This window comes from Streptomyces megasporus, from assembly GCF_000718985.1.
Taxonomy (GTDB): domain Bacteria; phylum Actinomycetota; class Actinomycetes; order Streptomycetales; family Streptomycetaceae; genus Streptomyces; species Streptomyces megasporus.
The window spans coordinates 113,218-170,888 of sequence record NZ_JODL01000005.1; the positions used below are offsets into that span (position 1 = coordinate 113,218).

Genomic DNA, 57,671 nt, shown 5'->3' on the forward strand with positions numbered 1-57,671 from the left:
ACCCACTCCGGGCAGCACCTGTCCGTCGTCGTCCACCAGGACGGGCGGCGCTTCCTCGGGTTCTACTCGGACGACGACCCCGACGGCTGCCAGGCGTCCTTCAAGCTCGACCCCGACGAGGCGGCGGCGCTCGCCGCGCTGATCGCCCCCGACAAGGGGCCGGACCTGGCCGTGGGCGAACTGGACCTGGCCACCGAGCGCATCCCGGTCAGCACCAAGTCCCCTTACCGCGGGCGGCCGTTGGGCGACACCCGCGCCCGCACCCGCACCGGGGCGTCCATCGTCGCGGTGCTGCGTCGCACCGCCCCGCACCCCGCGCCCGGTCCGGACTTCCGGCTCGAGGCCGGGGACATCCTCGTGGTCGTGGGCACCCGCGAGGGCGTCGACGAACTCGCCCAGATCATCACGGGGGGCTGAGTATGCACGACACCACCATGTTGCTCATCGAACTGGGCGCCATCATCCTCGGTCTCGGTCTCATCGGGAGGTTCGCCGGGCGGGTCGGGCTGTCCGCGATCCCCCTGTACCTGCTGGTCGGACTCGCCTTCGGCCAGGGCGGGTTCCTGCCGCTCAGCGCCAGCGAGGAGTTCGTGGCGATCGGCGCCGAGATCGGTGTGATCCTGCTGCTGCTCCTGCTGGGCCTGGAGTACAGCGCCTCGGAACTCGTCGACAACCTCAAGACGCAGTACCCGTCCGGGCTGGTGGACTTCGTCCTCAACGCCACCCCCGGAGCCGTCGCGGCCCTGATCATGGGCTGGGGTCCGGTGGCCGCCGTGGCCCTGGCCGGTGTCACCTGGATCTCCTCCTCCGGCGTCATCGCCAAGGTCCTCACCGACCTGGGCCGGCTCGGCAACCGCGAGACCCCCGTCATCCTCGGCGTCCTCGTCATGGAGGACCTGGCGATGGCCGTCTACCTGCCGCTGCTGACCACCCTGCTGGCCGGGGTCGGCCTGGCGGGCGGCAGCATCAGCCTGATCATCGCGCTGGGCACGGTGGGGCTGGTCCTGTACCTGGCGCTGCGCCACGGGCGTCTGATCAGCAAGTCGGTCTCCTCCGACAACCCGGAGCTGCTGCTGCTGGTGGTGCTCGGGCTGACCCTGCTGATCGCCGGCATCGCCCAGCGGCTGCACGTCTCCGCCGCCGTCGGCGCGTTCCTCGTGGGCATCGCCCTGTCCGGGGAGGTCGCCGAGAACACCCACCGGCTGTTCGCGCCGCTGCGGGACCTGTTCGCGGCCGTCTTCTTCGTGTTCTTCGGCCTGTCCACCAACCCGGCCAACATCCCGCCCGTGCTGGTCCCGGCGCTGCTCCTGGCGGCGGTGACCGTCGTCACCAAGGTGCTCACCGGCTGGTACGCGGCGCAGCGCGCCGGCATCTCCCCGCGCGGACGGCTCCGCGCGGGCGGCGCCCTGGTGGCGCGCGGCGAGTTCTCCATCGTCATCGCCGGGCTGGCCGCCGGGGTCTCCGCCGAGATCAGGCCGCTGGCCACCGCCTACGTCCTGCTGCTGGTGGTCGTCGGTCCGCTCGCCGCCCGCTGGACCGAGCCCCTGGTCCGCACCTTCTTCCCGCAGGTGCTGCGCCCGACGCCGGAGAGGAGCGCGCGGACGCCGGTGGACACGCAGGCCGCCGTCGCCCCCGAACCGGAGGGGTTGCGGCCTCCCGGCGTCCCGTGAGGCATCATGTCCCACCATGGGGATAGTCGCCGGTCTGGACAGTTCGTCCGAGTACACCCGCATCGTCATCTGTGACACCGACACCGGTGCCGTCATCAGACAGGGACACGCTCCGCACCCCGTGCCGGAGGGCTCGGACGGCGGGGACGGCGGAGACGGCGCGGCCCCGAGCACGGGCAGGCGCACCGAGATCGACCCGCAGTCCTGGCTGCTCTCGATCGGCGACGCGGCGGCCGGCGGACTGCTGGAGGGCGTCCAGGCGATCGGCGTCTCCGCCCAACAGCACGGGCTGGTCGCGCTCGACGAGACCGGCGCCCCGGTGCGTCCCGCGCTGGTCGGCAACGACAAGCGGGCCCAGACCGCCGCCGCCGACCTCGTGGACGCCCTCGGCGGACGCGAGGCGTGGGCGCAGGCGGTCGGGGTCGTGCCGCAGGCGGCCCAGCCGGTGACGAAGCTGCGTTGGCTGGCCCGGCAGGAGCCGGAGACGGCGCGGCGCGTGGCCGAGGTGCTCCAGCCGCACGACTGGCTGGTGTGGCAGTTGCTGGGACGTCCCGCCCGACGCACCACCGACCGCGGGGACGCCTCGGGGACCGGCTACTGGTCGGCGGCGACCGAGTCCTGGCGGCCCGACCTGGCGGAGTTGGCGCTCGGCCGACCGGTGCGGCTGCCGGAGGTGACCGGCCCGGCCGAGGCCGCCGGGCAGACCCCGGAGGGACTGCTGATCTCGGCCGGCACGGGCGAGACGATGGCCGCCGCCTTCGGGTTGGGGGTCGGCATCGGGGACGCGGTGGTCTCCCTCGGGGCGTCCGGTTCGGTCTTCTCGGTCCACCACCAGGCGCTGGTGGAGCCGACCGGCATGATCACCTCGCTCGCCGACGCCACCGGCATGCACCTGCCGGTGGTGTACACGCTCAACGCCGTGCGGGCGCTGCGCGGCGCCGCCGACCTGCTCGGCACGGACCTGGAGGGGCTGTCGGCGCTGGCGCTGAAGTCCACGCCGGGCTCGTACGGGCTGGTGCTGCTGCCCTATCTGGAGGGCGAGCGCACCCCCGACCTGCCGCACACCGCGGGCACCCTGGCCGGGCTGCGACGGGAGAGCATGAAGCCGGAGCACCTGGCGCGCGCCGCGTTCGAGGGGATGCTGTGCGGGCTCGCGGACGCCCTGGACGTGTTGCGGGGCAGGGGGGTGGCGGTCAACCGGATCTTCCTGCTGGGGCCCGCCGCCGAACTCCCGGCCGTCCAGGCGATCGCCCCGTCCCTGTTGGGGGCGCAGGTGGTGGTCCCGCAACCGGCGGACTACACGGCGCTGGGCGCCGCCCGCCAGGCCGCCTGGGCGCTGGGGGTGGCCCAGGGCACCCTCTCGCCGCAGCAGCCTCCGCTCTGGCCCGCGCCCGCCGGGCAGGTCTTCGAGCCGGGCGAGGAACTGGCGGTGGGCCAGGCGGTGCGGCAGCAGTACGTGACCGTGCGGGAGCAGACGCACCCGGGGGCGTTCGGCTGAGACGGGGCGAGGCGGGGTCTCAGTCCAGGTAGCCCCTGAGCTGGTCCGCGTACGCGTGGTCGCGGAGCTTGCCGAGGGTCTTGGACTCGATCTGGCGGATGCGTTCGCGGGTGACGCCGAAGAGTCGGCCGATCTCCTCCAGCGTGCGGGGACGGCCGTCGTCGAGGCCGTAGCGGAGCTGGACGACCTTGCGTTCGCGCTCGCCGAGGGTGGACAGGACCGCCTCCAGGTGCTCGCGCAGCAACAGGAAGGCGGCGGACTCCACGGGCGAGGGGGCGTCGCCGTCCTCGATCAGGTCGCCGAGGTGGACGTCCTCCTCCTCGCCCACCGGCGCGTGCAGCGACACCGGGTCCTGGGCGAGGCGCAGCACCTCGCCCACCCGCTCCCCCGTCAGGCCGAGGTGGGCCGCGACCTCCTCGGGGGTGGGCTCGTAGCCGCGCTCCTGGAGGATGCGGCGCTGGACGCGGACGACGCGGTTGATCAGCTCGACGACGTGGACCGGGACCCGGATGGTGCGGGCCTGGTCGGCCAGTGCCCGTGACATCGCCTGGCGTATCCACCAGGTGGCGTAGGTGGAGAACTTGTAGCCCCGCGTGTAGTCGAACTTCTCCACGGCCCGGATCAGGCCCAGGTTGCCCTCCTGGACCAGGTCGAGCATGGTCAGTCCGCGGCCGACGTACCGTTTGGCGACGGAGACCACCAGTCGGAGGTTGGCCTCGATGAGCCGGCGCTTGGCCATCCGTCCCATGACCACCAGCCGGTCGAGGTCGAGGGCCAGCCGCTCGTCGAGGTCGGGGGTGCGGCCGAGCTTCTCCTCGGCGAACAGGCCCGCCTCGACTCGTCGGGCGAGCTCCACCTCCTCGGCGGCCGACAGCAGGGGGATGCGGCCGATCTCCCGGAGGTACTGGCGGAAGAGGTCGGCGGAGGGGCCGACGCCCTCGGTCCGCGCCGGCGGTGGGACGAAGGGCGGTTCGGCGACCGCTCGGAGGGCGTCCTCCCCGTCATCCCCTCCTTCCGGGACTTCTTCCGGGAGGGCCTCGGGGTGGTCGGCGGGCAGGGCGGCCAGGTCCGTGACGGTCGGGACGGGCGGAGGGGCCGAGGCGTTCGGAGCGGACGGGGGCGCGGTTGCGGTGGGGGCGGCGAGCTCCGCGCCGGCCAGGGTCCGGGTCTGCACGGGGGTGGCCTCCAAGCTGATCGCTTCGGGTTCGGGGGCGACACGCGAGACGAGGGCGGACGCGGCCACGCCGCCGTCCGTCCCGGGCGGGTGAGCGGCTCCGGGGACTTCCGGGGGTTCGCGCTCCGAGGACTCAGACACCGCTTCCAGTGTGGGGTACGACACACTCCGGCCACGAGGGTCGTGCACCCGGTTTTTGACGTCCAATCGTGACCGGGCGCGTGCGGAGCGCCACGGAAGGGACCGCCGGGCCGGCGTGGGACGAGGCTCGCCACCGTTCGGCCCCGGTCTCGGCCCGGCCTCAGCCCCAGAGCGCGGCGGCGCCGCGGTCGCGCAGGGAGCGGCCGTACCGCTCCAGCGTCCACAGGTGTTCGGCGACGGCCTCCTGGCCCTCGTCGCCGCTGTTGACCAGGCGTTCGAAGGTGCTGCGCAGGTCGGCGATCCTGCGGTTGACCGCCTCCAGGCGCACCTTGACCAGGAACTCCCCGGCGTATGCCGCGTCGGGTTCGCGGGGGGTGCGCGGCGGCTCGACGCTCAACTCGGTGATGAGCGACCGCACCGTGTCGTCCGGGGCCGCGTCGCGTACCCGCGCGAGGTACTCCCCGTCGGCCCGCTCCACTCCCCCGGCCTTCTCGATCGCCTCGCGCACCGCCACGTAGGGAGAGGCGGTGAACTCGTCGGAGCCGTAGGCGTCGAAGAGCGGGGAGACCAGGTGCGGGTACTGCAGGGCCAGCTTGAGCAGTTCGCGTTCGGCCAGCCGCTGGGGCGTGCGCAGGTCGAGCCGGGGGCCGCGCGGAGCCGGTCCGGACGGCGGCTGCGGCACGGGCGGGCCCGCGGGGCGGCGCTGCGGGGCGCCGGGGCCGGCGGCGCGGCGCTCGCGCTCCCAGCGGGCGAGCTGCCCCACCCGCCGCACGACGAACTCGGTGTCGAGGATGCCCAGCAGCCCGGCCAACCGGACCGCGTACTGGTGCTGGATCGCGCCGTCCTTGATCCGGGCGACGATCGGCGCGGCCTCCTCCAGGGCGGCGGCGCGGCCCTCGGCGGTGTCCAGGTTGTGCCGTTCGGTGCCCGAGCGGATGGCGAACTCGAAGAGCGGGGAGCGGCCCTCCACCAAGCCCCGCACCGCCTCGTCACCCTGGGCGAGCCGCAGTTCGCACGGGTCCATGCCGCCGGGGGTGATGGCGATGGAGGTGCGGGCGGCGAACTTCTGGTCGTCCTCGAAGGCGCGCAGGGCGGCCTTCTGCCCGGCCGCGTCGCCGTCGAAGGTGAAGACGACCTCCGAGCGGGAGTTGTCCATCAGCAGCCGCCGCAGGATCTTGACGTGCTCGCCGCCGAAGGCGGTGCCGCAGGTGGCGATGGCGTCGGTCACCCCGGCCAGGTGGCAGGCCATCACGTCCGTGTAGCCCTCGACGACCACCGCCCGACCCGTCTTCGCGATCTCCCGTTTGGCCAGGTCGATGCCGTACAGCACCTGGGACTTGCGGTAGATCGCCGTCTCGGGGGTGTTGAGGTACTTCGGCCCGTTGTCGTCCTCGCGCAGCTTGCGGGCGCCGAAGCCGACGACCTCGCCGGTGATGTCGCGGATGGGCCACATCAGCCGGCCGCGGAAGCGGTCGATGGGCCGCCCGTTGCGGCTCTCCTGGGCGAGCCCGGCGAGGATCAGCTCCTTGTCGCTGAAGCCCTTGCCGCGCAGGAAGCGGGTGAGGTGGTCCCAGCCGGCCGGGGCGTAGCCGACGCCGAAGTGCGCGGCGGCGTCCGCGTCGAAGCCGCGCTCGGCGAGGAAGCGGCGGCCGATCTCGGCCTCGGGCGAGTCGAGCCGCTCGACGTAGAACGCGGCGGCGGCCTTGTGGGCCTGGACCAGTCGGATGCGCTCGCCCTGCTGGCGTCCGGGCGCGTAACCGCCCTCCTCGTAACGCAGGGTGATCCCGGCCTGGGAGGCGAGCCGTTCGACGGCCTCGGAGAAGGAGAGGTGGTCCACCTTCATCACGAAGTCGAGGGTGTCGCCGCCGGCCTGGCAGCCGAAGCAGTGGTAGAGACCCTTGCTCGGGCTGACGTGGAAGGAGGGGGACTTCTCGTCGTGGAAGGGGCACAGGCCCTTGAGGTTGCCCCCACCGGCCGGGCGGAGCTGGAGGTACTCGGAGACGACGGCGTCGAGCGGGACCGCGTCCCGCACGGCCTTCACGTCCTCGTCGTTGATCCTGCCGGCCATGGTGTGAAGTCTAGGCCGCCCTCGAAGGCCCCGCCCCACGGGCGTCGGCGGGCCCCTCTGTAACGATCGACCGTCCCGCACCACTACTCGGTGTAAGGCACCCGGAGGAACGGAGGTGCGGCCGGTGTCCGACGACGCGGCACGCTTCACCAGCATGTACGACGCCTGCCGACAGCGCGTGTGGGCTTACGTCGTGAGCCGTGCGGGACGGCAGGTGGCCGAGGAGGTGGTGAGCGAGACGTTCGCCGTGGCGTGGCGCCGGTTCGGCGACGTGCCGCAGCCGCCCCTGCCGTGGCTGCTCGCCGTGGCGCGCAACGTCCTGCGCGACACCGTGCGGGCCGAGGTCCGTCGGTCCTCGCTCGCCGCGGAACTGCGGGAGTGGGCCGAGTCGGCGGAGGACGACATCGCCGAGGAGGTGGCCGACCGGATGGCGCTGCGCCGCGCGCTGGCCTCGTTGAGCGAGGAGGACCGCGAGGTCCTCGTCCTCGCCGCGTGGCAGGGGCTGAGTCCGCGGGAGGCCGCGCGGGTCGTCGGCTGCTCCGCCGCCGCGATGCGGGTGCGGCTGCACCGGGCCCGAAGACGGCTGACCCGGGCCGCCGAGGGCGGCACGGCACCGGTACGTTCCGTCGCGCCCCTCCGGGTGCGGACCGCAGGAGAGGATGCGTGAGATGAAGCACGACGTCATGCGGCGGTTGGCCGCGGCACGCCCCGGCCACCTCGACCCCGACCGTCCGGTGGATCCCGAGGTGCGGGCCCGGGAGCTCGACCGGGCGATGCTCCTGACCGAGACCGCCGGCGCCCCGGAGTCGGTCTCGGTCGCGGAGCCGGCCCCTAAGTCGGCGCGACGCCCCCTGTGGCGCTCCCACCGGGTGTGGGGCACGGCCCTGACCGCCACGGCGGCGGCGGTGGCCGCGGCGGTGATCGTCTCCGGCACGCCCGGCGCGGAGGGGGTGCGCCCCGGCGGCACGGACGCCGCGCGGGAGACGTTCGCCCACTCCCGGGTGCTGATGGCGGCGGCCTCCAAACTGGAGCGCGCCTCGGACGTGTCGGGCGCGTACTGGTACCAGGAGGTGCGCTCGGGCTCTCTGTCGGACGTCTCCGGCAAGGACTACACGGTCGACGTCCGGCACATGTCGAGGGTGTGGGTCGCCGCCGGCAACAGCGAGCACTGGTCCCAGCTCTTCGAACTCGGCGCCCGGCCCGCGAGCCCGGCCGACGAGGAGGCCTGGCGCGCCGACGGATCGCCGAAGAAGTGGGACATCACACCCCCCGACGCACCGGCCGACGCGGACCGGCAGATCGTCCATCACCAGGGCGCGGGCCTGCTCCAGGCCGACGCGCCGGGCGGCACCGGGGACGTCGGGGACGCCGGGCAGATCAGCCTGGCCGAGCTGGCCAAGCTGTCCCCCGAGCCCGAGAAGCTCCGCACCCAGCTCAAGGCGCTGGTCGATCGGCACTACAACGCCCCGCGGCGCATCCTCGACACGCAACTGTTCAACACCGTCGTCTACGTCGCCTTCAGCTCGCCCGCCGAGCCCGAGCTGCGCGCCGCCGCGTACCGGTTGCTGGCGACCCTGCCCGGGGTGCGGGACCTCGGCGAGGCCGAGACCCACGACGGACGGACCGGGAGGGCGATCGCGATCAAGCCCCGGACGGTCGTGCCCGACAGGACCGTCGACTTCGAGCGGCGGCTGTTCTTCGATCCGGAGACCGGGATGCCCATGGCCAGTGAGACCGTGACGACCAAGGCACACGACGGCCACGAGGCGGGAGAACTCACGGGTTACTCGGTCGTCACCGAGATGACCTGGACAGACGAGAAGCCCCCGTTCGACGAGGACTTCATCGACCACGAGCCCGAGCCGGCCGACAAGCGCTGAGGCCCTCTCGGCTCCCACCACTCCCGCCCTGTCCGCGCCCGCGCGCCGACGGGGCGGTGTGGCGTGTCGCCGCGCGTGGTGGCCGGGTCAGTCGCCGGCCAGGTCGTCCAGGGGCACCGAGGGGTCGGCCAGTTTCTCCGGGTCCGTCCGGCGGCCGGAGCGCACCAGCCGCTGGATCGGATCGGTGACGTCCCGGACGTTGGCGTTCAGCCCGGCCAGCACCCTCTCCTCGTGCAGCCAGAACGCGACGAACTCCCGCTTGCCGACGTCGCCGCGGACCACCATCTGGTCGTAGGAGCCCGGGGGCGCCCAGCCGGAGTACTCCATGCTCATGCCGTACTGGTCGGAGAAGAAGTACGGGATCCGGTCGTGGACCACCTCCTGCCCGAGCATGGCGCGGGCGGCGGCCGGCCCGCCGTGCAGCGCGTTGGCCCAGTGTTCGACGCGCAGCCGGGTGTCGAACAGCGGGTGGTGGAAGGCGGCGACGTCGCCGGCGGCGTGGATGTGCGGGTCGGAGGTGCGCAGGGAGGCGTCCACGGCGATGCCCCCGATGGACTCCTCGGCCAGTTCCAGCCCGGCGGTCCGGGCCAGCGAGATCCGGGGCGCGGCCCCGATGGCGGCGAGCACGGTGTGGGCCGGGTGTTCGTCGCCGTCCTCGGTGCGGACGGCGAGGACCTGGCTGTCCTGCCCGACGATCTCGGTGATCCGGGTGCCGAAGCGGAAGCGGACGCCGTGCTCGCGGTGGAGGTCGGCGAGGATCTCGCCCATCTCCGGTCCGAGGGCGGAGTGCAGGGGGGTGGGCAGCGTTTCGATGACGGTGACCTCGGCGCCGTAGGTGCGGGCGGCGGCGGCCACCTCCAGGCCGATCCAGCCCGCCCCGGCGACGACCAGGTGCCCGTTGTCGCGACCGAGTCCGGCCAGGACGCCGCGGAGCCGGTCGGCGTGGGCGAGGCGGCGCAGGTGGTGCACGCCGGCCAGGTCGGTGCCGGGGACGTCCAGGCGCCGGGGCTCGGCTCCGGTGGCCAGCAGCAGGGCGTCGTAGTGGACGCGGGCGCCGTCGCCAAGTTCCACCGTCCGGGTGTCGCGGTCGAGGCGGACGGCGGGCTGGCCGAGGTGGAGTTCGACCTCCGCCCGGGCGTACCAGGCGGGTTCGTGAACGAAGACGCTTCCCCGTTCGGCGGTGCCGGCGAGGTAGTCCTTGGAGAGGGCGGGCCGCTCGTAGGGGTGGTCGCGTTCGTCGCCGATCAGGATGACGCGGCCGGTGAACCCCTCGGCTCTCAAGGTCTCGGCCGCCTTCGCCCCGGCCAGACCGCCGCCGACGATGACGAACGTGCGATGTGCGTCGACCACGTGCTCCTCCTCGCTGCGCTGCCCCCCTACCGGTTTGCGTCCCCGTGAGCGTGCCGCACCGACCGCTTCGCCGGAAAGAGGCGATGGTGGCCGGTTCGGGTGTGTTGCGGCGGCGTTGTCCCCCTGGGGCTTCCCACGGGTCCTTCCCATCCGACGTCCCCGTCACGCCGCCTCGGGGTGTCGGTCTCACCGCCGGTCTCACACAGCGGTACGGATCGAGGGACGGAGCACTCGGCGGGCCGTCAGGGCGAGGGAGAGCTCGGCCACCTCGTGTGGACGGCCGAGCGACCGGCCGGTGAGCTGCTCGAAGCGGCGCAGCCGGTTGAGGACGGTGTTGCGGTGGCAGAACAGCCGGCCGCCGGCCCGCCGCGCCGAGCCGTCGCACTCCAGCCACGCGGTCAGGGTGTCCAGCAGCAGGTCCCGGTCGGCGCTCTCCAGCCGTAGGACGGGGCCCAGCACCCGTTCGGCCAGCGCGGACGCCAGGTCCGGCGAGGAGACCAGCAGGGCCGCCGGGAGGTGCTCGTCCAGCAGGACCGGTTCGCCTCCGGGGGCGGCCGAGCGCAGCGCGGTCTCGGCGAGCCGGCGGGCGTCGCCGACCGCGGCCAGGCCGTCCACGGCGGAGCCGATGCCCGTCCTCGTCCCGGGCAGGGCGGGCAGGGCGGCGGCCAGCTCGGCCAGGGCGTCCCGGCTCCCGCCGTCGCCCGTGTGGGGGTCGCCGCCGTGGGAGTCGCCGGGAGCGCCGTCGCGGGGGGCGCCGGCGAGCAGGACGATGCCCAGGTCGGCGTCGGGCCGGGAGTGCCACAGGACGCGCAGGCCGGACGGGACGCGGGAGCGGACCGCGGCCCGGTGGGCCTCCCGGCCGGCGCCGGAGACGACCACCACCGCGTACCGGCCGCGTTCGGGCAGCCCCAGCGCCTCGGAGACCTCCGGCAGGTCGGCCACCCGCATGGTGCCCTCCAGGAGGGCCTCGGCCATCAGCCGACGGCGGTTCTCGTGCCGCCAGGTCAGCCGGCGCTCGGTCTGCCGGTACGCCTCGGCCACCACCGCGCAGTGCTCGTCGACGAAGTCCCACACCTCGGCCGCCACGTGGACCAGCAGCCGGACGCCGTCCGGGTCGCGCTGGGTGACCCGGTCCACCAGGGCCTGCCAGACCACGGCCCCGCCGAGGCGGAAGGCGCGCAGCAGGGCGTCCAACGGCAGTCCCTGTTCGGCCCGTTCGGCGCCGATCTGCCAGGAGCAGCGCCGGGCGGCCTCGCGCAGTTCCTTCGGGCGCAGCAGGGAGCCCACGTTGTGCCGCAGCGAGCGGTGGACCTCCTGCCAGAGCTCGTCCTGGTCCACCGACGCGGCGCGGTAGGCGGGTTCCTCCTTGCGGAGCAGCGCGACCATGCGATCGGTGAGCAGCGGGAGTTCGTCCAGCAGCGGGCGGGCGGCCCGGTGCAGCACGGCCACGGCCTCGGCGTTCACGGGGGAACGTACGACGGGGTGCATCACGGTCCTCCACCTGGCGGGCATCAGGGGGTCGATGCTGCATTGTGGGCGGGCCGGGACCGGTATGCCAGAGGTAGGGCGACATCGCTTACCAACCGCTTGGTTTCCCAGGTGTCCCGGCCCGCGCGCCCCTTCCGTCGGAGGGCGACCCCGTCGTGAGGCCATGTCTCGCACGGCGGGGCGGGACGGTCGGGGGCGGCCGTCACCCGTCGCCGGCCGCCGCGAGGACGCGGGTGAGCTCCACCCGGGAGCGGACGCCCAGCGCCGCGAAGACGTTGCGGAGGTGGTGGTCGACCGTACGGGGGCTGACCGACAGCCGCAGCGCGACCTCGCGGTTGGTGGCCCCCTCGGCCACGCACCGGGCGATCCGCAACTGCTGGGGGGTGAGACCGCCCAGGACCCGCGGCCCGTCCGCGCCCGCCGTCTCGCCGGTGGCCCGCAGTTCGGCCCGTGCCTGGTCGGCCCAACCGCGGGCGCCGCAGCGTTCGAAGGCCAGGAGCGCGTCGCGCAGCACGCCGCGTGCCGCGCCCGGCCGCCGGCCGCGCCGCAGCGCCTTGCCGTGCAGCAGTTGGGTGCGACCGCGTTCGAAGTCGCTGTCGACGCGGGCGTGTTCCTCCAGGGCTCGGGCGAACAGCTCGGGGGCCTCCTCCGGTTCGGCGAGCAGCGCGCGACAGCGGGCGAGCTGGGTGGGTGCCAGGGGGTCGGCGGTGACGGCCGTCCACGCGGTGAAGTACTCCAGGGCGCGGCGGGCCGTCGCGGTGTCGCCCGCGAGGGCCGCGGCCTCGACCAGGCACGGCGCGGCCAGTGCCTGGAGCGCGAAGTGGCCCTGGCCGGCGCCCGGTCCGGAGCCCACCAGCGGCTCCAGCCGGGCCGCGGCCTCGTGCGGCCTGCCCTGCCCCATGGCGCACCGGGCCAGGGCCCACTGGGCGAGGGTGGCGGCGACGCCCAGGCCGTGCGGGCCGGCGTCCTCGCCCGCCGCGCGGGCGTGGCCGGCGCAGGACTCGGCGTCCCCCTCCACCGCCGCGACCATCGCCAGCACCGCGTGGTGGTGGGCGGCGCAGTTGCGCTGCCCGGTGCGCCGGGCGCGGCGCAGCCCGTCCTCGGCGTGGGCGCGGGCCCGGCTGTGCTGCCCGGCCCGCAACTCGCTGTAGGCCAGGTGCTCCAGGGCCTGGGGGACGAGGGCGGCCGGGCCGCACGCCCGGGCGGCGGCCAGGGCCCGGGTGTTGAGGTCGAGGGCCGCCGCCACGTCGCCGACGACGAGGGCGGCGATCCCGGCCCGGATCAGCCGCCAGGGCTGTCGCTCCTCGGCGGCCGACTCCAGGACGCGGAACAGCGGCGGGGCGCCGCGGTCGAAGTCGCCGCACAGCACGGCGTCCAGTCCGGCGCAGTAGTCCTCCAGCAGTCGGTCCCCGGCGGGGGAGCCGAGCGCGGCGACGCCGGCGAGGTCGGCGCGGAGGCCGGCGATGTCGCCGACCGCCCAGGACGCCTCGGAGGCGTGGAGCATCGCCCTGCGGGCGGTGAGCGGATCATGCGGGGCGAGCAGCCGGGCGGCGTACGACAGCAGTTCGTGGGCGTCGGTGACCACGCCGTTGCGCAACTCCAGGACGCCGCGCACGAGTTCGGTCCGGCCGCGGACGGCGTCGTGGACGGGCAGCGCGCGGGCCTGGTCCAGCAGGGCGAGGGCGCGGTACGGGAACCCGGCCGACCAGGCGTGTTCGGCCGCCGCGGTGAGCCGTGCCGCGCGGACGCCGGTGTCCTGGGCCTCGTCGTCGCCGGTGAGTTCGGCGGCGCGCCACAGGGCGTCGGCCAGTTCGGCGTGGACGCGCTCGTCGGTGACCGCCGTGCCGCAGGCGGCGGCCGCGAGGGCGTCGGCGAGGCGCGGGTCGGGGCCCGTGGCGGCGGCGGCGCGGTGCCGCAGGGCGGGCAGGTGTCGCGGTGTCCACTCGCCGCCGCGCGGGTTCCGCTCGTCCAGGACGTCGGCCAGGAGGCGGTGGGCGGTGCGGCGCCGCTCGGGCGGTTCGCCCCAGTAGGCGGCGCGGCACAGCGGGGTGTGGGCGAAGCGGAGGGTGTCCCCCTCGCGCCGCAGCAGGCCGCGTTCCTCGGTCTCGTCCAGCCGGGCGGGGCCGATCCCGGCCCGTTCGGCGGCGCGCCCCAGGGTGGTGCGGTCGGCGGTCCCGCCGAGTTCGCACACGGCGGCGGCGAGCAGGAGCAGGGTGCGCGGGTCGGCGGGCAGCCGCGCCAGTTCGGCGGCGTACGAGCGCAGTCTGGGGCCGGCGGGGGGCAGCGGGTGGGGCGGCGGCACGGTGCCGGCGATCTGCTCGGGGGTGAGCGAGGCGACCAGGTCGGTGAGGAGTCCGGGGTTGCCCCCGGCGGTGTGGAGCAGGGCCTCCCGCAGGGTCGGGTCGGCGTCCTCGGGCAGCAGGTCGTCCAGGAGCGCGGTCGCCGCCACGGCGTCCAGCGGCTCCAGGGCGAGTCGGGGCAGCCCCTCCAGCAGCGGGTCCTCGCCGCCTTCGGCCGTGGCGACGCCCGTCGCGACGAGCATCGCCACGGGCAGGGGCGCGCCCAGCCTCCGGGCGACGAACCCCAGGGCCCGGCGGGAGGGTTCGTCCAGGTGGTGGGCGTCGTCGACGCAGACCAGCAACGGGCCCTCGCCGGTCAGGTCGTGCAGCAGCGCCTGGAGGGCGGCCGGCACCGGCCCTCGGACCATGGCGGCGGGGAGCGTGCCGAGCGTCAGGGCCTCGGCGAGGGCCGCCGTGCGGGGGTCGGCCGGGTCCAGACGGTCGGCGACCGGGTGCAGCAGGGCGTGCAGTCCGCCGTAGGGGACGGCGGTCTCGGCGGCCACGCCCCGCACGCGCAGCACGGTGCCGCCGGCCTTCCCGAAGCGGTCGGCCGCGTGGTCGAGCAGGGTGGTGGCGCCGAGTCCCGGTTCGGCCCGTATCAGCAGGGCGCCGCCCCGTCTCGCGCGTGCGCCGTCGAGCAGTTCCGCCACGGCCGTCCGTGTCGCGTTCGCACCGTGCATCCGCGCATCCCTCCTCGGAAGGGACTGTCAGTCGCTCGGGGATCCCTCACGACAGCACCATGCCCAAGCTGTGTCCATGTCAAGTCGACCATGTCGCGGCCGGCGCCCAGTGGTCGACGGGATGGCGTGTGCGTTCGCACAACCGGACCGTACCGTCGTGGACCGCGGCCCTAACGTCGCAGCATGGCACAGGAATTCTCCTCCTTCGACGGTGTCACCATCCGCTACCACCGCTGGGACCCGCCGCCCGGCGAGGACAGGGGACTGCCCACCGTGGTCCTCCACCACGGGTTCATCGCCGACACCCACACCAACTGGGTCCGGCCCGGCGTCGTCGACGCGCTGCTCCGCCGGGGGCGGCGGGTGGTCGGCATCGACGCGCGCGGCCACGGCCGTTCGGACAAGCCGCACGATGCGGAGCGCTACGGCGAGAGCGTCATGGCCCGCGACCTGCGGCGCCTGCTGGACGTCCTGGGCGCGGAGCGGGTCCACCTGGTCGGCTACTCGATGGGGGCGGTCGCCTCGCTGCTGGCCACGGCACGGGACGAGCGCGTCACGCGCCTGATCGTCGGCGGGGTGGGGGCGGGGGTCGTCGAACTGGGCGGGGTGGACACCCGCGAACTGCCGCCCGAACTGCTGGTGACGGCGCTGCTGGCGGACGACCCGGCCGACGTGCCCCGGCGGATGGCGGCCCTGCGGATCTGGGTGGACGAGGTCGGCGGCGACCGTCTGGCGCTGGCCGCCCAGGGTCGGGCCCTGCACCGGGGGCCCACCCCGCTGTCGGAGGTCAGGGTGCCGACGCTGGTGCTCGCGGGGGTGGACGACCCGCTGGCCGACCGTCCCCGGGTGCTCGCCGACGCGCTTCCCCACGCCTCGCTGCGGACACTGCACGGCGACCACCTGTCGGCGGTGCGCGACCCGTCCTTCGCCCCGGCGATAGCGGACTTCCTGGAGGCGGACCTCCCGGTGGGAACCCCTCCGGCCGGCGGGGGGTGAGCGGGCCGGAGACCGATCCGTCCGATCCGCCCCCGAACCGTTGCGCGCCGCCCCGGACGGGTACCGGAGCGGGGAGCGGGACATCCGCCGGAGTCGGAGAGGAGGCGGGCCGCGGATGCGGGTGGTGACGTGGAACGTGTGGTGGCGGTTCGGGCCGTGGCGGGAACGGCGGAAGGCCGTCCTCGCCGTGCTGCGCGACCTGCGGCCCGACGTCGTCGGACTGCAGGAGGTGTGGGCCGTCCCCGGTGAGAACCTCGCGCGGTGGCTCGCGGAGGAACTCGGCATGCACTGGGTCTGGGCGGCCTCCGACCGGCCCGAGAGGTGGCGGAGGCGGCTGGGCGATCCGACGGTCGACGTCGGCGTCGCCGTGCTCAGCCGGTGGCCCGTGGCCGCGCGCGAGACGGTGCGACTGCCGGCGCCCGAGGAGTCGGACGACGGACGTCTGGCCCTGCACGCGCTGGTCGACGCGCCCGGCCGGCGGTTGCCGTTCTTCACCGCCCACCTCTCCTCCGGCGCCCACGCCTCGGCGGTGCGCCGCGAACAGGTCGCCCTCGTCGCGGAGTTCGTCGCGGCCCACCGCGGCGGGACCGACTTCCCCCCGGTGCTCACCGGGGATTTCAACGCCTGGCCCGACTCCGACGAGATCCGGCTGCTGGGCGGCCACAGGACGGCTCCCGTCGTCCCCGGCCAAGTCCTCCTCGACGCCTGGGAGTACGCCGACCCGGCGGCGCCGTCGGCCACCCGGGACAGAGCCAACCCCCATGTGGCGGCGGCCTTCGAGCCGAGCGCCCGCATCGACTACGTGCACGTCGGCCCGCCCGGTCCCGGCGGAATCGGACGCGTCCTGGCCGTACGGCGCGCGGGCGACGCCCCCGTGGACGGCGTCTGGCCCTCCGACCACGCCGCCGTCGTCGCCGATCTGGCGACGGAGCCGCTCGACGGGGGCCGGTGAGGGACGTCGGGACGCCCGTGGCCTGTTTCCGCCCCCGGTTCCGGACCGTGCGGGAAAAGACGAGCGGACGGGCCCGGCCACCGCCCGGAATCGGCCGTATGGACACCGAGCCCGTACCGCAGCCCGTGCGCCCGCCCGTGAACCTGACCGAGGCGCCGGCCTCCTTCCGGGACGTCCACAGTCCGCGCATCGTGACCCGCGTCAACGACTACGACGTGCGGATCGCCCACGCCGAAGGCGAACACGTCTGGCACGTCCACGAGGACACCGACGAGTTCTTCCTCGTCCTCGACGGCCGGTTCGACATCGCCCTGCGCGACGCCGACGGCGACGAGAGGACCGTCGCGTTGAACAAGGGCGACGTCTTCGTGGTGCCGCGCGGCACCGAGCACAAGCCGTCCTCGCCCGGCGGTTCGATCCTGATGTTCGAGCCCACGGGCACGGCCTCGACCGGCGACCGCCACGAGGGCGAGATCCCCGCCCACGTGGACAGCACCACCGGTCGCGCCCCCTCCTGACGCCCCGTCCGCCGGCCGGGGCGAACGCGGCGCCCCGGCCGTCACCCGAAGCGGGCCCGTATCGCGGCCTCGCCGGCCCCCGTGCCGGTGGTGACGTCCTTGAAGCCGCTGGAGGTGCGGGGACAGCCGCCGAGGACCGGTGGCCACAGCGGGTAGTGGATCCGGGGATCGCCCAGGGACCGTTGCCCGATGGCGAGTGATCGTCGCTGTTCCGGCGCGGACTTCTCCATGGCCCGGATCCTGCCAGGATCCGTCCCCCCGCGGCCCCGCCGCGCCCGGAAGGCGGGCTGACGCGGGGCCCACCGGGCATTGGTACGTACCAAATTAGGTCAGGTGCGCGAACCCCTGCATTCCGGACCTGTCCGTCCGCCCACCGGGGCCCACCGGTCACCCCGCCGGCTCCTCGACCGGCCCCTGACCTGCGGTCGCCGGAGCACGCACCCGGCATCGCCGCTCGTCGGGCACACCGGCCGCGGGCCGCGCCGGCGGCACGGGCTCGAACCGAAAACCGTCTTAACGGTCGGTCGCCGCCGCCCTACCGTCGTCAGCGATGTGCCACGGCTCCGGCGAGGCTCGCCGTGGCATTCCCTCACGCCACCTCGCGCGTCGGGTGGTTCCGCCGGACGCGCGGATCGGGAAGGAGCCCCCCACATGAGTCCCACGAGCCGCCCGAGCGCGGGAAGACTGCTGAGCTTCCTCGCCGTCTTCGCGCTGGCGCTGCCCCTGGCCGTCGTCGTCACCTCGGCGAGCCCGGCGAACGCCCACGGCTGGATCACCTCCCCGCCCAGCCGCCAGGATCACTGCGCCACCCGCACGGTCTCCGGCTGCGGCGGGCTGGAGTACGAGCCGCAGAGCGTCGAGGCGCCCAAGGGCTCTCGGCTGTGCAGCGGCGGCAGCCGCTGGACCGTGCTGGACGACGAGAGCAGGAACTGGCCGGTGACGCGGGTGTCGAGCACGGTCACCTTCCAGTGGCGACTGACCGCCGCGCACCGCACCAGCACCTGGGACTACTACGTCGACGGCGTCCTGTTCAAGCGGATCGACCAGGGCGGCACGCAGCCGCCGTCGACCGTCTCGCACACCCTGTCCGGTCTGCCCCAGGGCCGTCACAAGATCCTCGCGGTGTGGAACGTCGCCGACACCGTCAACGCGTTCTACAACTGCGTGGACGTGGAGGTCGGCGGTGGCGGCGGCCAGCCCCCGAACCCGCCCACCACACCGGCCGAGTGCTCCTCCGCCCCCTGGAGCGCCGCCGCGGTCTACACGGGCGGCTCGACGGTGACGCACCGGGGTCGCGCGTACCGGGCGGCCTGGTGGACTCAAGGGGAGGAGCCGGGCGTCTCGGCCTCCGGCGTCTGGCGCGACCTGGGCGCCTGCTGACGGAAGGCCCGTCGACGGGCCCCGCCCGGCGCGAAGCGGGCGGCCGCGAGACGACGTGGCGGCGCACCCGCCGGGCGGGTGCCCGGCGGGTGCGGCGCGCAAGGGTGCGGTACGCGCGGGGGTGCGTCAGCGGATGAAGACGCTCCGCCCCCTCACGTCGGTGTGCTCACCCGGGTAGACGGTGTCCACCGGGTAGCCGGTGCAGTAGTCGTCGTCGAAGACGAGGGCCGCCCGGTTGGTGTAGTTGCCGATCGTCGTCCTGCGGTCCCGGTCCCGGTCCCGGTCACGATCGCGGTCGCGGTCCCGGTCGTCGCCGCCGCGGCCGTCACCGTCGAGGTTCTCGGTGGCGGCGTCCTGAGCGGGGACTTCCTGCGTGGTGGCCTCCTGGGCGGCGGCGAGGCCCTCCGCGTCGCGGTGGTCGCCGTGGCCGCCGCGGCCGTCCCGGTCGCCGAGGAGGGCGTAGCAGCCGCTCGGGTTCTGAAAGGACCTGTCACCGAGGATCAGGAGTCCCTGGGCGGCGGACGCGGAGTTGGGAACGGCGAGGGTCATCAGGGTCGCCGCGGCGAGGGAGCCCAGCGTTGTGGTGATGCGTCGCATGGACGGTGTGCCTTTCCGGATGGAACGGGAGAAATCAGGCCCGTCGGGCCTCACCGTCGATGCAAGCCGCAACGCGCTCAACCCGCCACCGCAGTTGGGGCGTTGGGGTGGTTCACCCTCCGTCTCCGTCCTCCGCCCGAGGCTCTTTCGGCCCAACGCCCCGGGCGGGAGACCGGGCGGCCCCGGAGCCGGGAGGCGACGTGGGCCGCCGGTTCCGCTCGCATGTTCGCCGTGTTCGCCGTGACCCTCGGCCGCCCCGCGCCTCATCACGCGCCGGTGTCGACGACCGTGGTGCCGGTGCCGGTGAGGCGTGCGTGGAGGCGGCGGGCCGACGCGTCGGTGAGGGAGGCGATCTGGTCGACGATCGTCCGCAGCCGGGCCGCGTCGGTGTCCGCCGCCGCGAACCGCGCGCGGAACTGGGGGTCCAGGCCGTCCGGGGCGCGGGCGATCAGCGCGTCGGCCAACTCGGCGAGGACGGCGCGCTGTTCGTGGCGCAGGCGCTCCTGGTCGGGGCGCTGCATGACGTACCGGTCGGCGACGGCCTTGAGCACGTCGCACTCCAGCCGCGTCTCGCGCGGCACCACCAGGTGGGCGACGTAGCGGAGGAGGCGGCCCGAGCCGTACGCCGCTCGGGTGGCGCCCTCGGCGGCCAGACAGAAGCGGCCGATGAGCTGACTGGTGGCGTCCTTCAGACGGGCCTGGGCGACGGCCGTCCCGTCGTAGCCGTGCGGCCACCACTCCTGGTCCAGCAGTCGGTCGAGCGCCTCGGCGAGCTCGGCCTCCTCGGTGCCGGGCGGGGCATAGCGCCGGGCGGCGACGGCGAAGACCTCGCGGCGCTCGGGCTCGGCCAGCAGCAGGTTGGGGTCGAGGTGGCCGGCGTGGAGGCCGTCCTCGACGTCGTGGACGGAGTAGGCGACGTCGTCGGACCAGTCCATGACCTGCGCCTCGAAGCACCGCCGGTGTTCGGGCGCGCCGCGCCGGAACCACTCGAAGACCGGCAGGTCGTCCTCGTAGACGCCGAACTTCCGCGACGTGGGGTCGGTCGGGTGACCGCCACGCGGCCAGGGGTACTTGGTGGCGGCGTCCAGAGCGGCGCGGGTGAGGTTGAGACCGACTCCGACCAGCCGTTCGCCGTCCTCCGTCCGCTCCTCGACGAACCGTTTCGGCTCCAGCCGGGTCAGCAGCCGCAGCGACTGGGCGTTGCCCTCGAAGCCGCCGCAGGGGGCGGCGATCTCGTCCAGCATCCGTTCGCCGTTGTGCCCGAACGGCGGATGGCCCAGGTCGTGGGCGAGGCAGGCCGCCTCCACCAAGTCCGGGTCGCAGCCGAGCGCGGCGCCCAGCTCCCGGCCGACCTGGGCGCACTCCAGGGAGTGCGTCAGCCTCGTGCGGGGGGTGGCGTCCCACGCCCGCGCGACCGCGTCGGGGGTGACGACCTGGGTCTTGCCCGCCAGCCGCCGCAGCGCGGCGGAGTGCAGCACCCGTGCCCGGTCGCGCTGGAAGGCCGTCCGGCCGGGGCGTTTGTCGGGCTCGGGCACCCAGCGCTCCAGGGCCGCTCCGTCGTAGTGCGTGGCGTCGTGCATGACCTCGTGCATGACCTCGTCCATGCCGTACGCATCGCCGTATCCGCCGTCCACACACCGACCGTACGCGCCGGGGCCGACATCCGGCCGACCGCGGACGCGCGGGAGGCGCGGGCCGGGTCACCCTCCCGCGTGGCCCTCGCCCCGGTCCCGGCCCCAGCCCCCGGCCCCGTGCCTCCCTCAGCCGTCGGCCGCCCCGGTGTCCGACTCCGCCGCGACCCACGCCAGGTAGTCGGCGCCGCCGCGGACGACCGGGGTCGCGATGATCTCCGGGGTGTCGTAGTCGTGGGCCGCGCGCAGGTGCGCCTCCAGAGCGTCGTAGCGGGCTTCCGTCGTCTTCAGCGACACCTGCCACTCGTGCTCGCTCCGTACCTCGCCCTCCCAGCGGTACACCGAGGTCACCGGGCCGGTCACCTGAGCGCACGCCGCGAGGCGGGCCTCCACCGCGCCGCGGGCCAGCGCATCGGCCTTCTCCGGGGCGTCGGTGGTGGTCAGCACGGTCAGGACCCTCGCCGTCCCCGGCTTCTCCCTCTTCTCCGTCATCTCCGTCATCGTCGCTCCTCGTCCGCGTCGTCGCTCCCACGGGCCTCGTCGGTCAACGGTAGCCGGGCGACCGTCGCGGCACGTCCGCACCCGATCCGCACCTCCCCGCGGCCGTGCGAGAGGGGGCCGGAACGGGCGCCCGTCGGCCGGGTCGGCGGGCGGCGGTCGGCGCCGGTCGAAAGGGGCGGCGGAACCGCCGGTCAACCGTCCCGAAGCCCTCCGTACACCCTCGCGGTCACTCTTCAGTGGGATCTCAACTGCCTTTTCCGACAAGGACGTTGACCTTGCGCACCGGGAGGGCGTTGTCTCCGGGAATGCGGGCTTCCACCCCGCTCCCCTCTCCCCGCCCTCCCGGAGTCGCACCATGACCGCCACCCCCCGACACCGTCCCCCGGCCCGGCCGTCACCGGGCCGCCCGGACCGCCGGCGTCCCACCCCGCTGTACGGGCCGGGCCTCGACGGGGACGCCCTGCCCGCGCTGTACGAGCGGCTGCGGGCCGAACACGGTCCGGTCGCCCCCGTGGCCCTGGCCCCGGGCATCCACGCCTGGCTGGTCCTGGGCTACCGGGAGGTGCTGCGACTGACCCGGGACGAACGGGACTTCAGCCGTGACCCGCGGCGCTGGAACCTGCTGCGCGAGAACCTCGTCCCGGTCGACTCGCCGATCAGGGCGCTCGTCGGCCGGCGTCCGACCCTGGTGTTCGCCGACGGGCCGCGGCACCGGCGGATGCGGGCGGCCGTCGCCGACGCGCTGGCCCGGTTCGACCGGCACGAGCTGAGCCGTACGGCGCGGTCCGCGGCCGAGCGGCTGGTCGACTCCTTCGCCGGGCGGCGCGAGGCCGATCTGGTGGCGCACTACGCGCACAAGCTGCCGGTACGGGTGGTCTCCCGGCTGCTGGGCGCGGACGAGCGGACCGGCTGGCGGATGGCGGAGGCCGCCTTCGGCGTGGTGGCGGCCAACGCGGACTCCGTCAACGCCGTCCGCCGTCTGGAGCGCCCGCTGCGCGCGCTGGTCGAGGAGAGGCGCGGCCGGCCGGGGTCCGACATCGTCTCCCGGCTGCTGGCGCACCCCGCCGCGCTCAGCGACGAGGAGGCGGTGCACAACCTGGTGGCGGTGGTCGTGGCGAGCGGCCGGGCGACGAGGAACTGGATCGCCTCCACACTGCGCGTCCTGCTGACCGACGCCGGGGTGCGCTCCTCGCTGGACCACGGTCACCTCACCGTGGACGACGCGCTCGACCTGGTGCTGTGGCGGTTCCCGCCCGTCCAGAACCTCCCCGCCCGCTACGCCACCCGCGACCTGCGCTTCGGCGGGCAGGACGTCCGGGCCGGGGACATGCTCGTCCTGGGGCTGGCCGCCGCCAACGCCGACCCCGACGCGCTGCCCCGGTGCGGGCGGCCGGTGACGGGGAACCGGTCGCACGTGGCGTTCGGCGCCGGGCCGCACGCCTGTCCGGCCCAGGAACAGGCCCGGCTGGTCGCGCGGGCGGCCGTGGAGGCCCTCCGGAATCATCTGCCGCGCATGGAACTCGCCCTCCCCGAGAGGGAGTTGGTCTGGGCTCCGTCGCCCTGGGCCGGGAGCCTGGCGGCGCTGCCCGTCCGGTTCGCGCCCCCGCCCGGCACGCGGTGAAGCCGGTCGCGGCCCGTGTGGGGCGGGCCGCGACCGGGCGGCCCGTCCGGCGTACCGTCCGTCCTGCCCTGACGGTCGGTGCGCCGGCCGGGGTTCGGGGGTCAGCCCGCGGCGCACCTCTGGCCGCCGAGGCTGACGGCGGTGCCGTCCTGGGCCGCGCCGCCGTTGGTCTGGAAGCCGAAGGAGAACGTCCCGCCGGCCGCGACCGTGCCGTTGTAGGCGGCGTTGGTGACGGTGACGCGGGCGCCGCTCTGGGAGAAGCCTCCGTTCCAGCCATTGGCCACGGTCACGCCCGACGGCAGGTCGAACTCCGCGCGCCAGCCGTTCAGGGCCTGGGTGGTGCGGACGGTGACGTTGACGACCGAGCCGGTGGCCCAGCGGTTGGCGACGGTGAAGACGGCGGTGCAGCTTCCGGTGCCGGGCTCGCCCGGGTCCTCCGGATCCTCCGGGTCCTCGCCCGGGCCGCCGGGGTCGCCGGCTGCGTCGGTGAAGGCGGTCAGCAGCGCGTGGTAGGCGGGCTTGGGCTGGTAGTTGCCGTCCCAGGGACAGGCGTCGCCCTCGCCGGGGAAGGTGTCCGGCACCCAGGAGTCGCGGTCGCTGATGCCCCAGACGGTGATGCCGGAGCAGGCGGAGACCGCCAGGCAGGCGTCGGCCACCGCCCGGTAGTCCCGGGCCTGCTGCTGGAGCTTGGAGCTGTCGGAGGGCGTCCGCATCCGGATGTCCAGCTCGGTGATCACGACCTCCAGGCCCAGGTCGGCGAAGCGCTGGAGGTTCTGCTGGATCGCGGAGCCGTTCACGTTGCCGACGATGAGGTGGTTCTGGAAGCCGACCCCGTCGATGGGCACGCCCTGGGACTTCAGCCGCTGCACCAGCCGGAACAGGCCGTCGCTCTTCGCGTTGCGGACCTCGGTGTTGTAGTCGTTGATGAAGAGCTTGGCGTTCGGGTCCGCGGCGCGGGCGGCCCGGAAGGCGTCGGCGATGTAGGACTCGCCGAGCTGCTGGTAGAACTTGCTCTGCCTGAGGCTGCCGTCCTCGTTGAACGCCTCGTTGACCACGTCCCAGCGCTGGACGTCGCCGCGGTAGCGACCGACCTGGGTGGTGACGTGGTCAGTCATGATGGTGCGCAGCTCGCTGTTGGAGAACGAGCCGTTCTGCAGCCACTGGGGCATCTGGCTGTGCCAGACCAGGGTGTGGCCGTAGACGAGTTGGTCGTTCTGCTGGGCGAACTGCACCAGCCGGTCGCCGCCGGCCCAGTTGTACTGGCCGCGCTGCGGCTCGACCGCCTCCCACTTCATGGCGTTCTCGGCGGTGACGCTGTCGAACTCGCTCGCGGCGATGTTCCGGTAGGTGCTGTTGTTCAGCAGCCCGTCGTTGACCGCCGTGCCGATGAAGCGGCCGGTGGCGTCGGCCGCCTCCCGCAGGGTGGGGGCGGCGGCCTGGCTCGTGCCGGCGAGACCGAAGGCCAGGGTGGCCGCCGCCGCGGACACGGCTACGACGGCTCTGGTTAAACGACGTACGGTGCGTACACGGTGTGACCTCATGCTGGGGTGTCCCTCTCTCGACGCCCCGGAACACTTTCCGGAAGACTGTTGGAAGGTTTCGAGGGTGCGCCGGGAACGGTAGAGCCGATGAGAACGCCCGTCAACGGTGGAGGAGCGAGGGCATGGCAGACGGCATGACGGAGAGCGCGGCCGGCACAGCCGGCGGAGTCGCCGAGCAGAGGGTCGCGCCGAAAGTGGAGCAGAAAGTCACGATCACGGCGATCGCCCAGGAGGCGGGGGTCTCGGTGCCCACCGTCTCGCGGGTGGTCAACGGCCGGTCGGACGTCGCGCCCGCGACCCGGGCCAGGGTCGAGGAGCTGCTGCGGCAGTACGGGTACCGCCGCCGCACCTCCTCCTCCGGGGACCGTCCCGCCCTGATCGACCTGGTCTTCAACGACCTGGACAGCCCGTGGGCCGTGGAGATCATCCGCGGGGTGGAGGAGACCACGCACGAGGTCGGCTTCGGCACGGTGGTCTCGGCGATCCACGACCGCGCCGGATCGGCCCGGCAGTGGATGCGCAACCTGCGGGCCCGCGCCTCCGGCGGCGTGATCCTGGTCACCTCGGTCCTGGAGCCGGTGCTGCACGAGGAGCTGCACCGGTTGGGCGTGCCGCTGGTCGTGGTGGACCCGGCCGGGTCGCTCGCCCTGGACGCGCCGACCGTGGGGGCCACCAACTGGGCCGGCGGCATGGCGGCCACCGAGCACCTGCTCCGGCTCGGCCACCGCCGGATCGGGTTCATCGCCGGCCCGCCGCGCCTGCTGTGCAGCCGCGCCCGGCTGGACGGCTACCGCGCCGCGCTGGAGGCGGCGGACGTGCCCGTGGACGACCGGCTGATGGTGCCCGGCGACTTCTACCACGAGTCCGGTTTCACCGGCTGCAACCGGCTGATGGATCTGGACGAGCCGCCCACCGCGCTCTTCGCCTCCAGCGACCAGATGGCGCTGGGCGCCATCGAGGCGCTGCGGCGGCGCGGGATGCGGGTGCCGGAGGACGTCAGCATCGTCGGTTTCGACGACCTTCCGGAAGTGCGCTGGTCCGCTCCGCCCCTGACCACGGTGCGTCAACCGCTGGTGGAGATGGGCAAGGTCGCGGCCCGCACCGTGCTGCGTCAGGCCCGGGGCGAGGAGCTGGACTCCCCGCGCGTGGAGTTGGCCACTGAGCTGGTCGTTCGCTCCAGCACGGCGCCTCCGCGGGCCTGAGGCCGGGGCATCCGACCGGACGATCCGGAGGTCACGAGAGCATCACATCCCGGCCCGCTTCCCCCGTTTTTCGTCAGACCCGTTGACACACGCATGCCGCATCCGTACGTTCCCCCACACCACTACCGATAATTTTCGGATTCCTTCCGGAAGGTATGCGCGATGCGAACAGCACTGCTGGGCTCTGCGAAGACGGGCCGTAGAGGGTTCCGACGGCGCCACGCCGTCACGCTGACGGCAGCCGCTCTGGCCACCTCCCTGCTCGCCGCCTGCGGCAGCGGCGGCCCCGGCGAGTCGAAGGCCGACACCCTGGAGGTCTGGGTCTACCAGGACGCCTCCACCAAGGTGCAGCGTGACGCGGTCGAGCGCTTCAACAAGAACTCGGACGTCAAGGCCAAGCTCGTCGAGGTGCCCGGCGAGGGCTACCAGGACAAGATGCGCAGCGCCATGGGCACCCCCAACGCCCCGGACGTCTTCTTCAACTGGGGCGGCGGCAGCATCAGCAACTTCGTCGAGAAGGACATGCTGGTCGACCTCACGCCCGAGTTCGAGAAGGACGCGGAGTTCAAGGAGTCCTTCATCCCCTCCATCCTGGAAGCGGGCAAGGTCGACGGCAAGTACTACGGCGTCCCGATGCGGGGCATGCAGCCGGTGATCCTCTTCTACAACAAGGAGGTCTTCGCCAAGGCCGACGCCGAGCCGCCGAACTCCTGGGAGGACCTGCTGGGGCTGATCGACACCTTCAAGAAGGAGGGCGTCACCCCCTTCGCGCTCGCCGGCACCGACGCCTGGACCGAACTGATGTGGGTCGAGTACCTGTTGGACCGCATCGGCGGCTCCGAGGTCTTCCAGCGCATCCAGGACGGCGACTCCAAGGCGTGGGGCGACCCGGCCGTCCTGGAGACCGCCGAGACCATCCAGGACCTCGTCGACCGCGGTGCGTTCGGCAAGAACTACAAGTCGGTCAACTACACCGCCGACGGCGCCTCCACCCTCTTCGCCAAGGGCAAGGCCGCCATGCACCTGATGGGTAGCTGGGAGTTCTCCAACCAGAAGGCCAACCAGCCGGAGTTCGCCGACAAGCACCTGGGCTGGACCACCTTCCCCGCGCTCCCCGACGGCAAGGGCGACTCCAAGAGCGTGGTCGGCAACCCCACCAACTTCTGGTCCATCAGCTCCAAGCTGAAGGGCAAGCAGCGCGAGGCGGCCATCGAGTTCGTCAAGACCGCGAGCGAGGACTGGTACGCCAAGGCGCTGGTGGACAACGGTGACGTCCCCACCACCTCGGACTCCGAGGACCTGGTGGCCTCCCACGACGCCCCCGACTACGCCATCTACCAGTACGACATGGTGCGCGACGCCCCGTCCTTCACCCTCTCGTGGGACCAGGCCCTGCCGGCGCAGCAGGCCTCGCCGATGCTCACCAACATCCAGAAGCTCTTCAACAAGCAGATCAGCCCCGAAGAGTTCGTCGACGCCATGAAGGCACTCAAGTGAAGCAAGCAGCACCGACCGCGTCACCGCGCGTGGGCCGCCCCGGCATCGCCTGGGCGGTCCCCGGCGTGTTGTTCTTCGTCCTGTTCGCCGTGGGCCCCATGGCCCTGGTCGTCTACCTCTCCTTCACGAGCTGGGACGGTCTCGGCGCCTTCCCCTCGGTGAGCGGCACCGGCAACTGGGAGCGGCTGTTCGACGACCCGACCATGCGGCAGGCCGTGTGGCTGAGCATCGTGCTCACGGCGGCCAGTTGGCTGATCCAGACGCCGATCGCCCTGCTGCTCGGGGTGTGGTCGGCCGGTCGGCAGAAGAACCGGGCCGTCCTCAGCGCGATCTTCTTCCTGCCGCTGCTGGCCTCCTCGGTGGCCCTGGCACTGCTGTGGAAGTCCCTGCTGGACCCCAACTTCGGCCTGATCGCCGAGATCGGCCCGTGGTTCGGCCTGGAGGACGGCAACCTGCTCGGCTCCGGACGGGGGGCCATGGCCGCGGTCGCCTTCGTCGCCGCCTGGCAGTTCATCCCGTTCCACACCCTGCTCTACCAGGGCGGCGCCCGGCAGATCCCCAAGTCCTTCTACGAGGCCGCCTCCATCGACGGGGCGGGCACCGTCCGGCAGTTCTTCTCCATCACCCTGCCGCAGTTGCGCAACACCATCGTCACCTCCTCGGTGCTGATGGTGGTCGGCGCGCTGACCTTCTTCGACACCGTCCTCATCCTCACCGAGGGCGGACCGGGAACGGACACCACGATCGTGCCCTACCTGATGTACGAAACCGGTTTCCAGGCCTACGACATGGGCTACGCCAGCGCCGTCGCCACCGTCCTCGTCGTGGTCGCCACCGCCATCTCCCTGCTGATGGTCCGGGTCTCCGGCTTCAGCTCCATGCGCAGCACCCGGGAGGGGATGTGAAGACCGCGACCCGACCGGAGCCCCGACCGGAGCAGCGGCCCCGGCCCACCGAGCCGCGCCCGCGGGCCCCGCAGGCCCGGAACGACCGGGGCCTGCGCGGCAGGCTCCGGAGCGTCCGCAAGTGGAACGTCCCGGCGGGCGTCGCCTCCCTCGTCTGGCTGGTCATCGTCGGCCTGCCGCTGTACGTCCTGGTCCTCACCACCCTCCGGGACCGCGACGCCTACTTCGACGAGGGCTCGCTCGCCCTGCCCGGCGACCTGACGCTCGACAACTACCGCAAGGTGTTGGAGAGCGACTTCTTCACCTACCTGCTCAACACCGCGATCGTCACGGTCGCCACCGCGGCCATCGTCATCGTCCTCTCGGTGGGCGTCGGCTACACCGTCGTGCGCACCCTCAGCCGGACCTCGCAGCGGATCTTCCAGTTCTTCCTGCTGGGTCTGGCCATTCCGGCGCAGGCGGTGATCATCCCGATCTACCTGCTGATCACCCAGATGAACCTGTACGACAGCCTGCTGGCGATCATCCTGCCGACGGCGGCGTTCTGCCTGCCGGTCTGCGTGCTGATCCTGGCGGGCACCATGCGGGACATCGAGGAGGAGATGTACGAGTCGATGGCGCTGGAGGGAGCGAGCCAGACCCGCGTCCTCCTCCAGCTCGTGATCCCGCTCTCCCGCGGCGGGATCTCCACGGTCGGCGTCTACTCGGCCCTGCAGGCCTGGAACAACTTCCTCTTCCCGCTGATCCTCACCCAGTCGCGGGAGAGCCGGGTGCTCACCCTCGGCCTCTACGACTACGTGGGTCAGTTCCGGGTGGACATCCCGGCCCTGCTCGCCGCGGTCGTGCTGTCGATCGTGCCGATCTTCGTCGTGTACCTCTTCGCCCGCCGTCAGCTCGTCAACGGCCTCATGGGCGCGGGCGGGCGCTGAACCGCGCGAGGACCGCGCGAGACACGCCCGACGCTGAACAAGGAGCCTCATGCATCACCATCCCTGGCAGGACACCTCCCGCCCCGCGGAGGAACGCGCCGCCGATCTGCTGTCCCGGATGACACTGGAGGAGAAGCTGGCCCAGCTCTCCAGCATCTGGCCGGGTTCCGAGGCCGAGGGCGAGGACGTCGCTCCGTTCCAGCACGAGGTCTCCGAGGCCGTCGACCTGGACGGCCTGCTGCCCCACGGCCTGGGCCAGCTCACCCGCCCCTTCGGCACGGCTCCCGTGGAACCGACCGAAGGCGCGCGGGCCCTGGCCGCCTTCCAGAAGAAGGTCGCCGCGGCCAACCGGTTCGGCATCCCGGCCCTCGCCCACGAGGAGTGCCTGACCGGCTTCACCGCCTGGCAGGCCACCATCTTCCCCACCCCCCTGGCGTGGGGGGCCACCTTCGACCCGGCCCTGATCCGACGGATGGCGGCGGCGATCGGCGAATCGATGCGCTCGGTCGGCATCCACCAGGGCCTCTCCCCGGTCCTTGACGTGGTGCGCGACCCGCGCTGGGGCCGCACCGAGGAGTCGATCGGCGAGGACCCGTACCTGGTGGGGACCGTGGCCTCCGCCTATGTGGCGGGCCTGGAGTCGAGCGGGATCGTGGCCACGCTCAAGCACTTCGTCGGCTACTCCGCCTCGCGGGGCGGCCGCAACCACGCCCCCGTCTCGGTCGGCCCGCGCGAGCTGGCCGACGTGTTCCTCCCGCCCTTCGAGATGGCCCTGCGCGAGGGCGGCGCGCGCTCGGTGATGCACGCCTACAACGACCTCGACGGCGTCCCGGCGGCGGCCGACCCCGACCTCCTCACCGGCCTGCTGCGCGAGGAGTGGGGATTCGACGGCACGGTCGTCGCCGACTACTTCGGGATCTCGTTCCTGGAGCGGAACCACCGCGTCGCCGACTCCCCCGCCCGAGCCGGGGCCCTCGCCCTCGCCGCGGGCGTCGACGTGGAGCTGCCGAGCGTGCGCTGCTACGGCGAGCCCCTGCTGAAGGCCGTGCGGTCCGGGGACGTCCCCGAGGAACTGGTGGACCGGGCCGTGCTGCGGGTCCTGCGGCAGAAGTGCGAGCTGGGCCTGCTGGACCCCGACTGGTCGCCCGCCTCGCCCGCGCCCGAGGAGCGGGTCGACCTCGACCCGCCCGCGATGCGGGCCCTGGCCCGGCGCGTGGCCGAGGAGTCCGTGGTGCTGCTGGACAACCGGGAGGGCGTCCTGCCGCTGCACCCCACGGCCCGCATCGCCGTGGTCGGCCCGTACGCGAACGAGCAGGCCGCCATGCTCGGCTGCTACACCTTCCCCCGGCACGTCGGCGTCGAGCACCCCGAGCTGCCCATCGGCGTGGAGATCCCCACGCTGCTGGACGCCCTGGGCGCCGAGCTGCCCGGCGCGGCCCTCACCGACGACCCCGGTGACGCCGACGTCGTCGTCGCCGTGCTCGGCGACCGCTCCGGCCTCTTCGGACGCGGCACCTCCGGCGAGGGCTGCGACGCCGAGGACCTCACCCTCCCCGACGGCCAGGCCGCCTTCCTGGACGAGCTGTTGGAGAGCACCGACCGTCCGGTCGTGCTGGTGCTGCTCACCGGACGCCCGTACGCGCTCGGCCGGTGGGAGGGGCGGCTCGCCGCCACCGTGCAGGCGTTCTTCCCCGGGGAGGAGGGCGGGCCGGCGGTCGCCGGAGTGCTCACCGGCCGGGTCAACCCCTCGGGCCGGCTCCCGGTCAGCGTGCCGCGCGGCAACGGCGGTCAGCCCTGGACCTACCTCGCGCCGCCGCTGGGCCTGAAAGGCGCGGCCAGCAACATCGACCCGACGCCGCTGTACCCCTTCGGGCACGGCCTGTCGTACACCACCTTCGCGTGGGAGGCCGCCGGGGCCGGCTCCGACACCGTGCCGACGGACGGCGGCACCGAGGTCCGTCTCACCGTGCGCAACACCGGTGAGCGGGCCGGCACCGAGGTCGTCCAGCTCTACCTGCACGACCCCGTCGCCCGCACCGTCCAGCCGGTCAGCCGGCTGATCGGCTACGCGCGGGTGACGCTGGAGCCAGGTCAGGCCGCCGAGGTCGTCTTCGACTTCCACGCCGACCTGACCTCGTACACCCCGCGGCCCGGCCGGCGGATCGTCGAGCCCGGCGCCGTGGAGCTGTACCTGGCCGCCTCCAGCGCCGACGTCCGCCACACCGTGCCGCTGACCCTGACCGGGCCGGAGCGCACGGTCGGCCACGACCGCCGGATGTCCTGCGGTACGGAGGTGCGCGTCCTGACCTCCTGACCGTCCCCGACCCATCCGGCCCCGGCGCCCACCCGGGTGGGCGCCGGACTTCTCGCCTCGGCTTCCCGCCCGGCCTACGCTGTGCCGCGCGAAGGTGACCGATCGCGCCGTCACGGTAGGCCGGGCGGGCGTCGAGGCGAGGAGCGACAGGGTATGGGTTGGAGCACGCGGGACATCCCCGACCTCGGCGGGCGGACGGCCGTGGTCACCGGCGCCAACAGCGGCCTCGGCTACGTCACGGCACGCGAGTTGGCCCGACGCGGCGCGCGGGTGGTGCTCGCCTGCCGTGACCGGAGACGGGGCGCGACGGCCCTGTGCCGGTTGCTGGGCGAGGTGCCGGACGCGCGGGCCGAGATGCGGCTGCTGGACCTCGCCGACCTCGCCTCCGTCCGCTCCTTCGCCGACGCGCTGCCCCTGGACCGCCTGGAGTTGCTGGTCAACAACGCCGGGCTGATGGCCATCCCGTACTCCCGCACCGCGGACGGCTTCGAGACGCAGTTCGGGGTGAACCACCTCGGCCACTTCGCCCTGACCGGTCTGCTGCTGCCCCGGCTGCTGGCGGCGCGCGGCGCCCGCGTGATCACCGTCTCCAGCCTCGCCCACGCCCTGGCCGACGTCGACCTCCGCGATCCGGCCGGCGAACGCCGCCACAACCCCTGGATCGCCTACGCCCGGTCGAAGACGGCGAACCTGCTGTTCACCCGTGAACTGGCGCGGCGCGGCGCGCCCCACCACATCCTCTCCGCCGCCGCGCACCCCGGGTACTCCGCGACGGAACTCCAGACCAAGGGCCCCCGGCTGGCGGGCAAGCCCGCGCGGGAGAAGGCCCTCGGCCTGTTCAACCGGTTCCTCGCCTCCTCCCCGGAGACCGGGGCCGCCCCCGTCCTCTACGCCGCGACCGCTCCCCTGGTCCGCCAGGACTCCTTCACCGGCCCGAGCCGGCTGGGCGTGCGCGGGGAGCCCGGCCCGTCCTGGCGCGCACCCTGGACCCGCGACAACGCCACCGCCGAACGTCTGTGGGAAGCGTCCGAACGTCTCACCGGCGTGCGCTACGCGTTCCCGGCGTACCGGTAGCCACGGCCGCCCGGGGAGCGGCGGCACGGGCCGGGCTCCCTTCGGCGCTACCCCGCCGGCCGCACCGGCATCAGCAGCGAGAAGGTCTCCTCGTCGTCGGGCCGCCGCACCGCCACGGGGGCGTGGGTCCGCCGACCTCCAGGACCAGCCGGTCCCGGTCCTCGGCGGCCAGGGCGCGCAGCAGGAACTCGCGGTTGACGGCGACGCGCACCGTACCGTCGCCGTCGCCGTCTCCGGCCACGGCCACGGTCACGGCCACGGTCACCGCACCGTCCCCGGTCACCACCGGAACGCTGACGTCGAAGGCCACACCGTCCTGCTCGCGCACCTCGTTCGTGCGGACGGGGCCGGTCCGCACCGCCTTCGACAGGGCGGTACGTCGACGGTGACGCGCCGCCCCTCCGGCAGGCGGACCAGACGGCGGTAGTCGGGGAACTCGTGGTCCGGGCAGCGGCCGGCCGTCCGGCGGTCCCCCGCCTCCAAAGCCACCTGGTGGCCGTCCACCACGAGCCGGGCGGAGGCGGCGTCGCTCAGCAGCGCGCGCATCGCGTCGGCGAGCGAGGCGGGGACGAGCACCCGCGCGCTTCGGAGAACTCCCGCTCCAGGCGGCGCAGGTGGGCTTCCAGCAGCTTGTGCACCAGGTCGGTGTCCGCGCCGGACCATCCGGCCGGTACCAGGCGGATGTCCGCCGGCGGCATCCCGGACCGGCGCAGCCTGGCCGGCAGCCGGGCCTCCCCGAGCTGTTCGGGGGCGTACCAGCGGCAGCCGCTCGACGGGTCCACCCAGTCCGGAACCAGCACGCCCGCGCGGTCGTGGAACCGCAGGGCGCTCATGCTCAGACCGCTGTCCCGGGCCATCCGACCGATGCCGCGCATCTCGCTCTCCACATCCGCGACCCTGGTGCCTGAACCAGGTCGAGGGTCGACCGCGGCGCCCGACGACCGGTGTTGTGCCAACCGGCCATCCCGGGCAGCCGTTTGTTCATGCTCCGTCAAAGCGGCGTCCCTACCTTCCTGGTCGTTCGACTCCGCGGCCGACCGGTCGCGGGGCCAGACGACCTCGGTGGAGTGATCGTGGAACGTCGTGACTTCCTGCGCGGTGCCGTCCTCACCGGATCGGTCGCCGCCTTCGGCGGCTCTCTGTGGCGCGGCGCCGCGCACGCCGCGCCCGCCCAGCCCGGCACCGGCCCCTACGGGGCCCTGCGCCCGGCCGACGCCAACGGCATCCAACTGCCCCAGGGCTTCACCAGCCGGGTGATCGCCCGCTCCGGACAGAGGGTCCCCGGCACCTCCTACACCTGGCACAACGCCCCCGACGGCGGCGCCTGCTACGCCGCCGGCACCGGCTGGATCTACGTCTCCAACTCCGAGATCAACCCCGGCGGCGGTGCGAGCGCCGTCCGCTTCGACTCCTCGGGGAACATCACCGACGCCTACCGCGTCCTGTCGAACACCCGCCAGAACTGCGCGGGCGGCGCGACCCCGTGGAACACCTGGCTGTCGTGCGAGGAGGTCGACCGCGGCTACGTCTACGAGACCGACCCCTGGGGGGTGAAGGCCGCCGTCCGCCGCGACGCCATGGGCCGCTTCAAGCACGAGGCCGCCGCCGCGGACCCCGTCCGCAGGGTGATCTACCTGACCGAGGACGTATCCGACGGCTGCCTCTACCGCTTCCGCCCCGACACCTGGGGCGACCTGTCCTCGGGCCGTCTGGAGGTGCTGACGGGCGGCTCGGGCACCTCCGGCTCCGTGGGCTGGGCCCCCGTCCCGGACCCGTCCGCCGCCTCCACCGCCACCCGTCACCAGGTCTCTGCGGCCAAGCACTTCAACGGCGGCGAGGGCTGCCACTACGCCGACGACACCTGCTGGTTCACCACCAAGGGCGACGGCCGGGTGTGGCGGCTCAACGCGGCGAGCGACACCATCGAACTCGCCTACGACGACTCCCTGGTCTCCGGCGGCGCCCCGCTGACGGGCGTGGACAACGTCACCGGCTCGGCCTCCGGGGACCTCTTCGTCGCCGAGGACGGCGGCAACATGGAGATCTGCGTCATCACCCCGGACGACGTGGTCGCGCCCTTCCTGCGGGTGGGCGGCCAGTCCGCCTCGGAGATCACCGGCCCGGCCTTCTCCCCCGACGGCAAGCGGCTGTACTTCTCCAGCCAGCGCGGCACCAGCGGCAGCGGTTCGGGCGGGATCACCTACGAGGTGACGGGCCCCTTCCGCTCCTGAGGCCGGCGGCTTCGGCGCCCCCGGCGGACCGGTGGGCGCCGGTCGGGGGCGCGTCCCGGCGGTGGCCGTCTCTCAGCGGTAGTCGTCGGGGTGGTCCTGCATCCAGACGTTGATCCTGTCGCGGGTGCCGAGGATCACCTTCCGGTGGGCCTTGAGGTTCTCGAAGGACCGGTCCTCGCCGACGTCCTTCCGGAGCGTCGCCATCCAGGCGATCGGCTCGGGGAAGTGGCCGGGGCCCTTGCGGTCGGCCTTCATCGCCTCGTCCAGGTCGGCCAGTTCGTCCAGCACCCGGTTCAGGAGGTACTCGCAGTTCCCGGGGGTGTCGCAGGAGTCGCCCAGGGTGGCCTGGAGCCGGGCGAACACGTCGCGCACCGCCTCCGGGCCCGGCGACGGCGGCCACGGCGTCTCGCCGTTCGGGCCCGCCTGGCCGAGTCTCCACCGCTCCTCCCGCTCCTCCCGCCCCTCCAGTTCGGGGTGCGGCGAGAAGCTCGGGGCCGCGGCGCTCTCCACGCTCTCCGAGAGGCCGCCGTCCACCGGTGTGTCCGAACCGGTGGAGCAGGCCGACAGGAACGACAGGCATGCCAGGCATAACGCCAGGGGCACGGCGAGGGCGGCGGCACGGGCGCGGTGGGTGCGCATGGCGCGGTCTCCGATCATCGGCGAACTGTCCTACGGACCACCGGAGTTCACCGGACCGTGTTCACCCGGACCGGGGCCACGAAGTGCACGCTACTCCGCTCCCCGCGCTCCGCGCCGGCCGGGAGCGGCCGGGAGCGGCCGGGAGCGGCCGTGCCCGCACCGCGTGACGCGGTGCGGGCACGGTGACATGTCGGGGTCCGGTCACCCGAAGGGGATGGTGAGCACCGAGCCGGAGCCCACCTGGAGCTTGGCCGGAGCGTTGCCGATCGCGCTCCACACCTCCACCCGGACCGTTCCGCCCCGCAGGTTCCCGAGGCTGCCCGAGGCCGACTTCAGTCCGGCGCGGGAGGCGACGTACTCCTCCCAGCCGTCCACCGGGTCGGTGGCGAAGTAGCGGTAGGTCTCCACCCGGTCGAAGGTGCCGTCGCCGGTCAGGTCGTAGGACACCCGGGCCTGCTGGCCGAGGCCGACCGCCGTCCCCGCGTCCACCCTCAGCCGGAACTCGGTGGCGCCGCCGGCCTTGTGGGTGCCGTTCACGTTCTTGATCTCGTAGACGAGCGGCCGGTTGGGGGTGCCGTCGTGGTTGGCGCCGCCGGCGGAGGCGATGGTGTCGACGGCCGCGGAGCCGGCCGTGGTGCTCAGCGTCCCGCCGGAGCGCAGGTGGAAGGTGTCGCCGGTGGCCGGGTCACCCGGGTCGCCCGGCTCCCCGGGGTCCGCGGTGCCGGCGCCGGTGGCCGTGGAGCGGGCCGGGACGGTCAGCTTGCCGCCGTCGGAGAACGTCACCGTCCTCGCCGTGTCGGAGTGGTTGTGCGCGACGTAGGTGCGGGTGCCGTTCTTGGTGAAGACCGCCGCGGTGGGACTGTCGGCGGTGACGGAGGTGTCGGGGGCGCCGATCGCGTCCAGGGTGGCGATCCAGTGGTAGGTGTGGGCCTTGGTCTCGCCGGCCTCCGGACCGTAGTTCCCGCCCTGCGCGTCCCAGGCCGCCTTGGCCTTGGCCGGGTCGGCCAGGGCCTGGAACTCCCAGTGGATGTCGCGCCACTCGACGGCCGGGCCGCCGTTGTTCCGCTCCATCTCGGCGATGCTCCGCCGGATGGCGTCCTTGTTGCGGGCCAGGTGGAGCGAACCGCCGGTCACCGGCAGGACGTTGATGCCGTGGATCTCCTCGGGGTTGGCGGTCCACCAGGTGGAGTAGGCGCCGCCGCTGCCCCAGACCATGCCGACGACGTCGTGGCCGAAGTTCTCGGGGTAGACGGCCTGGTCGGCGTCGAACCAGTACTGGGCGATGGCCTCGGACTCGGTGGTCAGCAGGTAGACGCCCAGGTCGCGCAGGGAGGTGTCGCCGGTGGCCGAGCCCCACAGGATCAGGCCGGCGCTGAGGTTGATCGACTCCGAGGACGACTCCTGGTTGTTGCCCGCGGCGAAGCCCGCGTGGCCGGCGGCCCAGCTATGGCCGGCGTAGACGTCGAAGCCGCGCAGGAAGGGGAAGAGCTGGTCGGTGCGGCTGGGGTTGGCGGCGTCCCTGACGAGGGTCTTGACCATGCCGCCCCAGGCGGAGTCCGCCGCCCAGGCCCGGTCGTACTGGGCGACGATGGCCGCGGCCATCACGTAGTACGAGTAGTGGAAGTGGTGGTCGTTGAGTTCCTTGTCGCTGCCGTAGGAGGCGGGGTAGCCGATGAGCGTGCGCCAGTCGCGGTCGTAGGAGAACTCCGAGGCGCCGCCGACGGTGAACCACTCCTGGAGCCGGCCCTTGATCAGGCCGAGCAGCTTGTCGCGGACGCCGGTCTCGCCGATCTGGTCGGCGATGGGCACGAGCTGGGCGAGCTTGCCCAGTTGCTTCCCCGTCCAGTAGGTGTCCGTGGCCCCCTCGAACGGGTCGGCGGCGTTCGCCACCTCGTTGAGGTGGCCGGTGAGCCTGGCCTTGTCCACGCCGGACACCCGGGGCAGCCCCGGCAGGACGCCGGTGACCTTCTGGGAGGTGGTGAAGGAGGTGCCCTCGCGAACCTTCATCGTCCCGCGCGGCGAGACATAGGTCCAGGAGGTCAGCGCGTCGGAGGTGTGCAGCCACTGGTGACGGTAGAGCGCCTGGAGGGTGCCGGTCTGGCTGCCCTCCTTGGCCGTCGTGCTCAGGGTGTAGGTGGCCTTCACCCGGCCGGCGGCCTGGTCGTACTCCCAGTTCACCTTGGAGCCGGTGACGAAGCTGAAGGCGTACTTGCGGTAAGTGGCCAGCGCGTCGGTGCTCGGCAGGACGGCCAGGGAGAAGTAGTCCTTGCCGCCCAGGTTCGCGCGGATGTCGTTGCCCGAGACGGTCCAGTCGCTGCCGGTGGGGGCGAACAGCGCGTAGTGCCGGCCGCCGATGGTGACGCCCAGGACGTTGCCGTCGTCGGCGAAGACGTTCGGGGCGCTCGCGGTGGAGATCTGCGCCGCGCCGCCGCTGCCCTGCGCGTACACGTAGGGCAGTCCGTGCCCGATGGTGGTGCGCAGGGTGCGGGCGCCGTCGGACCAGTAGGGGGTGACGGTCCAGTCGCTCCAGGCGTCGGCCTTGGCGTCGGGGGAGTTGAGGCCCTGGAGCCCGATGGTCAGGTCGCGCTTGTGCGTGAACTCGTACTGGCGGCCCTCGCCCACGATCGCGTGCGTGGTGGGGTAGCCGACCTCCAGTCCGCCGGAGACGGCCCGGTAGGTCAGGGGGTGCCCGTACATGTCCAGGGAGTACGGGTTGTCGGGGTACCGCTGGAAGGCCAGGGAGGACCACCAGTCGTTGGTGGGCACCGGCTTGCCCGCGGCGGCGGAGGTGACCTTCGGCTTGACGGGGGCACCGGCGTTGTTCTCCGGTCCGGCGGCGCCGGCGGGCCGGGTGTCGCTGTAGCCACCCTGGCCGACGGGGACGGTGGCGGCGCCTGCGCTGCCCGCCCCGATGACGCCGAGGCCGGTGGCGGCGGCCGCCGTGGCCACCACCGCCGCCAGCAGCGCGGCGGGACGTCTGCGGAATCTCATGAACGGCTCCTCGTGGGGGACGCGGGGGGGTTGAGAGCGCTCTCAGACTCCGGCAACGTAAATTTCAGATAAACAATCGTCAAGGTGTTTGACGGAAACGATCTCGAACTGCCGCACCTCGTTCAAGGCTTGACGCCGTATCTCCCTTTCGTCACCCCGCGGGAGACTCACCGGACCCGCAGCTCGGGTGGGAACCCCGTCCAACGGAGCCCCTCCGGGAGATGGCCGGTGTCGTTGTGGAGCAGCACCGACGGCGGCCTGCCCGGCGCGTACCGGATGACCGTCAGCGCGGCGTTGGCGTGGTTCAGCGCCATCCAGCGCCACGGCGGGGCGTCGAGGGCGTCCCGGACGAGCCAACCGACCAGGAAGGCGTGGGTGACGACCAGCTCGTGACGCGGCTCGTCGCCCTCGACCGGCCCGGTGAACCGGGCCAGGGCCTCCCGCGCCGCCCGTGCCCCGCGCTCGCGCTCCTCCGCCGTGACGCCGTCGAGCCGACGCAGCGCCCACTCGGCCGACTCCGGCGGCAGCTCGTCCCGCCCCGGCACGTACGGCACGTGGTCCCCGGCCACCTCCGAGCGGTGCAGGGGCACGCCGTCCAGGCGCCCGGCGATCAGGCGGGCCGTCTCCTCCGCCCTGGGCAGCGGCCCGTGGTGGACCGCCGACAGCGGAACGCCCCGGAGCCGCTCTCCCAGCAGCTCCGCCTGCCGGCGGCCGGCCGGGGTCAACGCCCTCTCGTCGGCCGTCGCCTCACCGTGCCGGGTGAGGTAGAGGTGGCGGGTGGCTGTCGCTGTGATCATGCGGTCGTCCTCGGGTGGTCGGCGGTCGCGTACGGCCACCCGGACGACCGTCCCGCCCCCACCGGTTCCGCCGCGCCGGTGTCGTGGCGGCGGTGTCGTGGCGGCGAGCGGGCCGAGCCGCGGAAGGGGCGGCGCCTCCGCACAGGCGCCGCCCCTTCCTTTTCGGGCGCCGGAGCCGTCCTCCGCCGGTTGAGGGTGGGATCGACGGCGGATGGCTCCGGTGTCAGGTGGTATCGGGTCGCGAGGTCAGCGGCTGTCGCTGCCCTCGTCGGTCTCCGTCACCGCCGCGCGGCCGGCCTCCAGGCGGGCGACCGGGATGCGGAACGGGGAGCAGGAGACGTAGTCCAGGCCGACCTCGTGGAAGAAGTGGACCGACTCCGGGTCGCCGCCGTGCTCGCCGCAGACGCCGAGCTTGATGTCCGGGCGGGTGGCCCGACCGGCCTCGACGGCGGTGCGCACCAGCGAGCCGACGCCCTCCTTGTCGATGGTCTCGAAGGGGGAAGCTCCGAAGATGCCCTTCTCCAGGTAGGTCGAGAAGAAGCTCGCCTCCACGTCGTCCCGGCTGAAGCCCCAGGTGGTCTGGGTGAGGTCGTTGGTGCCGAAGGAGAAGAAGTCGGCGCACTCGGCGATCTGCCCGGCCGTCACCGCCGCGCGCGGCAGCTCGATCATGGTGCCGATCGCCAGGTCCAGCTCCACTCCGCGGGCCTCCCCGACCTCCGCGATGACCTGCTCGGCCTCCTCGCGGACGCACTCCAGCTCCTGGACGGTGCCCACCAGCGGAATCATGATCTCCGCGCGCGGGTCGCCGCCGGCCGCCCGACGGTCGGCCGCGGCCTCGGCGATGGCCCGCACCTGCATGGTGAACAGCCCCGGGACGACCAGGCCCAGACGTACGCCGCGCAGGCCCAGCATGGGGTTCTGCTCGTGGAGCCGGCGGACGGCCTGGAGCAGTCGCAGGTCGTTCTCGTCGCGTTCGCCGCGGGCGTCGGCGAGCGCGACGCGCACCGACAGCTCGGTGAGGTCCGGCAGGAACTCGTGGAGCGGCGGGTCCAGCAGCCGCACCGTGACCGGCAGGCCGTCCATGGCCTCGAACAGCTCGACGAAGTCGCCCTTCTGGAACGGCAACAGCGCGTCCAGCGCCGTCTCGCGCTCCTCCTCGGTCTCGGCCAGGATCAGGTGCTCGACCAGTTCGCGGCGCTCGCCGAGGAACATGTGCTCGGTGCGGCACAGGCCGATGCCCTGGGCGCCGAAGCGACGGGCGCGGGCGGCGTCCTCGGCGTTGTCGGCGTTGGCCCACACCTGGAGGCGGCGGGAGGAGTCGGCGTGGGTCATGATCCGGTCCACGGCCCGGACCAGCTCGTCCGCCTCGTCGTCCGCCCGGACGCGCCCCTCGAAGTACTCCACGACCGGGGAGGGCACCACGGGTACCTCGCCGCGGTAGACCTTGCCGGTGGAGCCGTCGATGGAGACGACGTCGCCCTCGGTGATGACCGTGCCGTCCGGCGCGGTCAGCCGGCGCAGCTTGGTGTCCACCTCCAGTTCCTCGGCGCCGCACACGCAGGTCTTGCCCATGCCGCGGGCGACGACGGCGGCGTGCGAGGTCTTGCCGCCGCGGCTGGTGAGGATGCCCTCGGCGGCGATCATGCCGTCGAGGTCGTCGGGGTTGGTCTCGCGGCGGATCAGGATGACCTTCTCGCCCTCCTGGGCCCGCTCGACGGCGGTGGCGGAGTCGAAGACGGCCCTGCCGACGGCGGCTCCGGGCGAGGCGGCTATGCCCTTGCCTATTCGTTCGGCCCCGCCGTCGCCGATCCGGCTCTCGTCGAAGCGCGGGAACATCAACTGGGCGAGCTGGGCGCCGTTGACGCGGCGGAGCGCCTCGTCGTCGTCGATCAGGCCCTGGTCGGCGAGCTGGGTGGCGATTCGGAAGGCGGCGGCGGCCGTGCGCTTGCCGACGCGGGTCTGGAGCATCCACAGCTTGCCGCGCTCGATGGTGAACTCGATGTCGCAGAGGTCCCTGTAGTGGTTCTCCAGGGTCTCCATGATCTCCATGAGCCGGTCGTACGACGCCTTGTCGATCCTCTCCAGCTCGGCGAGCGGCACGGTGTTGCGGATGCCGGCGACGACGTCCTCGCCCTGGGCGTTGGCCAGGTAGTCGCCGTAGACGCCCTGCTGGCCGCTGGCCGGGTCGCGGGTGAAGGCGACGCCGGTGCCGGAGTCGGGGCCGAGGTTGCCGAAGACCATGGAGCAGACGTTGACGGCCGTGCCCAGGTCGTGGGGGATGCGCTCCTGGCGGCGGTAGAGACGGGCCCGCTCGCCGTTCCAGGAGTCGAAGACCGCGTGGATGGCGAGGTCCATCTGCTCGCGCGGGTCCTGTGGGAACTCGCGTCCGGTCTTCTCGGAGACGATGCCCTTGAACCGTTCGACGAGCTTCTCCAGGTCACCGGCGTCCAGATCGACGTCGGTGGCCACGCCCTTGGCGTGCTTGGCCTCCTCCAGGGCCTCCTCGAAGAGGTCGCCGTCGATGCCCAGTACCGTCTTGCCGAACATCTGGATGAGGCGGCGGTAGGAGTCCCAGGCGAAACGTTCGTCCCCGGCCTGGGCGGCGAGTCCGGCGACCGAGGCGTCGGAGAGGCCGATGTTGAGGACGGTGTCCATCATCCCGGGCATGGAGAACTTGGCGCCGGACCGCACGGACACAAGGAGGGGGTTGTCCGGCTGGCCGAGCTTCTTGCCCATCCTCCGCTCCAGGGCGTCGAGGTGGGCGCTCACCTCGTCGCGGAGCGTCGGGGGCTCGGCACCGGACTCGAGGTAGACCTTGCACGCCTCGGTGGTGATGGTGAACCCGGGAGGGACCGGGAGGCCGAGGTTGGTCATCTCGGCGAGGTTGGCCCCTTTGCCGCCGAGGAGGTCCTTGAGGTCCTTGTTGCCCTCGGTGAAGTCGTAGACGAACTTCGTGGTTGCGTGAGGCTCTTCGTTTTCCGGCACGGGAATCGCGCTCCTCGTTGGATTCCCCCCGGACGGGTCCGGGAGAGGCTGCCCTGACGGCGGGGAGAGTACCCAGATCAAAGGCTTTGGAGTACGGCCACCGTTAGGCCATGCGGGTGCAACCGCCCGTCTGTTGAAGGATCAAAGGCAAAGGCTTGTTCAAGAGGCAAAGAAAAGTCAGTTCACCACCCAAAGCCATTCGCGCACACGGTGACCACATGAGCGCCTTTTCAGCACTGCGAGTGACATACGACGCCACTTCTTGAAGCCTGCTCACGTGGCACTCAGTGCCACCCCTTGGAGAAGTGCAAGGCGGCCCTTCGCGCTCAAATGAGCAATGGTCGTATCAAAGTGGCGAGAATCACGCCCTTGAGAACCGCCGCATCTCAGCCATTGGACACATACGCGCTCCCCCTCGCTCTGATGAGCGGAACCCTCGGGAGGCGGTCGGGACGGTCGCGCACCGCCCCTCCTCCCGCCCTCCTCCGCCCCTCTTCCCGCTGCTCTCCGTCACAGTCCCATCGCTGCGAGTCGGGCATCGGCCCGGCCGGGCGCGTACAGGTGCTCCACGACCATGGCCCCGGCCCCGATCAGGCCCGCGCGGTCCCCGAGCCGGGAGGTGACCACCGTCAGGTGCGCCGTGCTGCGGGGCATGGCGCGCTGGTAGAGCAGTTCGCGCACCCCGGTGACGAACGGGGTCCCGGCCAGGTCCCCCGCGACGACCAGCACCCCGGGGTTGAGCACGGTGACGACCGTGACCAGCACCTCCCCCACCCTGCGGCCCGCCTCCCGCGCCAACCGGACGGCGTCGGGCTGGCCCGCGGCCAGCAGGTCGCGCACCGCGGGCCCCGAGGTGGCCGGCACCCCGACCGCGCTGAGCTGCCCGGCCAGCGCCCTGCCGCCGGCGACCGCCGCGAGGCAGCCGTACGAACCGCACATGCACAGGGCGTCCGGTCGGTCGTGCAGCCGGATGTGCCCGATGTCCCCGGCGCCGCCGTCGATCCCCCGGTACACCTCGCCGTCCACCACCAGCCCGGCGCCGATGCCGGTGGAGACCTTGACCAGGAGGAAGGCGCCGCAGCCGGGGTGGTGGAGGCGCTGCTCGGCGTACGCCATCAGGTTGGCGTCGTTGTCGACCAGGACGACGGGGGCCGCCTCCTCCCCCGCCCCGGCGCCCCCCAGGACGTGCTCGGTGTACGCCCGTCTCATCCGCTCGGGGATCGGGTGGCGGTCCCAGCCCGGCATGATCGGCGGCTGGATCACCTGTCCGGACTCCCAGTCCACCGGGCCGGGCACCGACATGCCGATGCCGCGGACGTCCCCGGGCGCGACCCCGGCCCGCTCCAACAGCGGCGGGAACCAGCGAGCCAGCCGGTCGATCACCTCGTCCGGGCCGTCCTCGATGGTCAGGGGCCCGGTGTGGTCGGCCAGCACCCTGCCGTTCAGGTCCAGCGCGGCGGCCCGGCCGTACCGGGTCTCCAGATCCACGGCGAGGACGACGGCGTGCGTGCCGTCGAACTCCAGCCGGCCCGCGGGACGCCCGCCGCCCCCGCCGACGGGGACGGTGCTGCCCTCGCGGATCCAGCCCGCCCGGAAGAGCCGGTCGAGCCGGTTGCCGACGGTGGAGCGGGACAGTCCGGTGACGCGTTGGAGTTCCCCACGGGTGGTGGCCTGCCCGCTGCGGATGAGGTGCAGCAGATGTCCCGCGCTCGACTGGTTTCCGATCATGCGGACATCTTCGCCGTTCGCGCCGCCCGTCCGACGCTCAGCCCTTGTCGGCCCCGCTGGTCAGGCCCTCGGTCAGCAGCCGCTCCGCGGCGAAGAACAGCAGCACCACCGGGACGGTGAGCACGACCGAGCCGGCCATCAGCACCGTCTTGGAGACCTCGACGCCGCCCGCGAGCTGCTGGAGCCCCAGGGAGACCGTCCACTTCTCCGGTTCCGCGACGAGGAAGAGCAGGGCGAACAGGAACTCGTTCCAGGCGATCATGAAGATGTACAGCCCCGTGGCCATCAGGGAGGGCACCGCGAGCGGCAGCACCACCTTGCGGACCGTCTGCAGGCGGGTGCAGCCGTCGATCGCCGCGGCCTCCTCGACACTGCGGGGGACGGTGGCGAAGTAGTTCCGCATCATGTGGATCGACACGGGCACGGTCTGCGCGATGTAGACGATCGCGAGCCCGGTCAGGCTGCCCTGGAGTCCCATCCTGGCGAACATCACGAACAGCGGCACGGCCAGCAGGGTGGCGGGGAAGAGGTAGACGGCCAGGAAGAGCGCGCCGACGCGCCGGCCGCCGAAGAACCGCAGCCGGCCGACGGCGTACGCGCCGGGGACCGCCGCGAGCAGGGTGAGCGCCACGGCGCCGAGCGAGACGACGGCGGAGTTGACCAGCATCCGCACGAACCCCTGGCCGCCCTCGGAAGTGGGCCGCAGCACCTCCCGGTAGGTGGCGGTGGTGAACTCCCGCGCGGACACCCACAGGTCCCCCGGGGCCCGCAGCAGCGCGTCGATCGGCTTCACCGACAGCAGCAGCATGTAGCAGAAGGGCAGGACGGTGATCAGCGCGAGGAAGGCGATGACCACCCACCGCAGGACCGCGAAGGCCCTCTCCTCCGTACGGGCACGGCTCGTCACGCCTCCTCACCCGCCCTGCTCGCGAAGAACCTGAAGTACAGGCCCAGCAGGACCGCCAGGACCAGGGCCAGGACGAGCGCCTGGGCCGCCGCCGCGCCCACGTCGTAGCGGGCGGTGAGGAACTCGTAGACGCGCACCGCGACGACGTCGGTGCCCGCGCCGCCGCCGGTCAGCAGGTAGACGTCGTCGAACTTGTTGAACGTCATGATGAAGCGCAGCACGCTCAACAGCGCGATCACGGGCATCAGTTGCGGCAGCAGGACGTACCGGAAGCGCTGGGAGACGGTGGCGCCGTCCACCATGGCGACCTCCTCCAGATCGGTGGGCACGGCCTGGAGCCGGGCCAGCAGGAAGAGGAAGGCGAACGGGAAGTAGCGCCAGGTCTCGAAGGCGATGACGGTCAGCAGGGCGAGAGGGATCTCGAACTCCACGCCCAGCAGGGAGACTTCCTGGTCGCGTGTGGAGAGGAAGGCCGGCGCCCGCTCCCAGCCGAGGAACCGCCGCCCCCACTCGCCCACGATGCCGTACTGCGGGCTGAGCGCGACCTGCCAGACGAAGGTCACGGCGACGACCGGTGCGACGTACGGCAGGAGCATCGCGGCGCGCAGCGGGCCGCGACCGCGGAAGGACCGGCGCAGCGCGAGGGCGGCGACCAGGCCCAGCAGGATCGATCCGGCGGTGCCTCCCACGGCATAGACCAGCGTGGTTCCCAGGCTGGTCCAGAAGCCGGGCGAGCCGAGGACGCCGGCGAAGTTCCCCAGGGTCCAGTTGCCGAGCAGGCCCATGCCCTGGATGTCGACCAGCCGGGCGTTCTGGAACGCCAGCAGCACCGTCCAGGCGATGGGCAGGACGACCACCACCACGACCACCAGGACGGTGGGGGCGACGAAGGCCAGCCCGGCGCGGTTCTCCCGTCGGGCGGCGGTGAGGGGACGGTCGCGGCGCCGGGCCGCACGGCTTTCCGTTGTCGTCATGGGCTGCGTACCTCGGGGTGCCTCGAAGGGGTGCCTCGAACGGGGTGGGAGCGGGCTAACGCAGGGAGTCCCGCAGCGCGGAGACCTCCTCGTCGGCGTCGCGGGCCGCCTCGCCCGGGGAGAGCTGCCCGCCGGTCATGGCGCTGACGGCCTTGGGCACGGGCAGCGCGCCCCCCATCGCTCCGACGAGGGGGCCCTGGCCCTGGGGGATGCCCCAGCGCGTCATCCGGGTCACGCCGTCGGCGAGCCAGTCGAGGAGTTCGGGCGGGTACACCCGGTCCATGGGTTCGCGTCGGTCCACGCCGAGGGAGCCGGAGCGCCAGGCGCGCAGGTACGCGTCGGTGTCCTCGGGGGTTCCGGTGCGCAGCGGGATCTTGCCCTCGGGCGCCATGCCGAACCACTCCTCGTACCCCTCGCTCATCATGTACTCGACGAAGGTCCGGGCGGCCTTCGTCTCGGCCGTCCTGGTGACGGCCCAGGAGGTGACCTCGCCGAACTGGGTGGGCTCGGTGCCGTCCGGCCCTTGGAGCGTGGTGACGACCCCGCTGTTCTCGGCCAGGAAGCCGCGGTCGTCCGCGCACTCCGGGCAGCTCGGCAGGGCGTCGTCGCGCAGTCCGGCCAGCTCGTCCAGGACGAAGGAGGACCAGACGAGCACCGAGGAGGTGCCGGAGAAGTACGTGGCGCGGGTGGAGTCGACGGTCTGGGTGCCGGGGGCGCCGTGCTCGCGGGCGAGGGTGTCGTACACGGCGAAGGCCCGGCGGCAGGCGGGGGTGTCCAGTGTGACGTCGCCGGCGGAGTCGACCATGTCGCAGCCGTTGGCCAGGGCCAGGTTCTCGAAGCTCTGCTGGGTGGCGACGTCCCCGGGGTCGGTGGCCAGGGACGCTCCGACGTGTCGGCCGGTGTCCAGCTCCTCCGCGGCGCGCAGCAGGTCGCGGTAGGTGTCCGGGGCGGGCAGGCCCGCTTCGCGGAAGCGGTCCGCGCGGTAGACGACCAGTTGCAGCCAGGCGTCGGAGGGGACCACCAGCCGCCGGTCGCCGTCACTGGTCAACTCCAGGGCGTTGGCGGTGAAGGTGTCGGCGCCCAGCGCGCGGACGACGTCGCCGGCGACCTCGGTGTCCAGCAGGTCGTTGGCGTGCATCTGCCATGCCTGGCCGAGCGTCACCGCTCCGATGACATCGGGCAGATTGCCCGCGGCGGCGGCCGACATGACCATCTGGGGGAGCTGGTTCTCGGCGACGCCGACCAGGTCGACCTCGATCCCGGTCTCCTCCTCGAACCGGGCGACGACCTCCTCGGTGGCGGCCATCCGCGGCGGGAGGTTCTCCAGGGACCACACCGTGATCCGCCCATCGGGAGTGGCGTTGGTCTCACTCGAACAGCCGGACAGTGGGCCGAGAAAGCAGAGCAGAGCGGCCAGTGCCGCCGCCGCACCACGGAGTTGACGAGGGCGCCTCTTCCCGGCCACGCCCTTCTCACGCCTTTTCACGCCCCATGTGTCAGGCATCACAACCCGATTTCTGCCTTTCAGTAAGACAAAACCCTAGGCTTGCGTAGACGTAACCCAGACGTCACTTCCAGACCCTCGGAGTTCACGTGGAGCGCGTCGTACCTTTCACCGACCCTCCCCGACCCACTGCCGTCCCGGGGGACCTCCCCCGGACCTCGACCGGATACCCGCGGTTCCGTCCCCCGCACCCGGCCGTTCCCTCCGTCGGCGCACACACGCCGACCGGCGGCTTCGGGTCCGCGCGGGCCGTTCCCCCCGCCGGTCGTCGGGCGGCGATCCGATGACCTCGTCACCATCGCCGTCGCCGTCACCGCTCCCGCGCCCGCGCCCGCGCCCCTACGTTCCCGCCCAGCGTTCCGCGGCCGACGTCGCCGCGCGCGAACCGCGTCACGCCGCGCGGCGGGTGCTGCTGCGCAACTGGACGGGGAGTTCCACCGTCCCCTCCCGCGGCCTGTACCCGCACCAGTGGAGCTGGGACTCGGCGTTCATCGCGATCGGCCTGCGCCACGTGTCGTCGGCGCGCGCCCAGCGCGAACTGGAGACGCTGCTGGCCGCCCAGTGGGGCGACGGGCGCGTCCCGCACATCGTCTTCAACCCGTCCGTCCCCCTGGGCGCCTACTTCCCCAGCCCCGACTTCTGGCGATCCTCCACCGCCGGGGCCTCGGCCGGGGCGCCGAAGGACGTCGAGACCTCGGGCATCGTGCAGCCGCCCGTCCACGCGCTGGCCGCCTGGCTGGTGCACCGGGCCGACCCGGCGACCTCGCGGCGGCGCGGCTTCCTGCGGCGGCTGTATCCAAAGCTGGTCGCCTGGCACCGCTACCTCACCACCCACCGCGACCTGGGCGGAGGCGGTCTGGTGTCCGTCGTCCACCCGTGGGAGCCCGGCATGGACAACAGCCCATGTTGGGACGGACCGTTGGCGCGCGTCGAGCCGGCGCCCGCCGGTTCCTTCCGCCGCGCCGACCTCGACCACGGCACCGCCGCGGACCGCCCCACCGACCTGGACTACGCCCGGTACGTGCGGCTGGCGACCGACTACCGCGACCACGGCTACCTGGACGCCCGGGCACCACACCGGTTCGCCGTCGAGGACCCCGGCTTCAACGCCCTGCTGATCGCCTCCGAGCACGCCCTCGCGGACATCGCCGACGAGATCGCGCCCGAGATCGTCCCCGACCCCGTCTCCGAGACCCGAAACGGACTGCGCGCCGACGCCGACGCGCACCGCCGGCGGGCCCGCAGACTGACCGCCGCGCTGGTGGAGCGGCTGTGGGACGCGCGGGCCGGACAGTTCCTCTGCCGCGACGTGCGGTCCGGGAAGCCGATCGCCGAGCGCAGCGTCGCCGGACTGCTGCCGCTGATCGTGCCGGGCCTGCCGTCGGACGTCGTCCGCGCGCTGCTGGACACGGTCTGCGGCGAGCACTTCGGCCTGGGCGCCACCGTGCGGCTGGTGCCCAGCTACGACCTGCGCGGACCCGCCTTCGACCCGCGCCGCTACTGGCGCGGACCCGCCTGGTTCAACGTCAACTGGCTGATGGAGCGGGGCCTGCGGCAGCATGGCCAGACCGCGCGGGCCGACGCCCTGCGGAGCGCGGCGGTGGCGGCGGCCGTCGCCTCGGACTTCGCCGAGTACGTCGACCCGCACACCGGCGCCGGGCACGGCAGCCGGGAGTTCGGCTGGACGGCGGCGCTCACCCTGGACCTGCTGACGGCGGCGCGGGCCGCGGAGGACGCCCCGGCGTCCGTCCCCGTTCCCGTCCCCGTCGAGGCCCGTGTGGAGGCCCGTGTCGAGGCTCGGGTGGAGGCCCGCGTGGAGGCCCTTGTCGAAGCTCGCGCCGAGGCTCGGGGGAAGGTTCGGGTGAAGGGCGGCGAAGCACCCCGGTGAGGGCTTGCCGTCCGCCCCTGCCGCCGCCTCGGACGGACCTGCTCGGTGCGGGGTGCGAGCCGTCCTGTCACGGTCCTCCCGGCACCACGAACAGGCCGGACGGGGCGTGGGCCGGGCGGGTGGCGTCCGGGCCGGGGCCCGTGACGTCGGTCCGCCGTTCGTGGTGAGCCGTCCCTCGGAGGGCCGCGGTGCGGATGCGTACGGCCCGAGCGTTGGGAATCATCGGCCCGGAGGCGGTCCGGCACCGCCTGCCGGTCGGCCCACCACCTCGGACAGGGGTTGCCATGCCCAGGAACGACGGGGCACAACCTGACCCTTCGACTCAGCGACCTCCCTCACCCCGACCCGTTCCGGTCAGGCGATCGGCGAGCCCTGCTCCACATCCGCCCGGCCCAGCCGAGGAGGCGGCCGGACACCGGAGCGGGGGGCGGCACCCGCTGGGCCGGCACTCCGTCGCGGACGGCCTCGATCGCGTCGGCGAGGTCGACGCCGGCGAACACGATGACGTCGGTCGCGACCGTGCGGAGACTGTGGACCAGGAACGTCCGGTCCGAATCGGCCGGCCCGACGTCCACGGTGATCCGCGTCGCGAGGTCCAGCGCGCGGTCCGCGGCGCGCTGGCGGACGTCGCGGTCGTCGAGCGCGTGGGCCAGCGAGGCGATGACGTCCGCCAGGTCGCGCACCGGCCGCTGGAACCGGCCGCGGGCATCGGAGTCGGCCGACGCGACGAGGCGCGCGAGCATGAGGCAGCCGGCACCCAGCAGGTCGAGGTGTTCCGCGTTCTCCTTCTCGCGCACGACGACGGTCGCCCGCCCCACCAGCGCGCGACGGGCCATACTCGTACCGGCCCGCCCCACCCGGCGCAGCTCCTCCAGACGGTCCAGCACGTCGCGGAGTTTTCCGACCGCGCGCTCGGCGAGTCCGTCGTCGTCCCGGGCGATGGCGTCGGCGGTGCTGGCGAGGCCGTCGGCGATCGCGGTGAGCGCCGATTTCTCGGCGCGGCGCAGCAGTGCCAGTGGTTCGGGCGGGAAGAGGATCTGGGTGACCACCAGGGCGATGCCCGCGCCGGTCAGCACGTCCACCAGGCGCTGGACACCGTTCGCCTCGTCACCCACCGCCACCACGAGGATGGTGCTCACCGTGGCCTGGACGACGACGAGTTGCGGGCTCCCAAGGGCGCGGGCGGCCGTGAGGGTGACGAAGACGCCCAGCGCCATCGCGCCCGGACCGGTCCCCACGGTGGCGAGCACGGCCTCACCGACCGCAAGGCCCAGGATCACGCCCCACAGGAGCCGGACCGCGTGCTGACCGCGTTCGCCGAGGTTCGCGGTCAGCGCGATCATCGCCGCGATGGGAGCGAAGTACGGAGTGGGGTGGTCGAACAGGTAGCGGGCCACCAGCCACGCCGCCGTGGCACTGGCGGTGGCCTGCAGAAGCGGCCACACGTCGGCCGTCACTCGGCGGCCGGCGGCCGAGAGACCGGCTGCCACCCGACGCACCACCGCGTGGGCTGTGCGGGACCGCGGCGCGCTCACCTTTCTCATGATGCCACCCGGTCGCCCCGCCCACCCGGCGTCGGACGGTTCCGGCGGGCCGTGTCCACGGCGGAAGACACGGCGGAGGGCACGGCGGAAGGCACGACGGAAGGGAGGTGGCGACGGTGAGGGCCGAACAGGTCACCGAGCCACTCGCGTACCACGGTGAAGGGCCGGTCTGGTCCGAGGCGTGGGGTGGCCTGCGATGGTTGGACATGCTGGCCGGGGACGTGCTGTCGCTCGCCTCGGACGGAACCGTGACGCGGCGGCACGTCGACACCATCGTCGCCGCGGTCCGACCCAGGCGGCGAGGCGGCGCCGTGATCGGTGTCGAACGCGGCTTCGCCCTCGAGGACGCGGATGGAGAGGTGACCCTTTTGGAACCCCTGTGGAGCGGTGACGAGCGGGTACGGATGAACGAGGGCGGCTGCGATCCCGACGGGCGGTTCTACTGCGGTTCCATGGCCTACGACACCCGGCCGGGAGCCGGATCGCTCCACCGGCTGGATCCGGACGGTTCGACGACGACCGTGCTGGACGCCGTGACGATCTCCAACGGCCTGGAGTGGAGTCCCGACGGAGACCGCGCCTACTACGTCGACACCGCGACCGGCCGCATCGACGTCTTCGAATACGACCGTGCGGGCGGGCTGAGCGGGCGGCGTCCGTTCACCGCCGTACCGGATGGCCCGGACGGGTTGACGGTCGACGCGGAGGGCGGCGTGTGGGTCGCCCTGTACGGCGGCGGATCGGTGCGCCGGTACGCGCCGGACGGCACCCTCGACGAGGTCGTGGAACTCCCGGTCACCAAGGCGACGGCGTGCGCCTTCGGCGGGCCGGGACTCGACCGGCTGTTCATCACGACCTCGCGCGAGCACCTCGAACCCGGCGCCGAGCCGGAGGCGGGCGCGCTGTTCGCCTGCGACCCGGGCGTCAGGGGCCTGCCGGTTCGGGAGTTCGCCGGATGAGCGCCGCCGACGTCCCCGCGAGCGGTCCGAACGGTGGGCCGGACGAGCGGACCCAGACGCTGCTCATCCTCGGCGCGCGCGGCGATCTGACGTCCCGGCTGCTCCTTCCGGGGTTGGGCAGCCTCGTCGCCGCGTCGTCACTGGCCGACCTCTTCCTCGTCGGCAGCAACCGCGGCGAGTGGAGCGACGAGGAGTGGCGGGCGACCGTCGCGCAGGCGTTCGCGGCCGGCGGGGCCGACGGACCGGCCGTCGACGCCGTCGTCCGCGACGCGCGCTACGTGGCCGCGGACGCCGCCGACGAGGGCGACCTGCGTCGCCTGCTGGCGTGCCGCCGCGGTCGCCTCACGCTGTACTTCGCGCTGCCGCCGGCGGTCACGGTCGAGGCCTGCCGGGCGTTGGCCCGGATCGGCGTGCCCGACGGTACGCGCCTGGTGCTGGAGAAGCCCTTCGGCACCGACGCGGCCAGTGCCGCCGCGCTGAACGAGCTGCTGCACGATCTGGTGCCGGAAGACCACGTGCACCGCGTCGACCACTTCCTCGGCATGTCGACGGTGCTCAACATCCTGGGCGTCCGATTCGCCAACCGGGTGATCGAACCGCTGCTCACCGCGGAACACGTCGACGCGGTCGACATCGTGTTCGACGAGACGCTCGGTCTGGAGGGCCGTGCCGGCTTCTACGACGGGGCCGGCGCCCTGCGCGATGTGATCCAGAGCCACCTGCTCCAGGTGCTGGCGCTCGTGGCGATGCCCGCACCGCACACCCTGGGACCGCTCGACGTGCGGGACGCCAAGGCGTACGTCCTGCGCGCCACCCGCGTCTGGGACGACCGTCCCGAGCGGTTCAGCCGCCGCGCCCGCTACACCGCCGGCACGGTCGACGGCCGCTCGCTCCCCTCCTACGCCGACGAACCGGGCGTCGACCCCGCCCGGGGGACCGAGACCCTGGCCGAGGTCGTGTTCGCCGTCGACACCTGGCGGTGGGCCGGCGTGCCGTTCCGCGTCCGCTCGGGCAAGGCCCTCGGCACGCCCCGACAGGAGATCACCTTCTGGTTCAAGGCCCCCCAGCGCGTTCCGGACGGGCTCGTCGGCGACGTCCTGGGCAACCGACTGCGCATCGGCATCGGCCGCCGCCGCATCGAACTGGACATCAACATCAACGGGCCGGGCGACCCGTCCACCGTCACCCCGGTGACGCTCGACACCAGCTTCGGCCCCGGCGAGCTGCTCGAGTACGGCGAGGTGCTCCGCGGCATCCTGGAGGACGAGATGCCCCTGTCGGTGCGCGGCGACATGTCGGTGGAGTCCTGGCGCATCGTCGAGCCGGTGCTGGCCGCGTGGCGCGACGGTCGCGTCCCGCTCGACGACTACCCGGCCGGAAGCGCCGGCCCGGCGACCTGGACACCATGGACGCGGGAGGGCCGGGCGAGGTGAGCGAGGCGTTGAACACCCGCCCCACGGCGGAGAGCGGCTTCGTCCGCCTCACGCCATGGGCCCGGTTCCCCGTTCGGGTCAGCCGCCGGAGGTGTCCAGCTCGGCGTCCGCCGTGACGCCCGCGCAGTCGTTCGGGTCGTCCAGCCAGCCGTCCGGCAGGACGACCCGGTTGCGGCCCGAGGTGCGCCCGCGCGGGCCGTCGGCCCCCGCCGGCCAGGGCTGGTCCAGTTCCAGCTCGCCCAGCAGGTCCTCCAACTCCGCCAGGCCGGAGGCGACGGCCAGCTTCCGGCGCATCTCGGAGCCGACCGAGAAGCCCTTGGTGTACCAGGCGACGTGCTTGCGGAAGTCGATCACGCCGCGCTCCTCGTCCTCCAGCCACTCCCCCAGCAGCCGGGCGTGCCGCAGCATCACCGCGGCGACCTCCCGCAGCGTCGGCCGGGCGCGCTCGTCGGAGCCGGAGCAGGCGTTGACCAGGTCGGCGAAGAGCCACGGTCGTCCCAGGCAGCCGCGTCCGACCACGACCCCGTCGCAGCCGGTCTCCCGCATCATCCGCACGGCGTCGTCGGCCGACCAGATGTCGCCGTTGCCCAGCACCGGGATCTCGGGGACGGCCTCCTTCAGCCGCGCGATGGCCTCCCAGTCGGCGGTGCCGCCGTAGTGCTGGGCGGCGGTGCGGCCGTGCAGGGCGATGGCGGTGACGCCCTCCTCCACGGCGATGCGGCCGGCGTCCAGATAGGTGAGGTGGTCGTCGTCGATGCCCTTGCGCATCTTCATCGTCACCGGCAGCCCGCCCGCGCCCGTCACGGCCTCGCGCAGGATCGCCCGCAGCAGGGGGCGCTTGTAGGGCAGCGCGGAGCCGCCGCCCTTGCGGGTCACCTTGGGGACGGGGCAGCCGAAGTTGAGGTCGATGTGGTCGGCCAGGTCCTCGTCGGCGATCATGCGGACGGCCTTGCCGACGGTCGCCGGGTCCACGCCGTAGAGCTGGATGGAGCGCGGCTTCTCGCTCGCGTCGAAGCGGATGAGCCGCATCGTCTTCGCGTCCCGCTCCACCAGCGCCCGCGTGGTGATCATCTCGCTGACGAACAGTCCCCTGCCGCCACTGAACTCGCGGCACAGCGTCCGGAACGGCGCGTTGGTGATCCCGGCCATCGGCGCGAGGACCACCGGCGGCCGGACCGTGTGCGGTCCGATGGCGAGCTGCTGTGTCATGGGCGTGGGCATCCTCTGTCGCTTCGGGGCGCTCCGCGGCGCTGGAGGGGGACGATCCCCCCATTGTCCCTCATCCGGGCGGGTGCCCGGACGGGTTCCCGCCCCCCGCTCGTCCTCGCTCGCTCCCGCCGGCGGGCTCAGTGGCCCAGCACCGCGGCGGCGAAGACGGCGAGGAAACCGGCCGCCCCGATCAGCCCCAGGATCCAGGGCGCCGGGCTCAGCCGCTGCCGTGCGCCGCCGCGCGCCGCGCCGTGCTCGGCGAGGTGGTGGGCGGCCTCGGAGCGGACCGGCCCCCGCACCGCCCGTCGCTGGTCGCAGGTGCCGCAGACGATGTACCGGACGTCCTCCGCGCCGCGGCGGAAGGCGAGCGTGCGGACGATCCGCACCTCGTGGAAACGTCCGTCCGTCCCGTAACCGCTGACCATGCTCGTTGTCGGCATCCGCGTCTCGTCCCCCTTCCGGACGCCCCCGTGCGCCCCTGACCGAGTCTGGTGGACGAGGGGCCGCGGTGACAGGGGTGATGGCAGCAGCGTCGGGCGTCTTCCGATTGCCGGAATCCGGCAGGACGCACGGCACGGGGTCGTCCCGCCGGCCCGCCCGGACGCCCACCGGACACGCCGAAGGCCCCCGGCCCCCGCGAGAGCGGGAGACCGGAGGCCTTCGAGGGAGGACCGGGCCGGCGGGTCGGCTCAGCAGCCGAGCAGGCGGCCGGCGAGGTAGGACTCGACCTGGTCGAGCGAGACCCGCTCCTGCTTCATCGAGTCGCGCTCGCGCACCGTCACCGCGTTGTCCTCGAGCGTGTCGAAGTCGATGGTGACGCAGTACGGGGTGCCGATCTCGTCCTGGCGGCGGTAGCGGCGGCCGATGGCGCCGGCGTCGTCGAACTCGATGTTCCAGTGCCGGCGCAGCGCGGTCGCCAGCTCCTTGGCCTTCGGCGAGAGCTGCGGGTTCCGGGAGAGCGGCAGGACGGCGACCTTGACCGGCGCCAGGCGCGGGTCGAGGCGCATCACGACGCGCTTCTCCATCTTGCCCTTGGCGTTGGGCGCCTCGTCCTCGACGTAGGCGTCGAGCATGAACGCGAGCATGGTGCGGCCGACACCGGCGGCGGGCTCGATGACGTACGGCGTCCAGCGCTCGCCGGCCTCCTGGTCGAAGTACGACAGGTCCTGGCCGGACGCCTTGGAGTGGGCGGTGAGGTCGAAGTCGGTGCGGTTGGCCACGCCCTCCAGCTCACCCCACTCGCTGCCGCCGAAGTGGAAGCGGTACTCGATGTCGGCGGTGCGCTTGGAGTAGTGGGAGAGCTTCTCCTTGGGGTGCTCGTACCACCGCATGTTCTCCTCGCGCAGGCCGAGGTCGGTGTACCAGTTCCAGCGCTGCTCCATCCAGTACTCGTGCCACTTCTCGTCCTCGCCCGGCTTGACGAAGAACTCCATCTCCATCTGCTCGAACTCGCGGGTCCGGAAGATGAAGTTGCCCGGAGTGATCTCGTTCCGGAAGGACTTGCCCATCTGCGCGATGCCGAATGGCGGCTTCCGGCGCGAGGTCTGCTGGACGGCGGCGAAGTTGGTGAAGATGCCCTGCGCCGTCTCCGGGCGGAGGTAGGCGACCGAGGCGGAGTCCTGGGTGGGGCCGAGGTGCGTGGACAGCAGGCCGGAGAACTGCTTGGGCTCGGTGAACTGGCCCTTGTTGCCACAGTTCGGGCAGTTGACGTCGGCCAGGCCGTTCGCCGGGAGGCGGCCGTGCTTGGCCTCGTACGCCTCCTCCAGGTGGTCCGCGCGGAACCGCTTGTGGCACGAGGTGCACTCGGTCAGCGGGTCGGTGAAGGTGGCGACGTGACCGGACGCCACCCACACCTCGGGGGCGAGGATCACCGACGAGTCGATGCCGACCACGTCGTCGCGCGAGGTGACCATGGAGCGCCACCATTGGCGCTTGATGTTCTCCTTCAGCTCCACGCCCAGCGGACCGTAGTCCCAGGCGGCCCTCGTCCCTCCATAGATCTCGCTGGAGGGGTAGACGAAGCCACGACGCTTGCTGAGGCTGACGATGGTGTCGATCTTGTCGGCGGCCACGGTGCTCTCTTCGTTACAGACGACGGAATACCTCAGGTTACCGGCGACCAAGGGGCCCTGGCCAAACCGGTCCGGGGTTCGGGCGCCGCTCCCCGGGAACCCGGTCCGATCCGACGGAAAACTCCTCATCTCATTTGACAATCATTTCCATCTAGAGTGAAAATGGGTGTCATGAACAGTCGCCGACGCCCCCTCATACCCCGCCCTCGCACCGCCTCCCGCACCGTCCTGGCGGGTGCCGCCGCCCTGGGCGTGCTCGGCCTGACCGCCTGTGGCACCGGCACGGCGGGACAGGGCGAAGGCGAGGGGGTGAACGTCGTCGCCTCTTTCTATCCGATGCGATTCCTCGCCGAGGAGATCGGCGGGACGCACGTCACGGTCGAGACCCTCACCAAGCCCGGCGTGGAGGCCCACGACCTGGAGCTCAGCCCCCGGCAGATCGCCTCGCTGAGCGAGGCCGACCTCGTCGTCTACCTGAAGGGGTTCCAGCCCGCCGTCGACAAGGCCGTCGAGCAGTCCGGCGTGGAGCACGTCGCCGAGGCCGGCTCGTACACCGAGCTGAGGAAGAACGGTCCCGGTCACCAGGACGAACACGACGGGCACGGGCACGAGGAGCACGCCGGGGAGCACGAGGGCCACGACCACGGCGAGGACGCCGCCGACCCGCACGTCTGGCTCGACCCGGTGAAGTACGCCGAGGTCGCCGAGGGCGTCGGCGAGGCCCTGGCCGAGGCCGACCCGGACCACGCCGCCGACTACCGGAAGAACGCCGACGCGCTGACGAAGAAGCTGAAGGACCTGGACGCCGACTTCCGCGAGGGTCTGGAGAACCGCCGGACGGACACCTTCATCACCACCCACTCGGCCTTCGGCTACCTCGCCGACCGCTACGGCCTCCACGAGGAGTCCATCGCCGGCCTCGACCCCGAGTCCGAGCCCAGCGGCGCCCGGATGAAGGCGCTCCACAAGGTCGCCGAGGAGGACGGGGTGAACACCGTCTTCTTCGAGACCGCCGCCAGCGACCGGACGGCCAGGACCTTCGCCGACGACCTGGGCCTGCGCACCGACGTCCTCGACCCGGTCGAGGGGATCGGCGACACCTCCCGGGGCGACGACTACCTGGAGGTCATGCGCGCCAATCTCCAGGCGCTGCGGAAGGCGCTCGGCGCCGCGTGACCCCGAACGGACCGACCGAACCGAACGGCCCGAACGACCCGAACGACCCGATGAGCCCGACGAGCCCGACAAGGAGGCCGCCCATGGCGGAGCAGCACACCACGGCGCCCCCGGTGCTGTCCCTGCGAGGCGTGACCGCCTCGCTCGGGGCACGGCGGGTACTGCGCGGAATCGACCTGACCGTGGGGCGCGGCGAGGTCGTCGCCCTGCTCGGCGCGAACGGCTCGGGCAAGTCGACGACCGTGCGGACCGTCGTCGGCCAGGTACAGCCGACGGGCGGCGACCTGGAACTGTTCGGCACCCCGCTGCGGCGCTTCCGCGACTGGCGGCGCCTGGGCTACGTGCCACAGCGTTCGACCGCCGCCGGCGGCGTCCCCGCGACCGTGCGGGAGGTGGTCGCCGCCGGGCGGCTGGCCCGCAGGCGGCTGAGGCCGCTGGGCCGCGACGACCGGGAGGCCGTGCACCGGGCCCTGGAACTGGTCGGGCTCGCCGACCGCGCCCGGGACTCGGTCAACGCGCTCTCCGGCGGCCAGCACCAGCGCGTGCTGATCGCCCGCGCGCTGGCCGGCGAACCCGAGCTGCTGGTCATGGACGAGCCCCTGGCCGGGGTGGACCTGGTCAGCCAGGGCGTCCTGGCCGAAGCGCTGCGCGAGCAGACCACCCGGGGCGCCTCCGTCCTGCTGGTGCT

Annotated in this window: 46 protein-coding genes (2 of these 46 only partly in view); 22 read left to right on the top strand and 24 right to left on the bottom strand. The window is 73.2% G+C overall.

Annotated elements, in window-relative coordinates:
- The 3 genes in view from IF47_RS0106635 to IF47_RS0106645 are tightly spaced (at most 16 nt apart) and all read left to right on the top strand, a layout consistent with a single transcriptional unit that may run on beyond the window.
- Positions 1-417, top strand: partial view of a cation:proton antiporter regulatory subunit gene (locus IF47_RS0106635; RefSeq protein WP_106982506.1) — the 3' portion only. 54 nt of this gene lie to the left of the window's left edge; 417 of the gene's 471 nt are visible here — the last part of the coding sequence; its start codon lies beyond the left edge, outside the window; the stop codon is at positions 415-417.
- 2 nt (positions 418-419) lie between these two features.
- The gene (locus IF47_RS0106640; protein ID WP_051717150.1) at positions 420-1,670 is read left to right on the top strand and encodes a cation:proton antiporter; all 1,251 of its coding nucleotides are present in this window, start codon (positions 420-422) and stop codon (positions 1,668-1,670) included.
- A gap of 16 nt (positions 1,671-1,686) precedes the next feature.
- Positions 1,687-3,168: an FGGY family carbohydrate kinase gene (locus IF47_RS0106645; RefSeq protein WP_031507358.1), complete on the top strand. Its 1,482-nt coding sequence runs from the start codon at positions 1,687-1,689 to the stop codon at positions 3,166-3,168.
- 19 nt (positions 3,169-3,187) lie between these two features.
- Here IF47_RS0106645 and IF47_RS0106650 read toward each other — a convergent pair whose 3' ends face one another.
- Positions 3,188-4,483: an RNA polymerase sigma factor gene (locus tag IF47_RS0106650; protein ID WP_031507360.1), complete on the bottom strand. Its 1,296-nt coding sequence runs from the start codon at positions 4,481-4,483 to the stop codon at positions 3,188-3,190.
- A 160-nt stretch (positions 4,484-4,643) separates the two neighbouring features.
- On the bottom strand, positions 4,644-6,551 hold the full coding sequence (dnaG, locus tag IF47_RS0106655) for a DNA primase (protein ID WP_031507361.1): 1,908 nt from the start codon (positions 6,549-6,551) through the stop codon (positions 4,644-4,646).
- Positions 6,552-6,675: 124 nt separating this feature from the next.
- Between dnaG and IF47_RS0106660 the strand changes: the two genes are divergently transcribed.
- Complete coding sequence (locus IF47_RS0106660) at positions 6,676-7,218, top strand: RNA polymerase sigma factor (RefSeq protein WP_031507363.1); 543 nt, start codon at positions 6,676-6,678, stop codon at positions 7,216-7,218.
- Between the two features lies 1 nt (position 7,219).
- The gene (locus IF47_RS0106665) at positions 7,220-8,431 is read left to right on the top strand and encodes a CU044_5270 family protein (RefSeq protein WP_078591611.1); all 1,212 of its coding nucleotides are present in this window, start codon (positions 7,220-7,222) and stop codon (positions 8,429-8,431) included.
- An 87-nt stretch (positions 8,432-8,518) separates the two neighbouring features.
- Here the strand turns inward: IF47_RS0106665 and IF47_RS0106670 are convergent, their stop codons facing one another.
- The 3 genes from IF47_RS0106670 to IF47_RS0106680 form a co-directional block, all read right to left on the bottom strand.
- Complete coding sequence (locus IF47_RS0106670; protein WP_031507365.1) at positions 8,519-9,781, bottom strand: NAD(P)/FAD-dependent oxidoreductase; 1,263 nt, start codon at positions 9,779-9,781, stop codon at positions 8,519-8,521.
- A gap of 198 nt (positions 9,782-9,979) precedes the next feature.
- Positions 9,980-11,269, bottom strand: a complete 1,290-nt coding sequence (locus IF47_RS0106675) for a PucR family transcriptional regulator (RefSeq protein WP_245641021.1) — start codon at positions 11,267-11,269, stop codon at positions 9,980-9,982.
- 202 nt (positions 11,270-11,471) lie between these two features.
- Positions 11,472-14,288 (bottom strand): AAA family ATPase, encoded by a 2,817-nt coding sequence (locus IF47_RS0106680; RefSeq protein WP_037732098.1) that lies wholly within the window; start codon positions 14,286-14,288, stop codon positions 11,472-11,474.
- Positions 14,289-14,471: 183 nt separating this feature from the next.
- Here IF47_RS0106680 and IF47_RS0106685 point away from each other — a divergent pair, with 183 nt between their 5' ends.
- The 3 genes from IF47_RS0106685 to IF47_RS0106695 all read left to right on the top strand — a co-directional run bounded on the left by IF47_RS0106685 (position 14,472) and on the right by IF47_RS0106695 (position 16,754).
- A complete protein-coding gene (locus IF47_RS0106685) occupies positions 14,472-15,284 on the top strand; it encodes an alpha/beta fold hydrolase (protein ID WP_031507369.1) in 813 nt (270 codons plus the stop codon).
- Positions 15,285-15,399: 115 nt separating this feature from the next.
- A complete protein-coding gene (locus IF47_RS0106690; RefSeq protein WP_031507370.1) occupies positions 15,400-16,236 on the top strand; it encodes an endonuclease/exonuclease/phosphatase family protein in 837 nt (278 codons plus the stop codon).
- A 98-nt stretch (positions 16,237-16,334) separates the two neighbouring features.
- Positions 16,335-16,754 carry a cupin domain-containing protein gene (locus IF47_RS0106695; protein WP_051717153.1) on the top strand — a complete coding sequence of 140 codons (420 nt, stop codon included), beginning with the start codon at positions 16,335-16,337 and terminating at the stop codon, positions 16,752-16,754.
- Between the two features lie 41 nt (positions 16,755-16,795).
- Here the strand turns inward: IF47_RS0106695 and IF47_RS0106700 are convergent, their stop codons facing one another.
- The gene (locus IF47_RS0106700; RefSeq protein WP_031507372.1) at positions 16,796-16,984 is read right to left on the bottom strand and encodes a hypothetical protein; all 189 of its coding nucleotides are present in this window, start codon (positions 16,982-16,984) and stop codon (positions 16,796-16,798) included.
- A gap of 421 nt (positions 16,985-17,405) precedes the next feature.
- Between IF47_RS0106700 and IF47_RS0106705 the strand changes: the two genes are divergently transcribed.
- The gene (locus IF47_RS0106705) at positions 17,406-18,134 is read left to right on the top strand and encodes a lytic polysaccharide monooxygenase (protein WP_051717155.1); all 729 of its coding nucleotides are present in this window, start codon (positions 17,406-17,408) and stop codon (positions 18,132-18,134) included.
- 126 nt (positions 18,135-18,260) lie between these two features.
- Here IF47_RS0106705 and IF47_RS0106710 read toward each other — a convergent pair whose 3' ends face one another.
- The 3 genes from IF47_RS0106710 to cutA form a co-directional block, all read right to left on the bottom strand.
- Complete coding sequence (locus IF47_RS0106710; protein ID WP_031507374.1) at positions 18,261-18,731, bottom strand: hypothetical protein; 471 nt, start codon at positions 18,729-18,731, stop codon at positions 18,261-18,263.
- 266 nt (positions 18,732-18,997) lie between these two features.
- Complete coding sequence (locus tag IF47_RS0106715; protein WP_051717229.1) at positions 18,998-20,335, bottom strand: deoxyguanosinetriphosphate triphosphohydrolase; 1,338 nt, start codon at positions 20,333-20,335, stop codon at positions 18,998-19,000.
- A gap of 156 nt (positions 20,336-20,491) precedes the next feature.
- On the bottom strand, positions 20,492-20,863 hold the full coding sequence (gene cutA / locus IF47_RS0106720) for a divalent-cation tolerance protein CutA (RefSeq protein ID WP_245641022.1): 372 nt from the start codon (positions 20,861-20,863) through the stop codon (positions 20,492-20,494).
- Positions 20,864-21,218: 355 nt separating this feature from the next.
- Here cutA and IF47_RS0106725 point away from each other — a divergent pair, with 355 nt between their 5' ends.
- Positions 21,219-22,484: a cytochrome P450 family protein gene (locus IF47_RS0106725; protein WP_031507377.1), complete on the top strand. Its 1,266-nt coding sequence runs from the start codon at positions 21,219-21,221 to the stop codon at positions 22,482-22,484.
- 101 nt (positions 22,485-22,585) lie between these two features.
- Here the strand turns inward: IF47_RS0106725 and IF47_RS0106730 are convergent, their stop codons facing one another.
- Positions 22,586-23,971 (bottom strand): endo-1,4-beta-xylanase, encoded by a 1,386-nt coding sequence (locus tag IF47_RS0106730; RefSeq protein WP_245641023.1) that lies wholly within the window; start codon positions 23,969-23,971, stop codon positions 22,586-22,588.
- A 188-nt stretch (positions 23,972-24,159) separates the two neighbouring features.
- On the opposite strand from IF47_RS0106730, the gene IF47_RS0106735 reads away from it, so the two are divergent.
- The 6 genes from IF47_RS0106735 (at position 24,160) to IF47_RS0106760 (ending at position 31,946) form a co-directional block, all read left to right on the top strand.
- Positions 24,160-25,227 (top strand): LacI family DNA-binding transcriptional regulator, encoded by a 1,068-nt coding sequence (locus tag IF47_RS0106735; RefSeq protein WP_078591637.1) that lies wholly within the window; start codon positions 24,160-24,162, stop codon positions 25,225-25,227.
- Positions 25,228-25,389: 162 nt separating this feature from the next.
- Positions 25,390-26,724: an extracellular solute-binding protein gene (locus IF47_RS0106740; protein WP_078591612.1), complete on the top strand. Its 1,335-nt coding sequence runs from the start codon at positions 25,390-25,392 to the stop codon at positions 26,722-26,724.
- Positions 26,721-27,629 carry a carbohydrate ABC transporter permease gene (locus IF47_RS0106745; protein ID WP_031507383.1) on the top strand — a complete coding sequence of 303 codons (909 nt, stop codon included), beginning with the start codon at positions 26,721-26,723 and terminating at the stop codon, positions 27,627-27,629. Before IF47_RS0106740 ends, IF47_RS0106745 begins: the two co-directional genes overlap by 4 nt.
- Positions 27,626-28,558, top strand: coding sequence for a carbohydrate ABC transporter permease (locus IF47_RS0106750; RefSeq protein WP_037732099.1), 933 nt, complete (start codon positions 27,626-27,628; stop codon positions 28,556-28,558). The genes IF47_RS0106745 and IF47_RS0106750 overlap by 4 nt, the downstream gene beginning before the upstream one ends.
- A gap of 49 nt (positions 28,559-28,607) precedes the next feature.
- Positions 28,608-30,872 carry a beta-xylosidase/alpha-l-arabinosidase gene (locus IF47_RS0106755; RefSeq protein WP_031507385.1) on the top strand — a complete coding sequence of 755 codons (2,265 nt, stop codon included), beginning with the start codon at positions 28,608-28,610 and terminating at the stop codon, positions 30,870-30,872.
- A 153-nt stretch (positions 30,873-31,025) separates the two neighbouring features.
- Complete coding sequence (locus IF47_RS0106760) at positions 31,026-31,946, top strand: oxidoreductase (protein WP_031507386.1); 921 nt, start codon at positions 31,026-31,028, stop codon at positions 31,944-31,946.
- A 70-nt stretch (positions 31,947-32,016) separates the two neighbouring features.
- On the opposite strand, the gene IF47_RS32095 is transcribed toward IF47_RS0106760, so the two are convergent.
- Both IF47_RS32095 and IF47_RS32100 read right to left on the bottom strand, forming a co-directional pair.
- Complete coding sequence (locus tag IF47_RS32095; RefSeq protein WP_425423557.1) at positions 32,017-32,304, bottom strand: hypothetical protein; 288 nt, start codon at positions 32,302-32,304, stop codon at positions 32,017-32,019.
- 172 nt (positions 32,305-32,476) lie between these two features.
- A complete protein-coding gene (locus IF47_RS32100) occupies positions 32,477-32,833 on the bottom strand; it encodes a MerR family transcriptional regulator (RefSeq protein WP_425423558.1) in 357 nt (118 codons plus the stop codon).
- A gap of 186 nt (positions 32,834-33,019) precedes the next feature.
- Here IF47_RS32100 and IF47_RS0106770 point away from each other — a divergent pair, with 186 nt between their 5' ends.
- Positions 33,020-34,177 (top strand): alkaline phosphatase PhoX, encoded by a 1,158-nt coding sequence (locus IF47_RS0106770; RefSeq protein ID WP_031507388.1) that lies wholly within the window; start codon positions 33,020-33,022, stop codon positions 34,175-34,177.
- 72 nt (positions 34,178-34,249) lie between these two features.
- Here IF47_RS0106770 and IF47_RS0106775 read toward each other — a convergent pair whose 3' ends face one another.
- The 8 genes from IF47_RS0106775 to IF47_RS0106810 all read right to left on the bottom strand — a co-directional run bounded on the left by IF47_RS0106775 (position 34,250) and on the right by IF47_RS0106810 (position 46,504).
- The gene (locus IF47_RS0106775) at positions 34,250-34,834 is read right to left on the bottom strand and encodes a hypothetical protein (RefSeq protein ID WP_031507389.1); all 585 of its coding nucleotides are present in this window, start codon (positions 34,832-34,834) and stop codon (positions 34,250-34,252) included.
- A gap of 183 nt (positions 34,835-35,017) precedes the next feature.
- Complete coding sequence (locus IF47_RS0106780; protein ID WP_031507390.1) at positions 35,018-37,807, bottom strand: glycosyl hydrolase; 2,790 nt, start codon at positions 37,805-37,807, stop codon at positions 35,018-35,020.
- 167 nt (positions 37,808-37,974) lie between these two features.
- Entirely contained in the window at positions 37,975-38,601 is a 627-nt protein-coding gene (locus IF47_RS0106785; protein WP_031507391.1) for a histidine phosphatase family protein, read from the bottom strand.
- A gap of 249 nt (positions 38,602-38,850) precedes the next feature.
- Positions 38,851-41,589, bottom strand: a complete 2,739-nt coding sequence (gene ppdK, locus IF47_RS0106790) for a pyruvate, phosphate dikinase (protein WP_031507393.1) — start codon at positions 41,587-41,589, stop codon at positions 38,851-38,853.
- Positions 41,590-42,099: 510 nt separating this feature from the next.
- A complete protein-coding gene (locus IF47_RS0106795) occupies positions 42,100-43,317 on the bottom strand; it encodes an ROK family transcriptional regulator (protein ID WP_031507394.1) in 1,218 nt (405 codons plus the stop codon).
- A gap of 37 nt (positions 43,318-43,354) precedes the next feature.
- Complete coding sequence (locus IF47_RS0106800) at positions 43,355-44,224, bottom strand: carbohydrate ABC transporter permease (protein WP_031507395.1); 870 nt, start codon at positions 44,222-44,224, stop codon at positions 43,355-43,357.
- Entirely contained in the window at positions 44,221-45,198 is a 978-nt protein-coding gene (locus tag IF47_RS0106805) for a carbohydrate ABC transporter permease (protein ID WP_031507396.1), read from the bottom strand. The genes IF47_RS0106800 and IF47_RS0106805 overlap by 4 nt, the downstream gene beginning before the upstream one ends.
- Before the next feature lie 55 nt (positions 45,199-45,253).
- Complete coding sequence (locus tag IF47_RS0106810) at positions 45,254-46,504, bottom strand: ABC transporter substrate-binding protein (RefSeq protein ID WP_425423559.1); 1,251 nt, start codon at positions 46,502-46,504, stop codon at positions 45,254-45,256.
- Positions 46,505-46,985: 481 nt separating this feature from the next.
- Between IF47_RS0106810 and IF47_RS0106815 the strand changes: the two genes are divergently transcribed.
- Positions 46,986-48,590, top strand: a complete 1,605-nt coding sequence (locus tag IF47_RS0106815; protein WP_106982507.1) for an MGH1-like glycoside hydrolase domain-containing protein — start codon at positions 46,986-46,988, stop codon at positions 48,588-48,590.
- Positions 48,591-48,925: 335 nt separating this feature from the next.
- Here the strand turns inward: IF47_RS0106815 and IF47_RS0106825 are convergent, their stop codons facing one another.
- A complete protein-coding gene (locus IF47_RS0106825; protein ID WP_245641025.1) occupies positions 48,926-50,080 on the bottom strand; it encodes an FUSC family protein in 1,155 nt (384 codons plus the stop codon).
- A 170-nt stretch (positions 50,081-50,250) separates the two neighbouring features.
- Here IF47_RS0106825 and IF47_RS0106830 point away from each other — a divergent pair, with 170 nt between their 5' ends.
- Positions 50,251-51,093 (top strand): SMP-30/gluconolactonase/LRE family protein, encoded by an 843-nt coding sequence (locus IF47_RS0106830; RefSeq protein ID WP_031507401.1) that lies wholly within the window; start codon positions 50,251-50,253, stop codon positions 51,091-51,093.
- Complete coding sequence (locus tag IF47_RS0106835) at positions 51,090-52,526, top strand: glucose-6-phosphate dehydrogenase (protein WP_051717160.1); 1,437 nt, start codon at positions 51,090-51,092, stop codon at positions 52,524-52,526. Before IF47_RS0106830 ends, IF47_RS0106835 begins: the two co-directional genes overlap by 4 nt.
- Before the next feature lie 78 nt (positions 52,527-52,604).
- Here IF47_RS0106835 and dusB read toward each other — a convergent pair whose 3' ends face one another.
- The 3 genes from dusB to IF47_RS0106850 form a co-directional block, all read right to left on the bottom strand.
- Positions 52,605-53,747 (bottom strand): tRNA dihydrouridine synthase DusB, encoded by a 1,143-nt coding sequence (gene dusB, locus IF47_RS0106840; protein WP_031507403.1) that lies wholly within the window; start codon positions 53,745-53,747, stop codon positions 52,605-52,607.
- Between the two features lie 125 nt (positions 53,748-53,872).
- Positions 53,873-54,175, bottom strand: a complete 303-nt coding sequence (locus tag IF47_RS0106845; RefSeq protein WP_157839925.1) for a hypothetical protein — start codon at positions 54,173-54,175, stop codon at positions 53,873-53,875.
- 249 nt (positions 54,176-54,424) lie between these two features.
- Positions 54,425-55,807: a glycine--tRNA ligase gene (locus IF47_RS0106850; protein ID WP_031507405.1), complete on the bottom strand. Its 1,383-nt coding sequence runs from the start codon at positions 55,805-55,807 to the stop codon at positions 54,425-54,427.
- 171 nt (positions 55,808-55,978) lie between these two features.
- Here IF47_RS0106850 and IF47_RS0106855 point away from each other — a divergent pair, with 171 nt between their 5' ends.
- Together IF47_RS0106855 and IF47_RS0106860 are read left to right on the top strand one after the other, a co-directional pair.
- Positions 55,979-56,983, top strand: a complete 1,005-nt coding sequence (locus IF47_RS0106855) for a metal ABC transporter substrate-binding protein (RefSeq protein ID WP_031507406.1) — start codon at positions 55,979-55,981, stop codon at positions 56,981-56,983.
- Between the two features lie 50 nt (positions 56,984-57,033).
- Positions 57,034-57,671, top strand: the 5' portion of a protein-coding gene (locus IF47_RS0106860) for a metal ABC transporter ATP-binding protein (RefSeq protein WP_078591639.1). 157 nt of this gene lie beyond the right edge of the window; only the first 638 of its 795 coding nucleotides appear in the window; the start codon lies at positions 57,034-57,036; the stop codon falls past the right edge of the window.

What these genes read in the sequence shown, in the direction of transcription:
- IF47_RS0106775 (WP_031507389.1), bottom strand. Translation starts at nt 34,834, where the DNA reads ATGATCGGAGACCGCGCCATGCGCACCCACCGCGCCCGTGCCGCCGCC.
- IF47_RS0106695 (WP_051717153.1), top strand. Translation starts at nt 16,335, where the DNA reads ATGGACACCGAGCCCGTACCGCAGCCCGTGCGCCCGCCCGTGAACCTG.
- IF47_RS0106685 (WP_031507369.1), top strand. Translation starts at nt 14,472, where the DNA reads ATGGCACAGGAATTCTCCTCCTTCGACGGTGTCACCATCCGCTACCAC.
- IF47_RS0106715 (WP_051717229.1), bottom strand. Translation starts at nt 20,335, where the DNA reads ATGGACGAGGTCATGCACGAGGTCATGCACGACGCCACGCACTACGAC.
- IF47_RS0106845 (WP_157839925.1), bottom strand. Translation starts at nt 54,175, where the DNA reads ATGCCGACAACGAGCATGGTCAGCGGTTACGGGACGGACGGACGTTTC.
- IF47_RS0106665 (WP_078591611.1), top strand. Translation starts at nt 7,220, where the DNA reads ATGAAGCACGACGTCATGCGGCGGTTGGCCGCGGCACGCCCCGGCCAC.
- IF47_RS0106710 (WP_031507374.1), bottom strand. Translation starts at nt 18,731, where the DNA reads ATGCGACGCATCACCACAACGCTGGGCTCCCTCGCCGCGGCGACCCTG.
- IF47_RS0106705 (WP_051717155.1), top strand. Translation starts at nt 17,406, where the DNA reads ATGAGTCCCACGAGCCGCCCGAGCGCGGGAAGACTGCTGAGCTTCCTC.
- IF47_RS0106675 (WP_245641021.1), bottom strand. Translation starts at nt 11,269, where the DNA reads ATGCACCCCGTCGTACGTTCCCCCGTGAACGCCGAGGCCGTGGCCGTG.
- IF47_RS0106810 (WP_425423559.1), bottom strand. Translation starts at nt 46,504, where the DNA reads ATGGCCGCCACCGAGGAGGTCGTCGCCCGGTTCGAGGAGGAGACCGGG.
- IF47_RS0106805 (WP_031507396.1), bottom strand. Translation starts at nt 45,198, where the DNA reads ATGACGACAACGGAAAGCCGTGCGGCCCGGCGCCGCGACCGTCCCCTC.
- IF47_RS0106755 (WP_031507385.1), top strand. Translation starts at nt 28,608, where the DNA reads ATGCATCACCATCCCTGGCAGGACACCTCCCGCCCCGCGGAGGAACGC.
- IF47_RS0106835 (WP_051717160.1), top strand. Translation starts at nt 51,090, where the DNA reads ATGAGCGCCGCCGACGTCCCCGCGAGCGGTCCGAACGGTGGGCCGGAC.
- IF47_RS0106760 (WP_031507386.1), top strand. Translation starts at nt 31,026, where the DNA reads ATGGGTTGGAGCACGCGGGACATCCCCGACCTCGGCGGGCGGACGGCC.
- IF47_RS0106645 (WP_031507358.1), top strand. Translation starts at nt 1,687, where the DNA reads ATGGGGATAGTCGCCGGTCTGGACAGTTCGTCCGAGTACACCCGCATC.
- IF47_RS0106855 (WP_031507406.1), top strand. Translation starts at nt 55,979, where the DNA reads ATGAACAGTCGCCGACGCCCCCTCATACCCCGCCCTCGCACCGCCTCC.
- dusB (WP_031507403.1), bottom strand. Translation starts at nt 53,747, where the DNA reads ATGCCCACGCCCATGACACAGCAGCTCGCCATCGGACCGCACACGGTC.
- IF47_RS0106740 (WP_078591612.1), top strand. Translation starts at nt 25,390, where the DNA reads ATGCGAACAGCACTGCTGGGCTCTGCGAAGACGGGCCGTAGAGGGTTC.
- IF47_RS0106680 (WP_037732098.1), bottom strand. Translation starts at nt 14,288, where the DNA reads ATGCACGGTGCGAACGCGACACGGACGGCCGTGGCGGAACTGCTCGAC.
- IF47_RS0106795 (WP_031507394.1), bottom strand. Translation starts at nt 43,317, where the DNA reads ATGATCGGAAACCAGTCGAGCGCGGGACATCTGCTGCACCTCATCCGC.
- cutA (WP_245641022.1), bottom strand. Translation starts at nt 20,863, where the DNA reads ATGACGGAGATGACGGAGAAGAGGGAGAAGCCGGGGACGGCGAGGGTC.
- IF47_RS0106640 (WP_051717150.1), top strand. Translation starts at nt 420, where the DNA reads ATGCACGACACCACCATGTTGCTCATCGAACTGGGCGCCATCATCCTC.
- IF47_RS0106780 (WP_031507390.1), bottom strand. Translation starts at nt 37,807, where the DNA reads ATGAGATTCCGCAGACGTCCCGCCGCGCTGCTGGCGGCGGTGGTGGCC.
- dnaG (WP_031507361.1), bottom strand. Translation starts at nt 6,551, where the DNA reads ATGGCCGGCAGGATCAACGACGAGGACGTGAAGGCCGTGCGGGACGCG.
- IF47_RS0106690 (WP_031507370.1), top strand. Translation starts at nt 15,400, where the DNA reads ATGCGGGTGGTGACGTGGAACGTGTGGTGGCGGTTCGGGCCGTGGCGG.
- IF47_RS0106815 (WP_106982507.1), top strand. Translation starts at nt 46,986, where the DNA reads ATGACCTCGTCACCATCGCCGTCGCCGTCACCGCTCCCGCGCCCGCGC.
- IF47_RS0106700 (WP_031507372.1), bottom strand. Translation starts at nt 16,984, where the DNA reads ATGGAGAAGTCCGCGCCGGAACAGCGACGATCACTCGCCATCGGGCAA.
- IF47_RS0106735 (WP_078591637.1), top strand. Translation starts at nt 24,160, where the DNA reads ATGACGGAGAGCGCGGCCGGCACAGCCGGCGGAGTCGCCGAGCAGAGG.
- IF47_RS0106725 (WP_031507377.1), top strand. Translation starts at nt 21,219, where the DNA reads ATGACCGCCACCCCCCGACACCGTCCCCCGGCCCGGCCGTCACCGGGC.